We start from the raw sequence: 57,671 nt of genomic DNA on the forward strand, positions 1-57,671 counted from the left end.
CCGCGCCACTTCCCCGAGACGCGCGCCCGCGGCGATGTAGCAGACCAGACCGTACTGGCCGGCGAACGGACGCTTGTGGAATCCCTCGTGGCGATAGAGGAGTTCCAGACTCCAGCCCACGGAGAGCGCCTTCTCGCGAATGCCATCGACGAGCCGGATGGCGCGGTTGATCCGCTCATCATCGCGCGGTGGAGGGACGAGTCGGCGCGTTTCCGATTCCGCCTGCGGTGGGCAATACGTGCGGGGCTCGTGCGTACGGATGGCGACCAGCAATGCCTGCGCACCGAAGTGCTCCAGCGCCCACGCCTCGATCTCCTGGAATCGGGCTCGCAACTCGTCGAATGCAGTTCGGTCGATGCGGCCTTTGTCGGCAGCTTCCTTCGCGAGCGTCAGCTTGCCTCTGAGCCAGGCGAAGTACTCCGGGTCGAGGCGGCGGTAGGCGGTGTCGTTGATCTGGACGTCCCGGCTGAAAGTGGCCGCACAGTCCGTCTTCCACCAGCCGAGGTCGGTGGCCACGTAGAGCGCTTCGTCCGCGCCGGGACTTAATGCGTACTGGGTTCGAGTGGCTAACTCCATTGGTTTCTATTTTTTGCAGCTAGAACGTTTTTTGCGTGCTTTATTCATTTACGCTTCATCAAGACTCTGTCTACTACCATGTAAAAATAAGAAACTATTCAAGGGGTCCTTTACGAATTAAACGAACTTTACTCAAAAAGCTGATAACACAGGCACTTAGCCAAAACAAGAAGTACGAATTAAGCCCCCGCCCCTTCTGGCGACACCTCTTTCCACACCGCGAACCACCGCTCAACGGGCCGACCCGCTGTCTTCTCCCGCGCAAACCGCGCCAAACCAGCATTGGCCAGGACGGACAGTGCTCGGCCAACCTCCGTGCTGCTCTTGTTGCGGTCGAAGATCGCACCGACCTCGGTCCGCGTCATGCCGGCCGTGCAACCGCGGAGTGCCCGGAGGATCTCGTCGGCTGTCGGGTCGCCTAACGCGTCGCCGAAGATGTGCTTGGCGGAGTCCTGGCAGTAGCGCCAGACCTCCAGCGCGGCCACCAGGTGTTCCCATCGGATCTCGGCAGCGCAGTCCAGCAGGGCATAGATCAGGGAGAGCCGAAGCACCTGGGCGGCGCCGCGCGCGACGACCGCGCCGTACAGCCCGAACTGATCCTTGGTGAGCTCGCGATAGGCGCCGACATCGGGCATGATGTTGTGCCCCCACAGGTCGGCGGCGTTGGCATCACGCGACACCGCTTCCAGGTTGTTCGCGTTGTAGCAGACCCGCTGGAAGGAGCGCTGGAGATCGACGAAATCGACTGTCCACATGCGACCGCCCTCCGGCAGGCACTTTGAACGTCGGGAGCATGCCCACAGAAAGCGGTTCGCCAGACCGTTGTCAGCCTCGTTGGAGAGCATTCCGCGCAGGAGTTCTTCCTTCGTGATGTTGCCGATGATACTGATGTGCGGATTGGTGGAACGCCCCGGACTGTTCTTGGTCATGGAGGCGAGGAAGTCGCGATCCCAGGCGTCGCGGAGAACGACCGAGAGCGTGTTGCCTTCGCGCCGCATGACCTGCAACGCGCCGAAGAACTCGGACTGTTTCACCAGCAGCCGTTTGTCAGCGACGCCCTCGTCGACGCAGACTTCCTGGAACTCGGCATCCTGTCCCCGCTTCTTGGTGCGCTCCCGCTTGAAGATCGGATCGCGGACCGCCCAGATTAGCCCTTCGCCACTTGCCAGTCCGGACTGGTTCGACTTGAGCCAGGTCTCGTCGGCACCGCGAAAGAACATCTCCACCGGGCCCTGCGCGCTGCCCTTCCGCCCGGCAGAGGTCGGGCCGACGCCGACCGCGAACAAATTGGTGTGGTGCCTGTCGCCGCCCGCCCAAACGAAGGCATTTCGACCGATGACGTTGCCGGCGTAGACCAGGAACAGGATGAGAAGCCAGTTGGGATCAGCCTCAGTGTGCGGCTCGACCAACCGGACGAATTCGCCGGCCAGGCCGTAGTGGCCTTCGACGCCGATCGGCGCCGGCCACGGAATCGCCACCGGCGCGCCGTAGAATCCGCTGGCCTCCCGCCCGCGCTCTTGCGTGCCCGACTCGGGAACCCATTCGCGGTCGGCTTCGCCGTAATCGGGCTCGAAGAACTTGCGGAAGTCACGCCAGCCGAGATGGCGGCAACTGTTGTGTAGGCACCTGAAACCAAGCCGGCCATCCGCACTCTCAAAGACAGCCGCATCGGGCGCACGGTGTGACGGGTCCCAGGGGCATTCCTCCAGGATGAGCTTTCGCCCGCCCTGATACGACTGGGCCCCGCGGAACCGAACTCCATGCTTGGCGAGGAAGCCTTCCAGGTCGAACCGAGAGGAATCCGGCCGCGGAGGCATCGTGTAGACGCGCGCCTGGCTGGCGGGCTCGATTGCCACCTCTGCCGCGAGTGCATCGAGCAGCTCGCGTGGCACAACGGAGGGATCTTCCGGCGCCTCCACAATCCTGGAGGCGCGGTGCGGCCGCTCCGAAGTGTCATCACCCTTGCGAGACGTCGTGCCATAGGCCTTGAAGATGCGCGAAGCGTTGAACGTGGTCTCATCCACTACCACCTCTTCGGTGCTGTACCGCGCGCTCAGGGCTCGCAGACAGCGCTTCAGCAGGTCGGTCGTTTCCGGAGTGTTCGGCAAGTCAACTCGGTAGAGCAGGTGCGCGCCGTTCCCGCTGTCGGCGTAGACGGCACTCGGCCAACCGGATGTCACCAACTCGGAGCGGATGCGGTCCGCCAACTCGAGCGCGCGCTCGTGTTCCGCATCGCTGCTGGAGATGCCGGATGGCCGTTTCGGATCCAAGTCGACCGGCAGCCATCGCCGGCAGAGGATGTCGGCATCGGAAGTGGTGGTCTCCGCAAAAGCCTTGAGCTTCCCCTGGGACCTGGCTTCCAGCGCCGGAGTCACCGGGTTGATGGTCCAATAGATGCCCGGCCATCTGTTACGGTCGAGCCGCGCCACCGCCTGGGCGAGTTGCTCGAAATCGGAGAAGTAGCCGGAGATGGTGCGCTGGCGCCCAGCCTTTGGCACCCGCACCTCGACGACATCGCCTGCGCGGAAAAGGAGCCCGACCGCACGACGCATCTCTGTCAGTGAAATCTCGGTATCAAGTATCTCGGGCGCCGGGTCTGTTTCGGGCGATTGCATGCGCTCCTCCTTGGCCAGCGGAAGGTACTGCGCGGGCGCGTCCGGCGTCGGAGGGCGAAAGAAGAAAGCGGATTCTGTCGGGTAGCCCTCGCCGGCTTCGCCCACAACAGAGTCCGCTTGGCGGTCGTCTGACTGTCTGGCTGATCAACTGAGGGAAACGGAGATCTCCCCCATTCGTACATATACGCAATTTGGGGCGGAAGTGTGCACAGGGCACCGAACCAGATTGCCGCGCCGTTCGGTAAAACCGCCGAGTCAACTCGCTACGGGCTGCCGGCCCAAGTGAGATCGAGGGCCGATGGTGATTTCAGCCATGCGCTTCGCAGCACGCGCGGAAGCCACAGGTCGATGCAGGGCTCACTGATCAGGGCGTCTGCGGAAGACCCGCGGTCACTACCACGCCAAATTCAGCTCGCACGCCGGCCATGTCCGCCAATGGCAGATCACGGCGCGAGGAATTCCGCCAACGCTCTGCGCCAAGGTCGAAGCCAGCCTCCATCGTTTCGCCGTTCTTCCATTAGCACATCAGCATCATCCAGCGTGCGCCAGTTGCCGTCTGCGTTTCTCAACAAGCCGGCGGGAATAACGGAGCCACCGTCCAGGCGGTTCTCGATATCCGCGAACCAGAATAGGAACTGTCGCCAAGCCAATGCAAGCCACGCCCGTTCGGGTTCGGTCGCAAGCTGTCCAAGGATCTGCTCTGCAAATGGGTTCACTGAAGTTCCCAGGCTTGGCAGATTCATCGGCAGCACACGCAGCAGATCCGACTGCCTCAGAAATGCCATAAGCGACTCGTCGAACCAATAGGGCAGCTGGCCCCCGCCTTGCCCGCGCGGTTCCTCAAAACGGGTGCGGGTGAATCGTCGCAAGTTGAAAAACTTTCCTGTGGCGCAATGCGTTGCTCCAGCGGCTTTCCAGAGGACTACATCGGATGACGAGAATCCGACGGTCACCTCGATCCCGGCCGCACGCAGAGCAGCAATCAGACGCATGGCCCCCTTGATTTCTTCAACTTCAGCCAGCTCCCTGCGTGGCTCGGCGAGGCTCACCAGCACGAGGTAGATGTGACTTGTCTTCGATCGGGACAGAATGGATCCGATCGCTAACGCGCGATCCGGCGTCGCAAGCTCGGGCAATCCGACAACAGCGGTCTGCATCGGACGCATAGCGGTGCCGACCAACCGGGAGACTAACTGATCGCCGACGGTCACCATTCGGGCGAAGTATTCGTCTGGATAGCTGGCCGGCAGGACGGCTGGGGAGCAAACGGCAGTTGGCCCGATCTCGGTGCAGATGTTGACGAGAGCGTCCAAAAGACCGCTCCACCAAGAATCTGAGGCTAGGTCCGCGGTGTCCACGTCGTTCGGGAAGTAAGGCCAGTCACGCAGTCGCCCCCGCTCCGAGTTTGGAACGTACATCTGAGGATCGAATAGCGTCTCGAAGTTAGCCTGCTCTCGCCCCCATGCGATCTGCGCGGCCATCTTCACCTGATCGTAGTTTACTGGGCTCAGGATCGCGCCCCCATATTGTGCCAATCCGTCCGCCCAGAGCAGATTCTCAGAGTCGTGCCCCATCTGATGATATGCAGGCATCAGCGTGCAACCTCCTGACAAGCACGTTCAAGGTCATCCGGCGTTCGAAATCGTTGCACAGGCCATGGCGCCGTCATCCGAATCAGAAACGACATGCCCGCCTGGGCCGCGGCTTCCAAAAAGCGCCGCGTCTGTGGCGTGCGCTCACCGACACACTCGACCGTCTTCTGAGGCGAAGCCCCGTCTTCTTGATAAGGATGGAACCCGAAAAGACCGAGGGCCAGCACGGTACCCAACGAGAACTGGTCAGATCGCCAGTCGATCATGCTCTTTTCATTGCGCAATTGCTCTGGTGGAGCGAAAAAGGGCGTGCCGGGGCCTTGCAATAGCCAGGTCTGCGTGAGAGACGTACTAACCAGATCCCGAACGAGGCCGAAATCGACGAGCACCGGCGTCGTACCGTCGGCACGAAACAGGATGTTGTCAGGCTTAATGTCGCGGTGAACCAAATCGCGAGACGCGATGTGGGCAACGGCGTTAACGAGTTGCCGCCCGATCGTCTGGCACTCCTCAGCACTTAACAGGCCACGGTTCAATCTCGCTGTCAGCGTGCCGCCGGAAAGAAACTCCTCCAACGAAAGCAGGTATTGGATGCCATCGTGATAAAAAGTGGCAATTGCCGACAAACGTCCGATGTTCGGATGCGAGCAGCGTTGCATCGCGCTCAGCTCTCGGCTTGTTCGTTCAGGCGAGAATCCTGGCTGGTACACCTTCAGCGCCTGTGTCTCCTCAGTCGCCAGCACTACGTGAAAGGTCTCTTTGAAAGCCCCTGTCCCGACGTGGCCAACGAAACGATGGCCGTTGGTCGCGCAGAACGCCTCAGCGACCGATGCCAGCGCGCTCACGCATTGGCTCCCATTGCTTCGATATGCAACTGCGCTTTCAATGACAGCCAGGGCTCGATCGGATCTGCCTCGACGGATGGGTGAAGCACAACGATTTCAACCCCTTCGAGGTAACAGATCCCGACTTGCCGGCGGTCGAACTCGCCAGCGTACCGGTGAGCGCGTAGTGCGGCATTCTTTGGCATCAGGACGTAGGAGCGGTGAGCGAAGCATCGGTTGCGAAACGCCTGCTGCAGGGCGCCACGCCAATTCTCAAGCTTGGCTTCCACTGCGATTAAGGTCTTCTCAGCAGTACACGCAACGATGTCTGTCCGACCGCGTTGATAGTAGAACTCAGTAGCGACCTGAACTGCGCCCAAGGGTGACCGGCCCGCACTCAAGCGAGAGACGAAGGACGTCACCAGCGTTTGCTCATTCGGAAAGACCATCTCGCTATCCAGTTGAACGTCTATTGTTTCACAGAGCGACGTTGCATTGCGGACGTCGCGTACCTTTCACAGACCGACCCTCCGCATTTTCTCGGGCCGGAGGGGCGCAGTGGCCAGGGGTAGCGTCACCATTATGTCCTCTGCCCCATCGAGCAGCAGATGCCATTACCGGGCTTCATCACGTATCGCCCTCAACAGGAACGAAAGAAACGTGTTCCGCCGATCCACTTCGCGCTTCTTGGCGCAGTGGTGAATCCCCCAGCGGTCGCCGATGATGATAGCCGTCTCCTGTGCGCGCGTCACGCCTGTGTAGAGCAGGTTCCGGTGGTGCTGGAACTCGTGGGATTTGTGCGTGATGACGATGGCACAGGGATACTCCGATCCCTGGCATTTGTGGATGCTGAGGCAGTAGGCGAGTTGCAGTTCGCGCATCTCGTCGGAGCCGTGTTCAATCCCAACGCGTGCGCCGTCGAAGTCGACCCCGATGCTGCCGTCCGCCAGAACCTCGGCGACGATCCCGATCGTCCCGTTCATGACGCCGGTCTTGTAGTTGTTCCGGGTTTGGATCACCTTGTCGTAGAGCAAGAAGCGTGGCGGCGCAGTGTCGTCGACAGGTGGCGCTTCCACCCCGTACAGCTTCCACTGGATCAGTTGCTGCAGATCAACGTTCAGTGAGCGGGTTCCGATGGGTCCCTTGTGGGTGGGTGAAAGCACCTGCAAGTCCCGCACGATATCAAACCGCAACCGCTCGGCCAGCACTTTCTCGAAGAGGAAGAGCAGGAATCGCCGCACCTCCATGGTGTCGGTGAACTGGTCGGCGACATACCACGGCCGCCGCCCCTGGACCTCGCTGTCGCTGGTCGGACGAACCTCGCCGTCGAGAACCGCCGCGCAATTCTCCTTCAACTCGCCGGCCTGCCGCATGACCTTCGGCAGGATGACCGTCGGAATGGCTCGCGACTGGATCAGATCGCGCAGCATGTTGCCCGGGCCGACCGGTGGCAACTGATTGTGGTCGCCAACCAGCAGAAGCGAAGTACGGCTGAAGTCGATCGCCCGGAACAGGCGCCAGGCGAGGCGGACGTCGACCATCGACACCTCGTCGATGATCACCACATCGGCGTCAATCGGACTCTCCGGGTCCATGGCGTAGGTGTTGCCGTCAAACTGCAGCAGCCGGTGAATGGTCCGGGCGGGCTGCGTCACCATCTCCTCCATGCGCTTGGCAGCCTTACCGGTGGGTGCTGCCAACTCCACCTTCAATCCGCGGTCGAGGCACATTCGCACGACCGTTCGGATGGTGAATGTCTTGCCGGTGCCGGCGCCACCGGACAGCAGGGAGATGCGGTTTCGTAGCGCCGACACCACCGCCTCCTGCTGTTGGGCGTTGAGCCGCGGATCAGCCTTTCGTACAAGCGCATCAATATCGGAAACGCCGGCGAAATGCTGCGTCGGCTCGGCCGCGCGGAGGAGCCATCCCGCCAATTCCCGCTCCATCTCTTCAATCTCCGGTTTGGCGACCACCAGCACTTCGTACGGAGAGGAGACGAGCTCGTGTTCGCGGATCAGGCCTTCGAGATGCCTTTCGATGAGTTCCCGGCTGTCAAGATCGTCCATCACCAACAGCTGGTTGGCCCGATCCAGCAGGTCTTCATACTCCACCCAGCAATCGCCGTCTTCGAGGGCTTCCGCAACGCAGTACTCAATTCCAGCGCGGATGCGTCCCGGACTGTCCTTGGGCGTGTTCATCTTCCGCGCGGCCTTATCCACCCTCTTGAAGCCCATGCCCGGCACCGCGCTGACAAGCAGATATGGATTCTCTTCGAGCATGCGCACGACTCTGTCGCCGAACCGTTCCACGAGGGCAGTGGTTTGCCGGTGAGTCAGACCGTATGCGGCCAGGTGCGTTGCTGCAGCGTTCCGATTCTTGTTTTCCAGCCAGGTCGCCCGGACAGCGTAGACGGCATCGAGCGACAACTTCGCCACCGCTGCTACGGCCTCCGGGTTGTGCGTGATGACATCATCAAACCTATCAGCGAACGCCTCCGCGATGAGTTCTGCCTTCGCCGGCCCGATGCCCTTGAATTCCGGGTGGTTGGCCAGGTATCGGGCGAGGCCCGCCGCGTCGATCTCCAGGTCCAACGATGCACCTGTAACCTGCAGCTGCCGTCCGTACTTCTTGTGGTGCTCCCACCGGCCACGAAGCACGACCGGATCGTTCTCCCGCACGTACATGGGCCCGGCGAACTTCACGAGAGAGTTGTCGGCGACGCGCAGCACTCCCGCCGCGAACCCATCCTTTGCGAAATACAGCGTTTCGACGAGGCCGCGGACAGTCACCGCGGAATCCTCAGCTATCTTCTTCCTCATGCGCTGCCCCTCATGTGAATCCGCCTCAGGTAGGCCTCGACGAACCGGGCGGCCGCCTGGCGGTTAGAGCAGAAGAACACCGGCACGCCAAAGTCGACCGTGATCGCAGCGATGGATCCCAGTAGGGAATTCGGGTGGGCGCCGCCGCGATAGTGCCCGCTCAGAACATCCATGAGGTTTCCCTCCACGACCACGGCGGCCGCGCGGTACGCACCCAGCCGGCTCAACTCCCGATAGAAGCGCGTCCGGCTGTGGATGACGGTAGAGACAAAATCCGGCAGTGACTTCCGCTCCACCGCCACAATGGACTCCATTCCCGCCAGCGAATAGTCACCTGCCGGGAGTGCGTGGCGGATCACCCGCACCCGCCCCGCATCGAAGCCGTACGGCTCCTGCTCCCGCGTATCCACCACAATCGGCACCAGCCCGTCGTCAGAACGGGACACCGTCATCTCCGGCGAGTCCCTTCACCGGCTTCATCGCTGTCTGGGTGGTGATGCGCCGGTTGAAGAAGATGTTCTCGTTGTCACCCTTCGTCTTCTTGGTGACCTCGAGTTTGACGTCCAGCAGCTTGCCGAGATTCTTCTGCAGCTCGGAGAGACGGTCGAGGTCCAGGCCGCAGATGTGAAGATCGGTCTTCACGTACTTCAGCGTGTTGTGGGTGATGACGCTGTTGCGCCATAGAATGCGATTGCCGTGGCGTGGGGCAATGATGCGGAGCATCCACCGCAGCATCGGGTTGCCGGTGCTCTGCGCCTCAACCAACTCCACCTTCTCCACGTTCACCTGGTACTTGCCGTCTGGCACGCTCTCAAAGTCGTCGCGCTCGTCGGCCTGTTCGTTCCGAAACTCCTCGTCGAACTGCGAGAGATCGATAGATCCACGTCTCGTCATGGTTGTTGTCTCCTTTTCACTTCGTGGCAGCCGCTGCGGGCTTTGTCGGCGCGGGCTTCGGGTTGTTCACCGCAGGCGCCGCACCATAGGCCTCGTAGAATTTGGCGAAGTCCAGATCGATGGTCTCGGGCAAACGGCCCGTGCGGTCACCGGCTTCGTGGTACAGGCTCGGCTTCGTCCGGATCACGCGGCGGAGGATCTGGCTGCCGTCTTCACCGGTAGTCGGCTCGAGGTCGCAGAACAGAACCATGTCGGCCATGCCGAGCACGATCTTGCGTGCCTTGTCAGGTAGGGTCGGCACGACGCGGACGTACTTACCGGTCCGCGAGTCCATCTCGACTTCCTTCGCGTGCGAGATGAGGAACAAGCCGTAGGGCAGGAAAGCGAGTTTGGTCAGCACCCGCTGGAACTCGTTGTTGACGATGGCGTATCCCTTGCCGTAACCGAGATCCGACTCGTGCTCGATCTTGAACTTCTTGAGAATGTAGTCCGTGCAGAACTTGTACGCGTTGTCGATCGTGTCGATGATCACGGTCTTGAACGGGTGCTTGCCTTCGACGATCTCGGCGCAGGCGATCAGCAGATCGTCCCAGGACAGGATGGGCGCCTGGAAAACATCCAGGGCATTCAGTCCGGGTTCGGTGGCGAGGAACAACGCCCCTTCCGCCTGAGAGCAGAGCGTCGTCTTGCCGATTTTGGTTTGCCCGTAGACCAGCACGGTCAGATCCGAGAGGCCGGTTTTGGGCGGTGTCTTTGCAGTGGGAAGCATGGGCATCGTTTGTCCTTTCAAAAAGCTGGTTCGGCTTCGCGCAGTTCTTCGTGCGGGGCCGCGATCTCGAAGAAGTTGTCGATGACGTTCGGGTTGCCATTCGACCGGCAGATGGCGAAGTACGCGCACGGCCGGTTGTGGTGGAAACAGAAGGAGGTGTTCTGGTAGAAGACCTTGTGGTTGCGGGCGCGCAGGAACTCCTGCGTCAGTTGCCACAGTTCCTCGCGGAGGATGTCGAAGCGTTCCCGCGAGAGGTACAGCGTTTCGCGGTGGAACATCTCCGGATCGGCGTACTTCTCCGCCAGCCGCGCCTGGAATTCCTCGTCGGACTCCGGCATCTTCCGCTTTGCCGTGGATGTGCCGCTCTTGGATTTCGCGATCAGTTCCGAACGGCGCGTCTGATATTCATCCTCGGTCTCACCTCTGCTCTGCTGGAGCCGCGCCTTGGCGAGGACGTTGTAGATCACGCCGGTGATCGGGATGCCCAGCGTCTGCTCGACGTAGTAGGCGTAGATGGTGATCTGGAAGTCCGTCCAAAGCCGCTCCAGGTAATCAGCGTCGATCTGCGCGGCGGTCTTGTGCTCCAGGATGTAATTGCTGTCGCCGATCCGCACGATGCCGTCTACCTTGCCGGCCAGCAGGAAGCTGCGCGAGGCCGCCCCGGTTTTCGGGTTGACGATCGGACCCTCGAACGTCTTCTCCAGCGCGATGATGTAGAAATCCTCGCGGGAGTAGCGGGTGGCGTAAGCGGTCATCATGGCGCGAGCCAGGTGCCAATCGCGGCGCACACCGTCGTCCGAGACGCGCGCCGCGCAGCTGCGCTCGAGGTGGTCGAGCACTTGGGCGAGATCGCGCGTCCCGTGCCAAATCAGCAGACATTCGTGGATCAACGAGCCGAAGCTGAGATTGGGATCCTTCTGGAGAGACACCAGGCCGGTCACGTAGCGGTATTCGCAAGCCTTTCGGCAGTTCCGGAACAGTGACCACATGCTGTAGGTGGAAGTCATCAGAGGCGTGCTCATTGCGCACCTCCCGCACTGGCGAAGTAGTTGGGGCCAACGCCGGCGGCCAGCAGGGCCTCGCGGAGCCGCCGGATCCGGCGATAAACTACCGTTCGCCCCTGCCCAGGCAAGCGGCTCAGTTCGCTGGGCGTGTGCCAACACAGCGCCAGCGCCGTCTCGCGCAGTACTTCTGGAAGCGGGGCCAGTGCCCGCTCGAAGTCCAGCCAGAAGTGCTGGCGTTCGGAGAAGGGTGGCGCCGACCCGGAGCTGAGGCATTCCGTGTCAATCTCGGTAACATCACCGGACAGCGACCCATCGCCCAGATGCCGCCGCCGACCGGCCAGGCGATACCGCAAGATTGAGTTGAGTTCCTTATCCATCACCCGCGATGCGAAAGTGCGCACGGACGCGCGGTCCACGTCGAAGCGATCAAAGCGTGTGTAGAAGGTCACCAGCAGTTGGCCGGCGACGTCATCGCAATCGTCGTGAGTGAGCCCACAACGACCAACCGCGCCGAGCGCCTTCTGCCGCGCAACGTCACGCACGGTGGGAAACGCCTCTTCGAATGCGAGGTTATGCATGTTCGCCTCCCACCTGGCGCGCAGCCCGCCCGGGGAGTTCGATTTCCATGGTGAAGGGCAGACCGTGCCGCACCACCAGCACGCGGATCTCGCCATCCTCAACGTCGCGCGTGTACTCGAACAGCTCGGCGACCTCGCGCTTCAATTCGAAGTCTGAGCCGGATGTGCCTCGCGGTTCCTGGCGATCGACGCCGAACTTCAGGTCCCGCACGACCGTGGGCCACGGATTGAGCACAGGTTCGCCGGCGCGAATTCGCAGAAACTCGATCTGCCCGAAGCCGAGCGTGCGAATTGCGTCGAGAAGCGCGCGCTCCGACGCCAGCAGGTCTTTGGTGGAGGTGGGTTTACCGCGCATCATCGCGCCACCTCCAGGGCGTCACCGCCGCCCTGACGGCTCACCAGCCAATCCTTCACGTCGGAAGGGGCATACCGGATCATCTGCCCAATCCGATGGAACCGAGGCCCTTTGCCTTCAGTCCGCCAGGTTCGGAGCGTGCCGAGAGAGACCTGGAGTCTTTCGGCCAGTTCCTTCTCTTCGAGTAGTGTTTCTAGGGGTTTGTCGCTCATTTCGCCTGTCCCTCACGCTTTGTGCGTGTTTGGTACAAGACGATCTTGAATCCTCACCCCGTGGGCGATTCAACAAGGGCGACGTGGGCGAACTGTGGGCGATCAGCGCGTCGGTTTGACGATCCCTCGGCGGAGCAGAGCCTCGATGCGGGCAGACTTTTTCGATTTCCTTGGCAGCTCGTCGCGGACCCATTTGTAAAGGTCAGTAGGATCCACTTCTGCCTCGTCCGCGACCTTCGTTTTCGGGATGTCATACTTCTGGCAGAAAGCGTTCAGCACGCGTTCCCGGTCGGTCGGCGGCGTAACGGTCTGTTCATCTTCGGAAGACACTGGATCGACCGCAACAAACCGCCCGGCATCGTCCACCACGATCTGGGCTTCAAGCGAAATGAAGCCGATTCCGCGGGCCTGGATCATCTCCTGAACGGCCACATCCCGAAATCGTTCGGTAGGCGCCACCAATAGGAAGGGCCCATCGATCTCGACCAGCAGCCGGCGAACGCCCTCCAGAAAAGCCGTTCGCCGCGCCTGAACCTGCAGGAAGGCGGGCTGGCTCCGCGTGTTGGCGCGGGATGACACTCCAATCGCCCAGACGCCAGGAAAGCGAAGGGCAGGCTGCTGCCAGCGCAGCCCTAGCGCTTGCGCGACGGGTTTGAAGAAGGAGGCAAGGTCGAGTTCGTGGATCAGCGCGTCACTGGTGGTGAGCACCTTGTCCTCGCAAAGCCTGTGTGGGTGTCTGCAGATCGCCGCAAAGGAGCCATTACCGTAATCGACGATGCCGCGAGGGCAATCGGCGTCGCGCGGATTCGGACAGGGATAGCGGTGCCCCAATACGTCGGTGGAGCGAAGATGCGGACGAAGCAGCGAGAACTCGTCGCCACAGTGCACTTCCCACACCGCCGGGATGTCGGTCAGCCCCGGAACCTTTTCAATCGCCCGCCAAAGCTGCGTCAGCTTGCGCATCGGCCGCGCCCTCCTCGGTAATGACGAATCCACGGGCACGCAACCAGTCCTCGATCACCATGGCCTCCTCGCCACGGTTGTACCCGGACTTGTTGCCAGCCTTGATCGTCACGGTTCGAGGCTTCTTCTCGTCATCCAGCTTGATCTTGAACACGGCTTTCCGGATCTGCGCTTCCGCTTCAATGGTTCTCTGGATCAGCGCCAGCGCATGAAACAAACTCTCCGCGCGATGAACCTCAAAATGCTCGAAGGCGCCGCCCCACGAGTATTCGATCTCCCGGAGTTTCACTGTGTCCAACCCAGCGATGTCGCGGCAGTTCAGTGCTGCGCGGCCATCCTCCTTCAGTGGATCGAGCGTGTACTTTTCCGCGAAGACGAATTTGTCCTCGCCGCCGAACACGTGCCGGCCAAACTGAACACGGTATTCGCGGACATCGGCAAAGGTGGATGCATTGATGCGAAGTTCGTTATGGATGGCGTCGTAGATCACCACGTCGGTCTTCTCCGGCCGGAAGAACGTCGACGTCGATCGGGGGCCCTTCCGGCTTGGCTCGCGCTTGCAAGGCTGGCCATGCTCCACGAGGAACCGGACCTCCCCGACAGAATCCTTCCGCATGATCCGGCATCCGACGCCGCGCTTCTTCGCTTGGAAGTAGGCATCAAGCGATGCTTCCAGTTGGGACAGATCCGCCGGCAAATCGTCTACCGCCATGACATCGTCCGGGGCGGCCGCCCGGAAGCTCTCGAAGGACTTTCGCTTCTGGAAGAACTCCTCGTGCTCCTTCCTCTCCAGCGCTTCGGGATTCTTCAGCCAGATCTGCGTGGCCAGATCCAATGCGGTCACTTCGCCGTCTGTTTCGATCTGGTTGGACCCCGCCAGATCCAGCAGTTCATCGAAACGCTCATCCGACCCGATGCTGCCAATCAGGTGGAGCGCTTCCACCAAGTCGCCTGGCATGTCCTCGTCGGGCTGGGCTAGGATACCGCCCAAGGTCGTGGCATCGATTTCCTGGTTGGCGCCGGAGGGAAGGTCAAAGCCCTTCATCTCCAGGAACATCCGGAAAGGTTCGAGCAAGGGGATCAAGTTTGCAGGTTGGATCTTTTTCAGGAGGTCCGGCTGCGCAAAGCTTCTCAGGTTGAATCGAGCCATCTTCAGACACCTCAATAAGTTATGCGGTCCGTCGCGGCAGGTCTGTCACCGTCGATACGCATCTGGCGGGCGGCCTGGAGTACAACCGTTTCAATTCTAGAATGGCGAATACGAGGCGAATACATTCTCACAGCCCAAGCTCTTGGAGTCCGGCCAGATGGCATTCTTGCCAGAGTTCGACCTGTGGAAAACGAATTGCAAGTTTCCCATTGACAGCGATTATAGCATTCGCTATATATAGATCAAGAGTTTTTTGATGGACTCCGAACAGATCAAAACCGTACGAACCCAATTGCGAATGTCGCAGCAAGCTTTTGCGGCGGCCCTCGGCGTCTCCTTCGCTACCGTCAACCGTTGGGAGAACGGGAAAGCCAAGCCTCAGAAGGACCGGATCGACCGGATCAAGGCCCTTCTTCATGGAGAGTCTGCTGAAGTAGAGGCGCAGCTTTTCCTACCAGCAATGCCGGTGCGTCTGGATTTCGAAGGAGACGCGGAGGCCGTCAAGCTCGTTGTGGACGCCCACCGATTGCAGAACGGTCATCTCTTCAATAAGGCTTTCGGGCTGGAACTCTCCCGCGTCGTGCCCTTGCCGCATCAGCGCATCGCCGTCTACGAACAGTTGCTGCCGCAGAATCCGCTCCGGTTTCTGCTGGCCGATGACGCCGGCGCCGGCAAGACGATCATGACCGGCCTCTACATCCGGGAGATGATCAACCGCGGACGACTAAAGCGGGCAATCATCTGCGCGCCCGCCGGGTTGACCTGGAACTGGCGCCGCGAACTCCGGCACTTCTTTGACCTGGAATTCACCATCCTTCGCGGCGCGGACTTTGCCAAAGGCGATCCCCTAACGGAACCCGGCGCGGGCCTGTTCATCATCAGCGTCGACACGGCCGCCACCGATGCGGTGAGGGAGCGGCTGACGGCGGCTACTCTCCCGCGGTTCGACCTAGCGGTTTTCGACGAAGCGCACAAACTGTCATGGGGCGATCCGAACCGCCCGGACAGCAAAACCCGGAGATACCGGCTCGCCGAGGCTCTCAGCCACCGCGCCACCCATCTCCTGCTGCTGACCGCGACACCTCACATGGGTAAGCGGTTTCCGTACTACGCCCTTTGGCGCCTCCTGGACCCGCAAGTTCTTTCCACTCAGGACGCCTTCGATGCCTTGGTTCCCGAGAAGCGCACCAAGTACTTCATCCGGCGGCTCAAAGAGGAAATGGTCGACTACCACGGGCAGCCGATCTACAAACCCCGTCTCTGTCAGACCATCACCTTCCGCCTGTCCTCTGCTGAGAATCGGTTCTACGATGCGGCCACCGACTACCTGAAGTGGAGCTACGAGAACAACCGGACCAGCAACAAGAACGCGGCCGCAATGGTTGTGGCGGTCCTCCAGCGCCGGTTGGCCAGCTCCACCTACGCCATGCTGGAATCCCTCAAGCGGAGACGGCAGCGGATCACAGAGAATGTTCCCGCGTCCGGTCCAGTGCAGGTTTCCCTTGACCGCATCACCTCCTATTTCGACACCAGCACGGCGGACGAGTACGAACAAGATGGCGACGGCTACGAAACGGAAGAAGCGGTCGAGAGCCAGGCACTTTCCCTGGCGCGCCCGGCAAATGCCGCACAGCTTCGAAAAGAACTCGAATATATCGACCATGTAATGGCACTCGGCGACCAGGTCCGCGAATTGCAGCAGGAGACCAAATTCCTGAAGCTGCGCGAACTGATCGAGTCCTCTGAGTTCCGAAATCAGCAATTGCTGATCTTCACGGAGCATCGGGACACTCTCGAGTACCTGCGTCAACGCTTCGAAGCGCTCGGATACACGGGGCAGCTCTCGTACATCCACGGCGGCTTGGACGTCGAAGAGCGCGAGAAGCAGCGCATCTTCTTTATGCCCGCCGAAGTCCGGCGCGAGCAAGGCATCAAAAACCCGGATGCACCATCCGCACGATTCATGCTGGCGACCGACGCCGCCGGCGAGGGCATCAACCTTCAGTTCGCCTGGATCATGGTGAACTTTGACATTCCGTGGAACCCGGCCCGGCTCGAACAGCGCATGGGCCGCCTCCACCGCTTTGGCCAGCGTCACGCCGAAGTCCGGATCTTCAATATGGTGGCCGAGGGCACGCGCGAGGGCGACGTGCTGGCGACGCTGCTCAGTAAACTCGACGAAGCGCGGAAAGACCTGTGCAGTGACAAGGTCTTCGATGTGATCGGGCAGCAGCTGGAAGAAGTCTCGCTCCGCGACCTCATGAGGGACGCGCTGTTCGAAACCGCGCCCTACTCGGCGCAAAAGAAGTTCGACTCGCTTTTCGCCACGCAGCGGCTTCGAGTGGCAGTCGAAGAACAACGCAAGACCGCCTCCACGTATGGCGATGTCGCCAGGCGGCTCGGCCAATTGAACAGCGAAATCGAAATCGAGCGCTTCAACCGCTTGCTGCCGGCCTATATCCAGAACTTCATCGACAAGGCGGGGCCCCGTCTCGGAATACAGATCGAAGGCGACGTGACCGAATCCGCGCGCTTCGCTCCTTCCGGACCGGATGGCACTTGGCTGCGCAACCTCAGTCCACGCTTCCCCAACGGTCTGCCGGAGTTTCTCACCGTGCGGCGAGACTCTGTGATCCCAGGTATCGACGCCAGCCGGGTCTGCTTCCTACGCCCTGGCGACATCATCTTCGACGCTCTGTGCGACCAGGCCATCGTGAAATTCCAAGGCGATGTTCAACGCGGCGTGGTCTTCTGCGATCCCGCTGCGGACCGCCCATACTTCTTCGGCGTCTACGTTTGCCAGCTCGGCGAGTCGACGATGGGCGATGGGCGGACCGCAAAGACAAGCGGCTTTGACCGCCGCCTGATCGGAATTCGATGGGACGAGGCCGGGGAGTTTTCATCTGGCGCGCCGAATCACCTTCTCGCCCTGCAGCCCGCGCCGAAGTCCCTGCTGTGGAAAGCGGGCAACCTCCTGCTGAATCCGGAAGAAAGCGCGGCGCGGGCCGACTCCTATGCCCGGATGCTGGCCGAGACCACGTATCTCCAGCAACTTCGCGCGGCGCTTCGCGCGCAATCGGAAGGCCTCATGGACGATCTCCTGCGTGGGTTCGACTACCAGGGCGGCGCACTGGCCGAGAAACGCAGCGATCTCGCGCGGCGCATCCGGCTGGGTGAAGAAGACCTGGCTGGAGACCTGGAGGAAGTGAAAAAGCAGCAGGCGCTCCTAGACGCAGAGAAGGCGGAAGCTCTTCTGTATGAACAAAGGCGCCCGGACCTGGTGGACGTGGTCAAACTGGAGCGCATCGCACTCGCCATCGTGGTTCCCGATCCGACGCCGGAAGCCCGCGAGGCCTACGACAAAGACATTGAAGCCATTGCGATGCGGATTGCCAGGAATTTCGAGATCGACCACTATCAGGCTCGCGTGTTCGATGTCTCCTCCCCGCACCTCGCCCGCGGCTACGATCTCGAAAGCCATCGCGCGAACGGCGACAAGGTAGTGATCGAAGTGAAGGGCCGGGCTGGCCGGGGACAGGTTCAGCTCACCGACAACGAGTGGCCGACCGCCGCGAATGTCCGCGACAAGTACTGGCTGTACGTCGTGGTGGACTGCGCCACCGATCCCAAGCTCTTCCGGGTTCGTGACCCGATCCGGCTGGCGTTCAAGACGAAACAGTCCTTCAGTATCAATATCGGCGAGGTGATTCGGGAGGCGGAACCGGAATGAGGCACCGCCAGGCTGTGGAAATGATTGAAGCAGCCATCCTGCGCTTCGGCGAGGAGGTTTAACGTTCGATGCCGAATCTGTACTCCATCCAGTTCGAAGTCATTCCCGCCAGTGGGCAAAACGTAGGGGCGTTGCTATCAGAGCTCCTGAACCGCGTCTCCAACTGGGTGGAAGAGAAGTACAAACGGTCGTGGAACACCCTGTGTGCGTTTCCGCCGGCAAACAAGAGCGCGGAACCGCTGCCGGGCCATTCCATTCACCACTACTGCCATGCCGTTGGCGAAGGCGCATTGGTTCGTGTTCGCTGGATTCACCCGGACGACAAGGACGCGTCCATGCGGTGGACCACGGATATTGCCATCGCCTGGCTCGATGATCGGATACAGTTTGCCTTGCAGCTTGGCGCGGCCTCCACGGCGTTCGTTGTCCGACCCGCCTGGCTGAGCATCGGGAGACCCCGAATCGTTACGGACATCCTTACGGATTATTCTTGCTGGGCCGGCCCCCGCCCGATCCTTTCCCATAAGCAACTGGTGGAGGCGTCAGACGTACCGACCTTCGTTGACGAAATCCTGCTGGACGACAAACGCACTCTGCCGGTCGTGGTCGTGTCCCATGACAGGTTCAAAGACGAGCCCAACGTGGACGCAGACCGTCTGCACCGCAGTCTACTGGGTTTTGCACACGTGGCGGTTTTCGATAAATGGGCTGCTTTCCGGCTTACGGACAGTCTGGGCAAGTCGCTTTCGTGTTTCAACGGGTGCATCCGCATCTATTGGCCTGGCCTAACCCGAACCTCCGATCCGATGCAACACGAACTTTACTTCCCGATTCAGATCGAGAAGTTCGAATTCTCAGGGAAGCCCCTCGATCGGCGGCTATTCAACTTCCTGTCGAAGGTTTCGGCCTTCCGCTTCGCAGACGGAGAAGTGATCCGGGAAACTCAGGCGAGAATCGATGCCGAGCGGGTGGCTGAATCCGAGCGCGTCCGGAGGCAAATTCAACAAGGAGCCAGCGACGCCAGCACCCTGCAGGACTTGCTGCCTCTCCATGAGATGGCGATGGAAGAAAACGCCTCGCTGCTGGAACGGCTGAAGCAGTTGGAGAAGGAGAAATCCGACCTGACGTTCGAGTTGAGCACAGTCAAGTCGAACTGGAACTTGTTCCAGCAGCATCAGGCGCTCAGTGGTGAGGACGAGGCGGCGGCGCCCCAGGAGCCGGAAGAAGTGGAACCCGAGTCTCCGCTCGCTGCGTTGGAGCAGGCCGAGCGTGAGTTCGGCCAGGATCTCCTGGTGTTGGACACCGCCAAGAACGCGGCCGGATCTTCGGAGTTCGCCCGGCCCGAGGAGGTTTACCAGGCGCTCATGGCCATCAGGGACGTCGGGAACCTGTATTTCGACTCAGTCCGAACCGGCACGTCCATGGGTGGATGGGCCGAGCAACTTGGCAAGCGGGGATTCACCCAGTATTCGCAGACAGAGAGCGACACGGTGAAGAACGATTACCGCAAGTATGGGCGGTATCGGGAATTCACGTTGAACGGTGGCAAGAGAAAGGTCTACCAGCATCTCGACCTTGGTGGTGGAGACCGAAAGAACTGCCTTCAGATCTATTTCGAAGCCGATCGGAAGCTGAACAGGATCATCATCGCGCACTGCGGGGACCATCTCCCCTTCCCGCGACAGAGAACGTGATCGGCGGCAAACAAGAGATTCGGAGATTTGGGACCAGAAGGAGTGAAACGATGAACGACAAGCCGCGGCTAATTGAAGTAGCTTTTCCGTTGAAGCAGGCATCGATCGCTAGCGTTCACGAGAAGAACGTGAGGCATGGCCATATCTCGACGCTGCACATTTGGCCTGCCCGGCGACCGCTTGCGGCTTGCCGGGCAGCGCTGCTGGCCACTCTTCTACCAGATCCGGGGGACTCAGAGAAGAGGCGAGAACTGATGGCTAAAATCGGTGGCGCCGTCGTTACAAAATCCGTTGAGGAGGTTGATGACGAAGGTAATACCGTCGTTGAGGACAAGCAGGTCGTAGAGGGCGGAGTCCTCGCGTGGGGCCAAGAGGACGAAGGGTCGATGGAAGAGCTTCGCAAGGAGATCGCCAGCTTTTATGGGGACGAGATGCCGAGCGTGCTTGACCCATTCGCTGGCGGTGGGGCCATTCCATTGGAGGCCATGCGCCTCGGTTGTGCAGCAACGGCTTCTGACCTGAATCCTGTCGCATGGTTCATCTTGAAATGCACTCTAGACTATCCACAGCAGTTTGCAGGCAAGACATGGCCGCTTCCGAGTTTCGTGCGTGACTGGCCAGATTTCCTTGAGGACTTTCTCGCGGGAAAAGTGAAGAGACGCAGAGGTGATAAGAAGTCCCACTTCTCAGATCCAAAGCAACTGGCTCTTATGGAACTGCCCGACGCTGACCTGGCTTGGCACGTGCGTGCCTGGGGAAGGTGGGTACTTGAGCGCTCCCGTGCGAACCTTGCATCCCGCTATCCCATCATCAGCGGAGAGCACACCGTAGCGTATTTGTGGGCACGAACAGCAAGAGACAAGGTTTCAACTGGTCGCATTCCACTCCTAAAATCGTTCTGGCTATGCAGGAAGAAAGGCCGGCGCGTGGCACTTTTGCCGGTCCCGAGCGCAGATCGGTTGCGTGTCGACTTCGTGCTCTTGCGGGACTCAGATCTTGATCAGCCCGAACGGATCATCGCAGATAACCCGCACCTGTCTGCATGGGAAGTCACGGTTGACACGTTTTCGGACTTTCTTAAGTTGGGCACGATGAACCGCGCCGGTGTCTGGAGTCCGCTGAGCGGACGGCCTGGAATGATCGCCCTGACCACCGAAGATCTTCGTCGCCAAGGCCAACAAGGCCTCCTTGACACGCAGATGATCTCGGTTGTCGTCGAGGTTGTAAAACCCGGAGCCAAGAAAGCCGTCAAGTTTTATCGACTGCCGTCCGACAGCGAGATTGTCGCTGCCTCGCCTGAGATCGAAGACCTCGCTGCCATTTTTAGAGACTTGCCGTTCGGCATGCCTGACGAGGCGACGCCCGCCGGCGGCGGCAGTGGGGCATCGCGGGCATTCTCGCTCCATAACTACGGACTTAAGAAGTGGCGAGATATCTTTACTTCGCGTCAACTCTTGGCCCTTGGTGTTTTCGCCGTACAGACACGCGAGGCAATTCAGGTCATCCGACACAACGAGGAACCGGCATCGGAAGCGCTAGCTGCCTACTTAACCATCTTATTCGGACGCCTCGCGAACTACATGAGCACTTTGTGTATCTGGGACCCAACTGCCGGAGAGGTGAAACAAACGTTTAGCAGGTATGCTCTTCCGGTCAATTGGGATTTCGCCGAAGCAAACCCTCTGTCGCAGTCAGATCGCTATTACGCCGGAGGTATGGAGGTTGCGGCGAAGGCCATCGCATCCCTTTTGGTTGCCACCAAAGGCAACCATCGTTCGCCGGATATTCGTCGCTCTAGTAGCGTGACAACCAAGTTCGCGGAGCAGCAGATCATCTTCACCGATCCTCCCTACTATGACGCCATACCGTATTCGGACCTGATGGATTTTTTCTTCATTTGGCAAAAGCGCATCGTCGGCGATCTCAATGAGACATATCGGCAAGTATTCAGTGCGCAGTTGGGGCCGAAATGGGACAACGCCGCGAACGATGGTGAACTGATTCAGGATGAATCGCGTCATTCGGGCGACAAGGTGAAGGCGAAACAGGCCTATGAAGATGGCATGGCGACATCGTTTCAAAGGTGCTACGAGGGATTGAGTGATGGTGGTCGTTTCGTGGTCGTGTTCGCTAACAAGGACGTCGATGCGTGGGAAACGCTTGTTAGTGCAATGATCCGTGCCGGCTTCCTCGTGGTTGCTAGCTGGCCGATTCAGACAGAGATGACCGGAGGATTCAGAAACTTCAACAGAGCGTCGCTCTCGTCGTCGATCTGGATCGTGTGTCGGAAGCGACCGAAGAGCGCCGCCGCGGGATGGCAGGAGAGGGTGTTGGAGGAGATGAAGAAGACGCTCTTCGATCCTCGCGACACCTTGGGCGGCCGCAACATCCTTCAGTACTACTTCGACTTAGGGATCAGTGGACCCGACTTCATTTGGGCCGCGCTAGGCCCGGCGCTCGAGGCATACAGCGCTCATCCTTTTGTCAAGAAGACTGAAGGAGGCATCCTCACAGTGAGCGAGTTTCTCCGCGAAGTGCGCAAACTGGTACTTCAATTCTGCCTGGGGGAACTGCCTGGCTTCCGTGATTTCCAACTGGAAACCCAAGGGCGCGGTGAGAGCCTTGAAATGGATCCTGTCACCCAGTATTACTTGCTTCACCGCGCTTACTTCGGACTTGAGCCGACTCCGGCTGGCGCTTGCATCCTTTACGCGAATGCTTGCGGGAAGAAGGAGACCGAACTTAAAGTCGTGTGGAACATCCTGGAACAGGGAGGGAAGCTGAAGAAAGGGCGGCCGCGAAAAGAGGACGAAGAGTCCGATGATCAGCCAAGCGAGACTACCGAGGGCAAAGGAAACGAGTACCGATTGATGGGGTGGCAGGAGCGATCCTCGAAAGAAGGACTCGGAGAGAGCAAGGCCGGGCAACCAGCTCCGCTGATAGACAAGCTTCACCGTTTGATGTTTCTCTTTCAACAGAACCGAACTTCAGAGGTCCAGGAGACATTCGATGCCTGGGGGTTGTCCAACGACCGGGCATTCAAGCCGCTGTTGCAGGCCGTTCGTGAGTTGGCAGTACGCGACAAGCAGGAGTCCGAGAGGCGGCTTGTCGAGGCGCTCGCGACACAACTTCGGATGAGCCGAAAGATGATCGTCGTTGCAAACGAAATGAAGGAAGTGTCGCTTTTTGATGCGGTGGCAGACGCCGACCAAGTGCAGATCAACTAGAGACAGCAAAGAGGAATCGTCGATATGAGCAAACAATCAGTGATCCAGCCGTGGAAGGCCACTTGCGATCTGCGCCCGGAGATCCGCGATCGAAAGCTGACCGCCAGCGACTTCGCCGTCGATCTCTACAAGGTGATCAACGGCTGGCCGGGCGACATGCCGTTCTACTGCGATCCCGCGCAGTTCTTCAGCACGACTTATGCGACCCAGAATCTCCGGCAGTTCTGCAAGGTGGTTCTTCGGCGGCTCGCGAAGGTTCCCGGTGGTGAGGCCGTGATCAACGTCGCCCAGACCTTCGGTGGCGGTAAATCGCATACGCTCACCACGCTCTACTACCTGACCACCCTCGGCGCCAAGTTGCCGAAGGGCGAGACGTCAGTAGGGACAATTCTGAATGACGCCCAGCTTGCTGATCCGCCGATCGCCAGAGTTGCCGCCGTGTCGTTCGACAAGGTGGACTGGGTAAAGGGCTGCGAAGTTGCGTCTCCGACGGGGGAGAAGCGCAGTTTCCGCATGCCCTGGAACCTGATCGCCTGGCAGTTGCTCGGCCAGAAGGGCCTGGATATTCTGGCGCGTGACGAGGCGAAGGCGGACTATGACACACCGCCGTCGGACACGCTCTGGGCGCAAATCCTCAGTGAGGTTGAGGCTTCGGGCTGCGGCGCGCTGATCCTGATTGACGAGTTCCTGATGTGGGCGCACGACGCCGCGTCGCCCGACTCATCGGGCCAAAAGCAGGACCGTGGCCCCGTTTGGTATGACCGCTTCAAGAATTTCTTCCAGCGTCTCTCTCAGGCCACCGAGTCCTCGTCGCGTTCCTGCCTGGTCGTCTCCCTGCTGGCCACCGACCCGCAGAAGAACGACGAAGTCGGGAAAGCGGTTCTGAATGCCTGCAACAACGGCCTGAACCGTCAGGCGTCGCTCCAGTCGCCCGTTGAGAAGGACGACCTCGCGGAGTTGCTTCGGCGCCGGCTGTTCGTCAGTTTCCCCGAGAACCCCGCGGATCGTGAGAAACACATTGTTGCTTTCTGGCCGCGCATGAAGGCCGTCGATGGTGTCCGCGCCAAGCAGCCGGATTCGGTAGACCGCCTGAAGACGGCGTACCCGTTCCATCCGGACCTCCTTGATCGCTTCTTCGGCAAATGGACCGACCTGGACCAGTTCCAGCGCACGCGCGGCGTCTTGCAGACCTTCGCCATGGCTCTGCGCGACGCGGAGAAATGGGACGAATCACCCATCATCGGGCCGCAGGTCTTCTTGAACGCGCCGGGCAAGGATGGCCTGAGCGAAGCGCTGCTCAAGTTGGCAGAGGCCGCGAAAGACTCCGACCGCGTGAAGAATCCCCAGTGGCCGACCAACCTGAAGACGGAGTTGCCACGAGCGATGGACGCGCAGAAAGCGGATGCCGCCACTCTCACCGGGCGCGAGATCGAGGCGGCGTGCGTGGCCGCGTTCGTTTTCTCCCAACCCATCGGAGAACAGGCGGAACTATCGGATCTTCGCTGGCTACTGGCTGGCACTTGTGAGATGCCGGCCGTTTTGAACAACGGACTGATCGCCTGGGCCAAGGCGTCCTGGTACCTGGAAGAGTGCGATTCGACGGAGGCTGGCACCGGCGTTCCGAAATATTGGAGGCTCGGGCCGAAGCCGAATCTCAACCAGCTTCACGATTCTTACAAGAAACAGGTGCTGAAACACGCGAAGAGCAAGTTCAATGAACTTGCAGAGAAGAAGTGCGATCCCCTGTATGAAGGCGCGGTCGAAGAAGGCATCAAGCCGCACAAGCTCCCGGATGCGCCTGCTGACGTCGATGACGATGGACAGTTCCGGTTGGTGGTGCTGGGCGCTGACTACGCTGGCGTGGTCGGCGACCCGCCCCTCGCAAAGGCGCAGGAGTTCCTGCGCACGCACTCTTCGCCGAGCGATATCCGGACGTATCAGAACATTGTCCTCGTTGCGACACCCAGCGTGACAGGACTGCATCAGGCGGAACAACAGATCGCGGAGTGGCTGGCCTGGGAGGAGATCGAAACTTCGAGCCAATTCAAAGATCTGGACAACTTCCAGCAGAAGACCGTGCGCGACAAGAAGCGCGAAGCTTTGAAGGCGGCGCAGACCTCGGTCAAGAACGCCTACGAGTTGGTTCTCTACTTGGAGAAGGACGGTTCGATCCAGGCCAAAAAGATCACACTTGGCGCGGAATCGCTCTTTGCTACGCTCCTGAAGGAAACGGCACTTCGGCTATTCCGCCAGAAGATCGACGCGGAAGCGATCATGCCGAACGGCCTATACCCGGTTTGGCCGGCGACAGATTCGCACATTCGCGTGGCGGACCTGTACCAGCAGTTTGGTCGCGATCCGCGGCTGCCGAAGCTCCTGAGCGGGCGGACTGTTCTCAACACGATCGAAGACGCGGTGCGGCGCGGGGTGCTGGCTGTTCGCTGTGTTCGCACCGACCAGTCCGAGGCGTGGTTCTGGCGTTCCGGGATCGACGTCACCGACTGGGGCAAGAGCGCCGAAGCCTGGCTGCCGGCGCAGGCAACGCTGAACGCACTGAGTTCGGCGGCAGTCCTGCCAGCCGCACTGTCTGGCCTGTGGCCGAAGACAGACGACGGCGTCAAGCTCTCGGATCTGTTTTCGTGGTTCGATGGGACCCACGTCTTCGAGGAGGAGACGCAGCCCGGTTACCCGCCAGAGATGCGACCGATCCCCAAAGTGGACTACACCTTCGTGAAGAAAGCCGTTTCGAAAGCCATTCAGGATGGCGGGCTCTGGCTGGTCTACGGCAACGACAGCGTCTTCTCGGAGGCCCCCACGGCGATCCAGATGGATGCCGACGCGCTCCTGTTCCGGCCACCGGCGGCTCTGGCCGCGATGGACCTCCTTCCAACGGCGCTGTCCGACGCCTGGACCACGGAGGCCGAGCCGAAGACCACCGTGTCCGCGTTGTACGCCGACCTGAAGGCCAAGCGCGGGCGGCCGTGGCCGACGAAGCTCTTCATGGATAGCGTCAATGCCGCTCTGGGTCAGGGTTTCATTCACCGCGTCAGCGGAACTGGTCCGATCAGTTCCCTGCAAAATGACGGCAGCACTGACCTGATGATTCGTAGCGCGGCACCGAAGCCCCAGGAGCCACCTCCAACCCAAACGCCAGCGGGGCGTCGAGCCTCGAGTCTTGCGGTCCTCAGCATCTCGGAAATCCAGGACCTCGCGGACCAAATCCACATGCTGTCAAAGCCCCTCGCCGGCATGGACCCGCAGATTGAAGTCCGGATCACGGTCAAGACGAAAGGGGATGGCGATCTGTCGCTGGCGAATAGCATCCTCGACAAGATCAAGGCTGGATGGAAGCTGTGATCGACGAGTCTGCGTGCGGAGAACCCGATCAGGATCGGCAGCCGAACCGCAGGCTGACCGCAGACGAGCATGAGTCTGCCCGGCGCATCCTCGACACCACGCGCGCTGAGATCAAAAACGTTGCAGCGGGCGATCGGGAACTGCTCTTCGCGCTACGCCGCTATATCCTCAATCGCTTAATTCACGACGAGCGAGGTACCCCCATGCAGCGGCGGAAGCTCAAGCAGAAGAAAGTCGCTGAGCAGAACGGCCAGTGCGCCATCTGCCAGAATCCGTTGCCCAAACGTAATTCTGTCCTGGACCGGATCGTCGCCGTTGACGGATACACAGAGGCCAACACGCGTGTCCTCTGCCCCGAGTGCGACGGGTCCGTTCAGGCGGAAAGGAAATTCAGCTAGGCGAGTGGAGCTCGAAGCGCGCCATGAATGAACTGAACCTGTTTTCGCTGCACGGCAGGTATTTCGAGGACGACGAGAACCGGTTCACCGCGAACGTACTCTTCATGCTCTCGGAATTCCGATCCAGCTTTCTTCCCGCGTTCCTCGAGCGATGCGGCGCGGTTCTGCCGACGACTTCCTGTGCCAAGATTCGGATTCGCTTCCAGGTACCCCATAGGTCCGCGTCCGGCAACGTCAGAATCCCCGATGGCGAAATCCGCCTGGACGATGACCTTCACGCTCTGATTGAGGCCAAGATCGGTAGCAACCCGCTTACGGTTGAGCAGATTACCGACTACGCCACGCACTTGGCCACATCGCCCGCCATGAACATGAAGCTGGTGTGCATCACCCAGATGGACTGCTTCTGCATCGGCAACAGAAACGTTTCATTTGATGAACTGAAAGCACAGGTTGAACCCGCCATCGTGCCAGATGGAACATGCGTCTGGCTGCGCTGGTTCGAAGTGCTCGACATACTGAAGCGCTCTCTGCGATTGACGCCAGATCAGATCAGGAAGGACCGGCGGCGGGTCGTGAATGGAAAGGATGTCGAGTACGGGCGGCGCATCGGCGCGCTGTTCCTGGAGGAGGTGGAGACTACGATGTACGACAAGAAGGAAATCGACCTACTGCCGCACGGTGAGATCGAGGATGTCGTTCTGGCCGTCCAAAACGGTTGGTTCATGGATGTAGCCCTTCGGCATCGTGTCTGGTTTCCCAACAATCTCGGCGGAAGGGCCGCACGTTACGTGGCCCATTACGAAACGGCAGACCGCGTGAATCAGAACCCGAGCCAGATTGCGTACATTGCGCGGAACCGCACCATGTGGAACCGGATCACGATCCAGGAAGCAAGGACGGTGCCCGAGTTGCAAAATGCCTTTGCCGATCCTGCGGTTCTGGCCGAGGTCAACACATGGGCAGCGGAAGGGAAGCATTGCATCATTCTCACCGATCCACCTGTCCAGCTTCGTAATCCGCTACAATTAGGCGACAAGCGGTTTTTGGCCCGCATCATGCCAGGCAGATTCGTATCACTTCCGGCGCTTCGCAATGCAAGCACCATTGATGACCTCTACTGACTGCCGTCGCCGGCTTTAAGATCCCGCCCTTTCCGTTTATCAGCGATTTTCAGAGTCGTTGCTCCGGCATGCCCCACCATGGCTGGTGGGGAACTTATGAACGCCGAAGCAACCATGTATTCCTTCAAACTCCGGCCCGCTACCCTCGCCAAGCTTGACGTCCTTGCGCGCGCCCTTGGTCTGCACTCGCGCGGCAGTGTGCTGGACCGCGCGGTCACTTCGCTGTGGCGAAAGAAGATCGAAATCACGCAGTATGCCGGCCTGTGGTCGCCTGTAACCGACGGCAGCCGCGAGGATGAAATCCTCCGCCGGCTTCACGATATGGCTCGGATTGAGTTCCGAAGTATGGCAGATGTCGCTGAGGAGGCTATCGATGGCCTCTTGGAACAGTCGCTGAAAGCCGCGTAACGGGCTGAAGGAAAGGCCCGCGACAGGATTACCGCAGCAGCAGCGAACGCCACGCCGTTCGCTGCTCCTCCCATTTAACCAAGCCAATAATCGGGCGTAGATCACGCTCCGTTCCTCCGCCGTCCTGAGAGGCGTCCGCAAACAGCAGCAACTCCTGGATTTCCGGAGTGAGGTTTAGCAGATTCATGATCTGGGTAACCCGGGCGCGCGTAACGTAGCCCAGCCTCGCGATGTCGGCATAATCTCGAACTTCACCGCGATCTACTGAGTCCTGAAACTTGATGGCCAGGGCCATCAACCGCGTGATTCGGGGTAGCTGGGGCGGCGCCGGTCCGACGCGAGGCCGAGGGTCAGCCACCTGACGTCGCCCGCGGGCTGGACGCGGGAGGACGGTCTCGACCTGGAATCCGGTCTCCGCATCGGCAGGCGTCATTGGTTGTTCGTATTTGCGTGGCATAGTTCCTTTCCTTGTGCATGACGGAACCCGATAGTCACCTTGCCGGTGCGGCCGTCGTAGCCCACCTTGGTCACCAGGGTCCGTATGAGTTTGTCCCTCTCGCGCGTGGTCAGCGAATCCCAAATCAGCTCGAACCGCTCGAGGGTTCGTTGGATTTCGTACGGATCGGCAGCGGACTCTTCCGTGGCCTTCATCTTCAAGGCGACTTCGGTCAGTTTGCGCTCGACAGCCTCGATCTCCTGCTGGAGACCTGCAATCCGGTCGAACCGCGCAGCGGAACCGCTCTTCTTGTCGGCCGCATTGCGCGCGAGGTCGCCGTTCAGCTTGTGCAGCTTCTTGAGCAACTCAGTCTGCTCGGCCTCGATCTGAGCGCGACGGCTGCGATCGTCCGCCTCGACGCCCGCCACGACCTGCGCCCGGAGCTTACCGTCGCGGCCCAACGCACGAATGCTATCGAGGACAGCCGTCTCGATTCCCGGCGCCGAGACCGACTTCGTTTCGCAGGCCTTCCAGCCTTTCTGCTGGGCGTTGTAGCAGACGTAGTAGCGGTAGAGCTTCGGCTCGCGCGCGGTGTAGGTGTGGACCATGGGCGCGCCGCAGGGAACGCAGAACAATAGACCGCGCAGCAGCGCGCCATACTTGTTCTTATTGCCGCCGCCGTTCGTGTGGCCGTTGTGGTGCAGGTTGGACTGAACCAGGTTCCAGGTTGCCTCGTCGACCAGCGCCTCATGCTCGCCCGGGTAGAGCTTCCCCTTGTGATTGACGAAGCCCGTGTACAGCGGATTGGTGAGGAGCATGTACACAGCCTTCTTGATGAACGGCTTGCCGCCCCGCTCGCGCCCGGCCTCCGTCTTCCACTGCTTGGTGTGCCACCCGAGCCGTTCGAGCTGGTGCACAACCGGCATGAGCGAGTTGTGCCGCAGGTACAGATCGAAGATCTCCTTCACCTGCAGGCCTTCAGCTGTGTTCACCAAAAGCCGGCCGCCGTTCGGATCGATGTCGTACCCGAGCACCGGATGTCCGCCGACCCATTTGCCCTTCTTCCGTGCCGCCGACATTTTGTCGCGGGTGCGCTCTGAGATGAGCTCGCGTTCGAATTGCGCGAAGGAGAGCAGAATGTTCAGTGTCAGCCGACCGAGCGAAGACGTCGTATTGAACTGCTGGGTGACGGAAACGAAGCTGACGCCGCACCGGTCGAAGCTCTCCATTAGCCTGGCGAAGTCGAGCAGCGATCGGCTCAAGCGGTCAACCTTGTAGACCACTACGCAGTCGACCTTGCGAGCCTCCACCGCAGTCAGCAACTTGGCGAGCGCGGGCCGATCCATGTTGGCGCCGGTGTAGCCGCCGTCGTCAAAACGCTCCGGGATTAGACTCCAGCCTTCGTGCCGTTGGCTTGCGATGTAAGCCTCGGCCGCTTCGCGCTGGGCGTCCAAGGAGTTGAAATCCTGCTCAAGCCCCTCCTCCGTCGATTTCCGGGTGTAGACGGCGCACCGGACGTGATTCGCGGCTGCTTTGGGAAGAGGGATCTCAATGGTCTGTCTGGGTCTCCTATTTCGCATCACGCTCCTCGGCTGGCTGGAGATTGAAGAAGAGGAAGCCATTCCACTTGGTCCCAGTCAGTTCACGGGCGATCGCGCTGAGCGATCGGTAGATCTGCTGCTCGAACTCGAACCCGTCCGTCAGCACTCGCACAATGATCTCGCGACCCTTGTAGTGTCGCCGGAGGATTGTTCCAGGCGCGGGCAACCGGCGATCGAGGCTCCGCGACGCCTTTGTGCGGACGGCCAGTTGCGGCGGAATCGAGGTGTTCTGTCCGAAGAATGTCTTCGGCGCCCGGATCCGAAGGTCCGCATCGTTGGCGATTTCGAGCGCGCGACGCCGGGCGCGCTCCGACAAGCCGCCCTCGGCGAGTGCCTGGATGCGCCACGCGATTCGGCGGAACAGAAACTGCTTGTGGTTCGACCTCGATTCCTCGCCAAAGACCTCGATGTATCTCTCGCGCAATTGGCTGACCGTCATCTGGGCCAGTTCCTCGATCTGTTGTGAAACGTCGGTACCCAACTCATTCTCCTTTCTCAGTGCCGTTAACCTCTTGTCCATGAGGGCTCGAAGCTTCGGCACTATCAAGGGAAAGTTCGCGGCGCCGGCGTTCGCGATACCGGAGGTAGCCAGCGGTCAGGATCTCGGCGATGGCCTTCAGATCGTCGTCAAATGATCGCGTCGGCTCGTCCAAGCGTCCGTGCTCCCCAGCGTCACCGAACCGCTGGGAAGCAGGCCGTGGATGCCGGAACGCCGCGGGAGCCGTGAGCTCCGGCGCCGGCCTGTCATGGCCGACTTCCGGCACCCACAGCGCTGTCCGCCTTGCGGTCGTTCCGCTGTCTGGTGGATTGGGAGGCGATCAGCGCTCTCCCACTGTAAACATACGCAGGAATTGGGAAGACTGTGCACACCGCCCGGCGAGATTCTGAGGCTGTTAAATAACCGAAGGGCCTCTCCCGGCGAGTGGAGAGGTTCGGCCAGACGGGGGCGCCAACCACTCACCGGCGGACTCACCGACGCTCGCCACTTCGGTGGCGGCGGAGAACATGAGCGTGCAAGTTGTTGGCAGGACGTGCGCAACTCCGGAGGCTTCCTTCGGGCACACGAATGGCTCTGGTGTTAACGGGTGGGGAGGAAAACTGCGGATGGAAATAGTTTGGCTCCTCAGGTAGGACTCGAACCTACAACCCTTCGGTTAACAGCCGAATGCTCTACCATTGAGCTACTGAGGAGCAGTTGGTTATTCCTTTGTAGCAAGCCCACCCCCACAATGTCAAACTTCGCCCCTCTTCTTCGTCGTACACTGACCTGTAACGCCTCTAAATGGCATTGTTCCTGGATCCTGACCCATGCTTAAACTTCTGATTCGCGGTCTCTTGCGCCTGCTGTATCGCATTGAGGTCCACGGCGCGCTGCCGCAGCCCGCCAAGACCCTGATCGTCGGCAATCACCAGTCGTTTCTCGACGCTCCCATCATGTGGAGTATCCTGCCCGATGACACCCTGTGGGTCGTGCACTCCCAGGTCATGAAACAGCTGATTTTCCGGCTGCTTGTTCGGGTCACCGATCACATCGTCATCGATACGACCAACCCCTTTGCCCTGAAGTCCACCGTCGACGTCATCGAGGCCGGACGCAAAGTCATCATCTTCCCCGAGGGCCGCGTCACCGTCACCGGCTCCCTCATGAAGATCTATGATGGACCCGCGTTCATCGCCGCCAAGACCGGCGCCACCGTCGCGCCCTTCATTCTTGACGGGGCCGTCCGCGCCAAGGGCTTCAGCCGCATGGAGGGCGACTACCCGCTCGCGTGGTTCCCCAAGATCAAAGTCACCTTCTTTCCGGGGGAAGTCATCCCGATGCCCGAGGCGCCTTCCGGCAAACTCCGGCGCCGCAAGGCCGGTGAGGCGATGCAACGATTGCTGCAGCGCTGCCTGGCGCTCTCCAAGCCGAAGCGTACACTGCACGAAGCGTTCCTGGAAGCCATCGAACTCCACGGCCGCGGCCGGCGTATGGTGGAAGACGCCGGCGGAGCCGACTTAACCTACAGCGGCGTTCTCAAAGGGTCGCTGGCCCTCGGCCGGCTGGTCTCCAAAATCACCGCCGAGAATGAAGTCGTCGGCGTGCTGATGCCCAATGCGGCCGCCACCCTCTGCCTGGCGCTGGGCCTCTTCGGCGTCCGGCGTATTCCCGCCATGCTGAACTTCACGGCGGGCGTCGACGGCATGCAGAGCGCCCTGCGCGCGGCCAAGGTCAAGACAATCCTCACCTCGCGCCAGTTCCTGGAAAAGGGCAAACTCACTGCTGTCGTCGAGAAACTCCAGGGGATCAACGTGGTCTTCCTGGAAGACCTGCGCGCGAAGCTCACGCTCGGCGACAAACTCTGGCTGATCTTCTACGCCCTGCCGTTCCCGCGTGCCGCAACGAAGACCAGCCAGCCGGATGAGCCCGCTGTCGTCCTCTTCACCTCCGGATCCGAAGGCAAGCCCAAAGGGGTGGTCCTCAGCCACTGGGCGATCCTCTCCGACATCGAACAGGTCTTCAGCATCATCGATGTCTCGCGCGCCGACAAGATTCTCTCGGCCATGCCGGTGTTCCATAGCTTCGGCCTGACCGCCGGCTTCATGCTGCCGATCGTGAGCGGGTTGCGGCTGTTCCTGTATCCCTCCCCGCTGCACTACAGCATCGTGCCCGAACTCTTCTACGACCGTGACGCCACGGTCATGTTCGCGACACCCACCTTCCTGAAACACTACGCCAAGCGAGCCCATCCTTACGACTTCCGCAAAGTGAAGATGCTGCTGGGCGGGGCGGAGAAGCTCACCGACGAGATCCGCAACACCTACATGGACAAGTTCGGCGTGCGCGTCCTGGAAGGCTACGGAGCTACGGAGTGCGCGCCCGTCATCGCCGTGAACACCGCCATGCGCTACAAGGCCGGAACCGTCGGCGAGATCCTTCCCCTGATGGAGTGGAAGCTCGAGAAGGTGCCTGGCATCGAAGAGGGCGGGCTACTGCACGTAAAAGGTCCGAACGTCATGCTGGGTTACTGGCGGGAGTCGAACCCGTGCGTGCTGGAGCCGCCGGAGTCTGTGTTCGGCCCGGGCTGGTATCCCACGGGCGATCTGGCCGTGGTCGATAGCGACGGGTTCCTCCAACTGAGGGGCCGCGTCAAGCGCTTTGCCAAAGTCGCCGGCGAGATGATCTCGCTGGAAGTGGTCGAGAAGATCGCCGAGGCTGCGTCGCCGAAACATATTCATGGCGCAGTCACCCGGCCCGATGCCGGCCGCGGCGAAATGATCGTGCTCTGTACGCAGGACAAAGACCTCAAGCGCGACCAGTTGCAGGCGGCCGCCCGCGAAATGGGCGCACCGGAACTGGCCATTCCGCGCCGCATCGTTTACATCGATAAGATTCCCTTGCTCGGCACGGGCAAGAAGGACTATCCGAAACTGTCGCAACTCGTGGAGGCACAGCTTGAACAGTCCCGAGCCTAAGCTCGAGTACAGCCGCGGCGAACAGCGTGCCTGGTACATGTACGACTTCGCGAACTCCGCGTTCGCCAGCACGGTCGTTACCCTGTTCCTGGGCCCTTATCTCACGGAACTAGCCAAAGCCGCGGCTGATGCCGGCGGCAACGTTCACCCGCTGGGCCTCACGGTGGATGCGCGCAGCTATTGGAGTTACCTGATCTCCCTTTCGGTGTTGACGCAGGTGGTCTTCCTGCCGATGCTGGGGGCAGTTGCGGACTACAGCCCGAACAAGAAACGGCTGCTCGGCGTCTTCGCCTACCTGGGCGCGGCCAGCACGATTGCGATGTTTGCCCTGACCGGCGGCATGTACCTCCTCGGCGGTGTGCTCTTCCTGATCGCCAATCTCGCCTTCGGCTGCTCGGTTGTCATCTACAACAGCTTCCTCAACGATGTAGCTCCAGAGGAGGAACGCGACGGAGTCTCTTCAAAGGGCTGGGGCATCGGGTATCTCGGCGGCGGCATCCTGCTGGCCCTGAACCTTCTGCTCTTCCAGAAGGCCGAATCGTTCGGCATCGACAAGGGCATGGCGGTCCGCATCAGCCTTGGCTCGGCTGGCGCGTGGTGGGCTGTTTTCGGCATGATCCCGATGATCGGGATTCGCAATCGAAAGCCGCAGCGCACGGCCCAGGCGGGTGAGAACGTGCTTGCCAAGGGCTTCCTGCAACTCTTCCAGACGCTCAAGGACATGCGCCACTACCCGCAGACGTTGACGTTCCTGATTGCGTATCTGGTCTACAACGACGCCATCCAGGCCGTCATCACCCTGGCCGGGCAGTACGGTTCCGACTACCTCAAGATTCCGTTGGAGTCGCTAACGATGGCGATCCTGATGGTTCAGTTCGTGGCCTTTGGCGGAGCCATGCTGTTCAACCTGCTGGCGAAGCTGATGACCGCCTATCGCGCCGTCGTCCTTAGCCTCGTCACCTGGACCCTCCTCATGTGCGGCGTCTTCATCGTGAAAACGACCAGCGACTACTTTGTCGCCGCCGCGCTGGTGGCCATCGTGATGGGCGGCAGCCAGGCTTTGAGCCGTTCGCTGTATTCGCTGATGATTCCGCAGGGCAAAGAGGCCGAATACTTCTCGCTGTACGAGATCAGCGACAAGGGTACGAGCTGGCTGGCTCCACTGCTGTTCGGGCTGATGCTGCAGTTTACCGGCAGCTACCAGTGGGCGATCCTTTCGCTCGTCATCTTCTTCCTGATAGGGTTAGTGATTCTGATGAAGGTGGATGTGAAGCGCGCCGCCCTTGAGGCCGGCAACGAAGCATGAAGTTATGCCGTATGTGTTCAGAGTCGCGGAGACAGCGGAGGAGTACGATCAGATCCGCTGTCTGAACCACCGCGTCTTTGCGGAAGAGGTCCGGCAGCACCCGCCGGCCGCGGACGGCCGCCTCATCGACAGCCGCGAAGCCATCAGCCGCTTCTTCGTCGCCCTGGTGGATAACCGCGTGGCGGGCATGGTCTGCACCTGCCCGCGGCGCCCCTTCTCGATGGAGAAGCGCCTGGCCGATCCCTCGATTCTCGACACTCTCCCCGGACCGCTGCTGGAGGCCCGCCTGCTGGCGATCGAGCCCGCCTACCGCAAGCGGATGCTCTTTCTGGGCATGCTTGAGCTGATGGTGGCTACGGCGATCTCTGAGGGCTATGCGACGCTGTTGATCTCCGGGATTACCGAACGCCTGCGGATGTACCAGCGCATGGGCTTCCGTCCGCTCGGGCCGGCCGTCCCCTACGGAGCAGCCTCGTTCACGCCCATGGCCATGGCCCTGCTGCGTTAACGCCGGACTTCCTGGTCCTTGTACTGCAACTGATACAACTTCCAGTAGATGCCGCGCGTGGCCAGCAGTTCCTGATGGCTGCCGGTTTCCCGCAGGTGCCCCTTGTGCATGACCAGGATGCGGTCAGCGCGCTGGATGGTCGACAACCGGTGGGCGATGATGATCGACGTACGGCCCGCCACCATGCGCTCCAGCGCGGCCCGCACCTTCAACTCGGTCTCGGTATCGACGCTCGACGTGGCCTCGTCCAGAATCAGGTAACGCGGGTTGTGCGCCAGCGCCCGGGCGAAGCCGATCAACTGCTTCTGGCCCGTGGAGAGGCCGCTGCCGCGCTCCCGCACCGGGTGGTCGAACTTCTCGGGCAGTTCCTCGATGAAGGGCAACAGGTTCACCTGGTCGGCGGCGAGCGCCAGCGCTTCGTCCGTGACGTGAGTGGAGCCCAGGCGGATGTTCCCCCCAATCGTGCCGGTGAACAGGTGCGGATCCTGCAGGACAACTCCGAAGTGCCGCCGCAGTTCGCGCGGATCGAAAGCACGCAAATCGATGCCGCCCAGCTTGATGGAGCCGCGCTGCACATCGTAGAAGCGCAGCAGCAGGTTCGAGAGCGTGGTCTTGCCGGCGCCGGTGTGGCCCACCACCGCCAGGATCTCGCCGGGCTCGATGCGGAAGCTGACATCCTCCAGAACCCAGTCCTCGCCTTTGTAGGCGAACCAGACATGGTCGAACTCGATAGGTGCGTTCTCGGGGACGGTAACCGGTTTGCCCGGTGCCTCCACCTTGGGCTCTTCGTCCAGCAGGCTGAAAATGCGCTCGCCCGCGGCCAGCGACGCTTGCAGGATGTTGTACTTCTCACTCAGGTCCTGGATGGGCCGGAAGACCCGCATGCCGTACTGGAAGAAGGCGACCAGCACGCCCAGCGACATGACGCCGGCATCCACGTGGAAGCCGCCATAGGCCAGCAGGGAGGCCAGCGCCACCATGGAGAGGAACTCGACCGCCGGATAGAACCAGCCGTAGGCGTTGATGGCTCCTCGGTAGGCCAGCATGTGGTCGCGGTTCACCACGTCGAAATCGGCGGTGGCGCGCGCTTCGCGGTTGAAGAGCTGCAGCACGCTCATGCCGTTGACGTGCTCCTGCAGGAAGGAGTTGATGCGCGCCACGGCCAGGCGAATCTGCCGGTTGCTGGACTGGACAGCGCGCCGGAAAACGATGGTCACCCCGAAGACGAAGGGCATCACCACCAGCATGGTGAGCGTGAGTCCGACGCTCAGGTTGAACATGGCGGCCACGATGAACAGCAGCACCAGGATGTCGCCCAGCAGGGTAACAATGCCTGAGGCGAACAACTCGTTCAGGGCGTCTACGTCGGTGGTGACGCGCGTCACCATGCGGCCCACCGGATTCCGGTCGTAGTAGGCAACGTCCAGCACCTGCAGCCGCGACATCAGCTTTTTGCGGACATCGAACATGGCGCGCTGGCCGGTCCACTGCATGATCAGCTGCTGGCCGAAGTCGAGAATCAGGTTGACGACAATCACCCCAAGGAAAATCAGCGAAAGCTGCAGCAGGCCGGTGCGCGCGTCAGCGGAAAGCCACTTCTCCAGCCAGGGCAGGCTGAGTTGCCCGTTGGGGGCGAGGTAGTGATCCACCGCGATTTTGGTCAGCAGCGGGCTCAAAACCTGTAGAACTGAGCTGATGAGGAGAAATACCAGTGCAATACTGACACTGCGCCAGTATGGGATCATCAGCCGCAGCAGGCGCCGCAGCAGTCCTAAGTCGTACGATCGGCTGGAGACTTCCTCTTCCACTCCTTCCAGTTTAGCGTGGCGGCGGCGGGCGGCAGGCCGATACAATAAAAAGTTGATCTCGCCGAAAATCAGATTCCCTGTCGAATGTTCGGGCGGCTTGTATTTCGGGCGCCGATGGATGAACCGGAGTTGCGCCTGGTGAGCCTCGATTTGACGATTGTCCTGCCCGCCTATAACGAGGAGCTTTCCATTACCCAGGTGGTGGGGCAATGGTGCGCCGTAGCCGCAAAGGCGGGCAATGGACGCGTAATTGTCGTCGACGACGGGTCCAGCGACCGCACGCGGCATATTCTCGACACACTGCTGCAAATCCACCCGGAACTGGTCGTCATTCACCAACAGAATGCCGGCCACGGTGCTGCCATCCAATTGGGGTACCGCCGCGCCCTGGACATGGGCTCGGACTGGATCTTCCAGACCGACAGCGACGGCCAGACCTCGCCCGCCGATTTCGAGACCTTCTGGCGCCATCGCGAGGAGTGCCCCTTCCAGACCGGGGAACGGAACAACCGGCACGACCCCGCTGTGAGGGTCCTGCTCAGCCGCTGGCACGAACGAATTGTCGATTTGCTGTTTGATGTCCCGGTCAGGGATCCGAATGTGCCCTTCCGCCTGATTCGGGCCGATCTGCTCAAGCGCTATCTTGAGCTGATTCCCTCCGGGACTTTCGCCCCCAACGTGCTGATGTCCGTCCTGGCTTCCCGCCAAGGGGTGTTCACCTCACGGACCGTCTCCCATTCCGCCAGAACCGCGGGCCAGACCTCAGTGAAAGGCTGGCGCATGATCCGGATGGGCGTCCGCAGCCTGCGCGAGTATCTTGCCTTCCGGCGCGTTGTCAGGCGCGCCATCCTCTAGAATTGAGTTGCAGATGAATGGTGTGATTGTTGTAGATAAGCCGTGCGGCTGGACTTCGCACGATGTCGTGAACAAAGTGCGGCGCATCGCCGGCACGACCAAGGTGGGCCACCTGGGGACGCTGGATCCCCTCGCCACGGGCGTGTTGCCCCTGTTGCTCAACAGGGCCACGCGGCTGGCACAGTATTTCACGTTGAACGAGAAGACCTACGAAGGGACGATCCGCTTCGGTTTCTCCACCGACAGCTACGATGCCGACGGCGAACCCACGTCGCCCCAGGTTGAGCCTGTCCTGACGCCAGAATCGGTGGAGCGGTCGCTGGCCCCGTTTCGCGGCACGTTCCAACAGACACCGCCGGTTGTTTCGGCGAAGAAGATCAACGGCCGCCCGGCGCACGAACTGGCACGCAAGAAGATTGCCGTGGAGATGAAACCCGTCGAAGTGACGGTGCTGGCGCTGGATGTTCTGGCCATTGAGGGCGCCACCGTGAAAGTGCGGGTGCACTGCACGGCCGGCACTTACATCCGCTCCATCGCGCACGATGCCGGCGTCCTGCTGGGCTGTGGAGCCCACCTGCAGAGCCTGCGGCGCACGCAATCGGGCCTGTTCGACGCCAGCCAGGCGCGCACCCTGGAGCAACTGTCCGCGCTGGCCTCCGAAAATCGCCTGGGCGAGGCACTGATCCCTTCGGGCGAACTGCTGCCCGAGTTTCCGTCCGAGCCCATCGATCAGTTGACCGAGACGCAGATCCGCCAGGGCCGCGATTTCCGCGTCTCGCCCTTCCGCGACCGCGGCGACTGCCGCTATGTGAAGGCTCTGAACCGCGAAGGCGAGCTGGTCGCGATCGGCGAGATCGTGATGCCGAACCTCTACCACCCCGCGCTGGTGCTTTAGCTCTTCTTCTCGCGGCGCGCCTTCGCCCAACCTTCTTTGTTTTCCTGGCGGCCGCGGCCGATGCCGAGCGCATCCTGCGGCACTTGCTTGGTAATTACGCTGCCGGCCGCAACATAGCTGCCCGCTCCGATCTCAACCGGCGCCACGAGGGTAGAATTGCTGCCCACGAACGCGCCATCGCCGATCAGCGTCGGGCTCTTCTTCTGCCCGTCGTAGTTGCAGGTGATGGTGCCGGCGCCAATATTCACCTTGCTGCCGATGGTGGAGTCGCCGAGATAGGCCAGGTGCATCGCTTTCGAACCCGCCCCCAGCCGCGTCTTCTTCAGTTCCACGAAGTTGCCGACATGCGCACCGTCCTCGACCACGGCGCCCATGCGCATCCGGGCGTAAGGCCCCACCTGCACGCCCATGCCCAGGGTCGAATCCTGAATGGACGAGTAGGGGAAAACCGCCGCGCCTTCGCCGATCTGCGCGTTTTCCAGAATCGACATGGCGCCGATCTGGCACTGCGAGGCGATCTTTGTACTGCCCAGCAACTGCGCGAACGAGCCGATGATGGTGTCCTGGCCGATCTCCACGGAATGGTCGATCGTGACGGTTTCCGGACGCTCAATCGTCACGCCGGAGAGCATCAGTTCACGCACCTTGCGGTTGCGGAACAGGCGGTCGACCTCCGCCAGTTCGACCCGCGTGTTGATGCCCAGAATTTCGCTGGGATCCTCGATCACCAGCGGGACCGTCGCCTTGCCGGAGGCGCGCAGCAGTTCCACCAGGTCCGTCAGGTAGATTTCGCCCGAGGCGGGATTCGGCTCCACGCGCGCGAGGTGCGGCCACAGATCAGCCGCTTCAAAGCAGTAGATGCCTGAGTTGATCTCAGTCACCCGCTTCTCGTCCGCTGTGGCGGCCTTCTCCTCGACGATGGCGCGCACGTTGCCGTCCGCGTCGCGCAGGATCCGGCCGTAACCCGTCGGGTTCTCAAGATTCGTCGTGATCACCGTGGCCGACTGGCCGCCGGCGTCATGCGCCGCAATCAGGCGCTGCAGCGTGGCCGGCGAGAGCAGCGGACAATCGCCATACAGCACCACGAGCCGGCCCTGGTCCAGGCCCGGCAGTCCGGCGCAGACACGCAGCGCGTGGCCGGTGCCTTTCTGCTCAGTCTGTACCTGGAACTGCACCCCGAAGTGGGCCACTTCCTGCCGCACGGCGTCGGCCTGGTGGCCGATGACGGCGGTGATGCGGTCCGCCTCGGCGATGGTCCGCGCAGAGCGGATGACATGCTCCAGCAGGCAGGCCCCCCCGGCGCGGTGCAGCACCTTGGCCAGATTCGATTTCATACGCGTGCCAAGGCCCGCGGCGAGGATGACGACGGAGACAGACATAGTCGGTTCTACTAATTGTAAATGCCCGGCGGCTGCCGGTTCAGCGCGGCTTCTCTCTCTCCAGGATCCGGCGGCGGCCCTTCTTGGCGAGTTCCACCGCTGCGTGCGCAATGCGATCCGGATCGTGACGCGCTTTCTCGCCTGCCTTCAGCAGGGGGAGCCCGACCACGTCGACCCCCAGCGCCTTCAGCCGGTCGAAATCGTTGGCCACCTGCATGGCGCGCTGGCGGGCGTAGCGAACCAGCAGGGTGTCGCTGATGGGATCTGTGTTGACCACCGCGCAATCCACCAGGCGGCGCCCGGCGTGGCGATGGATCGCTGCTACGTGGTCCGCCGCACTCATGCCCGTCGTTTCACCCGGCTGCCACATCAAATTGACGAAACAGGCCTTCAAGGCCGGCGAATTCCGGATGGCGGCGGGAATCCGCTCCACCAGCAGGTTCGGCACCACGCTTGTAAACAGGCTGCCGGGGCCCATCGTGATCAAATCCGCGCGGCGGATCGCCTGCAGTGTCTCCGACATTGGCTTCGCATCGGCCGGCCTCAGTTCAATCGTCTGGATGGGTGATTCACTGCGGCTGATGCGCGTTTCTCCGTCCAGCACCTTTCCGTTTTCCAGATGCGCCCGGATGGTCACGTTGCCGGCCGTGGAAGGGTAGATCTGCCCGGCAATCGCCAGGACCTCTGAACTCAGGCGGACCGCCTTCGAGAAGTCACCCGTAATCTGCGTGAGGACGGCCAGGAACAGATTGCCGAAGCTGTGCCCTTTTAAACCGCGGCCGCTGTCGAAGCGGTAGCTGAACAGTTTGGTGAGCAGCGCTTCGTCTTCCGACAACGCCACCATGCAGTTGCGGATGTCGCCTGGCGGCAGGATGTCGAACTCGCGCCGCAAACGGCCGGAACTGCCGCCATCGTCCGTCACCGTGACGACTGCCGTGATCTCCACCGGCGGGCTCAACTGTTGCCCCACGTGCGGCGTGTAGCGCTTCAGGCCCTTCAGCAGTGTCGAGAGGCCCGTGCCCCCGCCGATGGCCACGATGCGCAACGGATCGCTGCGGCGGCTGGGATAGTCTTCGGCAGGCTGTTTGCGCGCGGAACTCGTTGAGCGTTTGGAGGGCACGGCACTACTCGGCCGGCTGCGGATCTGCGGCCAATACCTCTCGAATCTGCGGATGCTGCAAAAGCGGCTGGAAGTCCGCATCGGTCCGCGCGATGCTGCGCAGCCCGCGGTCTGCCTGGATGGCCTTGCGCAAATGCCGCGCCGCCGAGTCGATCGCCCCGGTCATGCCCTCGACAATCACCAGGGCGTAGAGATGGAGCGACTCCGAACCCGCGTCCACCGCCGTTTCCAGGTGTTTGCGGGCGTCGACATACTTGCCGGCGTTCATCAGGCCTACGGCGAAGTTGTAATGATCTTCGGCTGTCCTCAATTGCGGCGCTTCCCGTTCGATGCGCTGCTGGCACATCCGCTTGTACATCTGCGCCGATTCATTCACCGCAATGGAGGGGCCCTGGGACGCTTGCTCGAAAACATCGGCGGCTGCGCGGTAGTCGCCCGATGTGAAGCTCTTCATCGCCTGGGCGAAGAGTTCGGTCTGGGATTTGGCCGTCATCCCGTCGCTCTCTGCGCCTTCTCCGCTGGTCGTGTTTGCTTCATTTGGTTTCGCTGACTTCTTCATGACGCCTGGGACGTGGGGCTCTTGTCCAGCCGACTGGGCCGGAGCGCTCATCCTCTCTACCTAACAAATCCGGGCAGGCCCGCGCAAGTTCATACACCTATACAACTAAGCCGACTGATTGGCCTCTTCGTTCTCATCCTGACTGCGGAGAAGCTCCAGGTCCTCGGCTTCGAAGACCCTGCCGCAATCACTGCAACGAACATAATCGACCCCATCCTGGCGGGCAATCAATTCAGTACGATCGTGGTTACAGAACATCCCCATAGCGAGAAATATCACTATATTCTAGACGCGTTTGTCGACTTGTCAACACCCGGTCCATTCCACAGCTACAATCGGGAAAGTGACCGACACGCGCCACTCTCCGCTCCGCCGGCTCCTTTCCCCCTCCACTCTGCCCGCTGAGGTGTCCTGATTGGGCGCTACGATCCTCGACCCGCCCTTTGACCTGGACGCCGTGCCCGACCGGCCGGCTGTCTTCCTCATCCATCCGCGGGAAGGAAATCCTTACCTTGCCCGCACGGCACTATTGCGGCGCCGGCTCAAGCGTTTGCTGCTGCCCAAGGCCGGTCTGTCGCGCCTCTTGAACCTCAGCGAAGTGGCAACCCGTGTCGAGTACCACCTGACCGCTTCGCGGCTTGGTTCCAGCCTGACCTATTACGAACTGGCCCGCCAGCACTTTCCGGACAACTATCCGCAGATGATCAAGCTGCGGCTGGCTCCGTTCGTCAAGGTCCTTCTGGGGAACGCCTATCCGCGCACCACCATCACCACGCGCCTGAGTGTTTCACAGGCCTTCCAGTATGGTCCGTTCCGCAGCCGGGTGACGGCCGAACGGTTTGAGCAGGAGTTGCTCGACCTGTTCCAGGTGCGGCGCTGCCAGGACGATCTCAAGGTGTCGACCGATCATCCCGGCTGCATCTATGGCGAAATGATGCGCTGCCTGCGCCCGTGCCAGGATGTCGTGGGGCCGGAAGAGTACCGCTCGGAAGTGGATCGTCTTGTGCACTTCCTGCAGACCAGCGGCCAGAGCCTGCTGGAGCCTGTCGCCCGGGCGCGCGACCGCTTCAGCGAGGAACTGGACTTTGAACAGGCGCAGCGTCAGCATCAGCGCTATCACCGCATCGAACAGGTGCTGAAACTGCGCGACGATTTAGTCGACGATGTCGATCGCGTGTGCGGCGCTGCCGTGGCGCCCAGCGTGGAGCCGGGCTGCGTGGAACTGCTCTTCCTGCTAAAGGGGGTATGGCAGACGCCGGTCGAGTTCAAGGTCGCCGCCACGGGGCGGGATGCGATTCCGTTGGACCGGCGGCTGCGAGAACTGGTCGCCGGCCTGGAAGCGCCGCGCGTGACCATTCGCGAGCGGGCCGAGCATCTATCCCTGCTGTCGCGTTGGTACTACAGCTCGTGGCGCGATGCCGATTGGATCGAGTTCTCCAAGCTGGAGGATCTGCCTTACCGTCGTCTCGTACGGGCTATTTCAAAGACTGCTGCCGCGGTGCAGACCACGTTGTTCGAGTCTTAGCGGCTGCGGCAAGCAACAGGCCCGCGCCCATCAGCAGTATGGTGGCCGGCTCCGGTACGGTGGAGACGCCGCTCGCGGTGTCCTGCAGTCCGATGCGCGCATCCGACACCTGCGCCGAACTGGAGCCACTGCCTGCCACGCCAAATACCGCCGCTCCGCCTGGGTTCTGGGCCAGAAAGAGGTAGGTGCCCGAGAATGGGCCGATGCCGAAGGCGCCCAGCAGGAAGTCAGCTTGACCCCAGTTGAGGGTTCCGCCGCCGGAGATGTCATACACCGCAGTCAACGAAGTCAGCTCCGCCAGGGAAAGGACATTGTCCGAGTTTCCATCCGCGCCGCTACCGTCTATCGTGAGTGGCCCGCCCAGCGTCCAGTTCGCTTCGACAATATGGATCGTGGCGGCACTGGCGTGCGACGCCAGCAGCACAACCATCAACAGAAGTCGCTTCACGAATCCCTCCTCCCGCCTTCCCTGTAGCTTGTCACAAGTTGCTCGCCGGGCGCGCGCAAGGTTGCATTCCCGGCGCGCATCCTCGATTCTGTACATACCCCGACACTATGCGCACCCTGCTGCTTCTCGCCTCCTGTTCCCTCCTCGCCCTGGCCGCGGATCGTCCACAATTCAACGACAAAGGGGAACTGCTGTTTCCCGCCGACTACCGCGAGTGGACCTACCTCTCCTCCGGGCTTGGCATGACCTACGGTCCGGCGGCAGCCCAGGCGCTGGATAGCCCCATGTTCGACAACGTCTTCGTGAATACCCCTTCCTATGCGGCGTTCAAGCAGACGGGCAAATGGCCGGATTCGACCATCTTCGTCCTCGAGATCCGCTACTCGGTCTCGCAGGGCTCCATCAATAAGGGCGGCTTCTATCAGAGCGACGTCGTCGCGATTGAGGCGGCGGTGAAAGACACGGCGCGGTTCGACAAGGGCTGGGGGTACTTCAATTTTGCTGGCGGCCTCCGGCCGTTCCTGACGTCCACCAAGGTGCTGGACCGGAAGGCAAGCTGCTATGGCTGCCACGAGCCGAATGGCGCTGTGGAAAACTCGTTCTCGCAATTCTACCCGACGGCGCTTTCGGTAGCCGAAAAGATGGGCACGGTCCGGGCTTCGTACCAAGCCCCCGCGCCGTCGCCCGTCCGGCTGTTCCATACGATGAACGCGCAGGGCGCGAATGCGGCCGCGATTCTGGACAAAACAAAGGCCGAGAATCCGAATGCGCAGTCGCTGCGCGAGGCCTCGCTGAACGCGATGGGGTACGCGTTCCTACAGCAGGGCGATAAGACGCAGGCCGTAGCCGTAGCGCAGTGGATGGCCGCGGCGTTTCCGAAGTCGGCCAATGCGCAGGATTCACTGTCGGAGATCTACGAAGCGGCCGGGCAGCCGGAACTCGCCTTGAACAGCGCCAAGGGCGCCCTGGCGCTGGTGGACGGCGACACCGCAATCGGGGACGATCTTCGCACGCGAGTGAAGCAGGCTCTCGAAGAGCGCATCGCCCGTCTATCAAAGAAGTAACAAGCTATCATGTTGGGGCTGGACCGCTCGGTTGCCTTGTTACCCTTGAAGCATGAGTTTTTCTGACTCGTTCTTCGCCCGGCGGTTCAATCTGACCCCGCGCGACCTGGAGCGGTGGCTTGGGGAAGCCCTCTCCCGCGGCGGCGACTTCGCCGATCTCTACTTCGAGTACATCGAAAGCACGTCCCTGAGCCTGGACGAGTCGATCATCAAATCGGCCACGCAGGGCGTCACGCTGGGCGTCGGTGTCCGTGTACTCTCAGGAGAAAGAACGGGTTACGCGTATTCGGGCGACCTCACGCCGGAACGGATCCTCAAAGCGGCCCGGACGGCGGCCTGCATTGCGGCGGGTCCGGCATCGATTGTGCGCTCGGGTCTCGACGAGGGCGAGAAGCTCGATCTCTACTCCGTGCCTGTCCCCGCGGCAGAAACCTCGCTGGCTGATCGGGTTGCGCTCATTCTCCGGGCCGACGAGGCCGCACGCTCGGCCGATGCCAAGGTCTTCCAGGTCCAGGCGAGCTTCGCCGACAACATCAAGCACATCCTCATTGCCAGCAGCGACGGATCGCTGGTTTGGGACCGCCAGCCGATGGCGCGGCTGAACGTCTCCGTCCTGGCCAAGGGCGAGGACGGACGCGTCGAGAACGGCTACCAGGGCGGCGGCGGCCGCGTGGGCCTCGACCACTTCACCAGCCAGAACCTGCCCGAGAAGTTTGCCAAGGAAGCTGTACGCCAGGCGCTGGTTTCGCTGGAAGCCGCAGAGGCGCCAGCGGGTGAGACGACAGTCGTCCTAGGGCCAGGTTGGCCGGGCATCCTCCTGCACGAGGCGGTCGGCCATGGACTCGAAGCCGATTTCAACCGCAAGAAGGTCTCCGCCTTCAGCGACAGGATCGGGCAGCAGGTGGCGAGCCCCCTGTGCACCGTGGTGGACGACGGCGCGATGGCGAGCCGGCGCGGATCGCTCAATGTCGACGACGAAGGCACGCCGACACGGCGTAACGTATTGATTGAGAATGGGGTTCTGCGCGGCTACCTGCACGACCGGCTGTCCAGCAAACTGCTGGGCTCGGCCGCGACGGGCAATGGACGGCGCGAGAGCTACCAGCACATCCCGATGCCGCGTATGACGAACACCTACATGCTGGCAGGCGAGAGTGATCCGGACGAAATCATCAAGTCGGTCCCCAAGGGGATCTACTGCGCGACCTTCGGCGGCGGGCAGGTGGACATCACCAGCGGCAACTTCGTATTCTCCGCCACCGAGAGCTATCTTATTGAAAATGGACGCTTGACCCGGCCGGTGCGCGGAGCAACGCTAATCGGGAACGGCCCCGAGGCCCTCAAATGGGTGAGCATGGTGGGCAACGATCTCAAACTCGACGAGGGCGTGGGCATCTGCGGCAAGGAAGGCCAGAGCGTGCCGGTGGGCGTGGGCATTCCCACGGTGAAGATCGACAAAATGACCGTCGGGGGGAACGCATGAGCCCGTCAAACGCCCACGAGGAGATTGCCGCCAGGCTGATCGCCCTGGCTCTGGCACGCGGAGTGACGGCGGCCGAAGCCACGGTCTCGGAAGGTGACGAATTCGAGGCGCAGGTCCGTCTGGGCGAGGTCGAGACCCTCAAAGAGGCGGGCTCCCGGGCCGCCGGCTTGCGTGTGCTCTGCGGGCAGAAGGTGGGTTCGGCCTACTCCTCGGATCTGACTGACGAAGGGCTGCAACGCATCGTGGAATCAGCCACTTCGCTGGCGGCCATCTCCATGGCGGATCCGCATGCCGGCTTGCCTGACCCGGCGGATCTCGGCAAATTGGATGGGGATCTCGGCCTCTACTCCGACTCCATCGCGCAGTTGGAAACGGCCTTCAAGATCGAGCAGGCGCGCGCCGGCGAGCAGGCGGCCATGGCCGTCGATCCGCGCATCGATAACAGTGAAGGTGGCAGCTTCGGTTCCCACACTGGTTGGCGCGCCTTCGCCAACTCGTTGGGTTTCCTCGGGAGTTACCGGACTTCTTCGTGCTCTTTGTCCGTGGTACCCGTGGCCAGCGTGGACGGGCGGCGCGAGCGCGACTACTGGTCGTCGAGCGCGCGGACCTTCGAGAAGCTGGAAAAAGCTGACTACATTGGACGCAAAGCGGCCGAGCGAGTGCTCCGCCGGTTGGGCGCGAAAAAGGCCCCCACGCAGAAGGTGCCGGTGATCTTCGAGCCGCGCGTGGCCCGCTCCTTGGTGGGGCACATCTTCTCGGCGGTGTCCGGCGATGCGGTGTACCGCAAGTCCTCCTTCCTGGCGGGCAAACTGGGCGAGTTGGTAGCGAATCCGCTGGTGACCGTCATCGACGACGGCACACTGCCCGGCCTGTTTGGCACGAGTCCCTTCGACGACGAAGGCGTGGCCTCGCGCCGGACGACGATTGTGGATGCGGGCGTCCTCACCAGCTATCTGCTCAATACCTACACGGCCAGGAAGCTTGGTTTGCGAACCACGGGCAACGCGGCGAGGGGCATTACGGGCAACGCTTCGGTCGGACATGGGAATTTGTTTCTCCAACCGGGCACCCAGAAGCCGGACGCGATAATTCGTGGCGTGAAAAATGGCTTGTATGTGACCGAACTTCTCGGTTCCGGTGTCAATATAGTCAACGGCGATTATTCCCGGGGTGCGGCCGGAGTTTGGATCGAGAATGGTGAGTTGACTTGGCCCGTCCACGAGGTTACGATTTCGGGTAATCTTCGCCGGATGTTCGAGCAGATTGAAGCAGTGGGCGACGATCTGGAGTTCCGCGGTTCAGTCGCCTGCCCCACGCTGCTGGTAGGGGAGATGACGGTCAGTGGTCACTAGTACTCGTAACAGTCAAAAGCTGTCGTTCAACTCGACCCCGCTGGTCATTTTGACCGTCGTGGTCCTGATCGCCGCCATAGGTTTCTACGTTCTCTTCCTGCGGGGTTCGAATCAGTCGTTGCAGCCGACCGCCCTTACCGCCGAAGCGAAGAGCTATGTCCGGAATCTCGCTCTCTCGGATGTCGAGATGAAGGCGAGCGAGAACTACATGAAGACGATGCTTGTCGAGATCGTCGGCAAGATCACCAACAACGGGTCGAGAACGCTCGGGTTGGTGGACATCAACTGTGTCTTCTATGACCCGTACGGTCAATTGGTCCTGCGGGAACGCGTGGCTATCGTCAAGATGTCGGGCAAGGGCCTGAAACCCGGCGAGACCCGCTCGTTCCGGCTTCCGTTTGACAGCATCCCCAGTTCCTGGAATCAGGCGTTGCCGCAGTTAGTCATCGCCCGCATTGAGTTCGCTGAGTAGCCCCCATATATCCTTTCGAATGCCAAGAATCCTTGTTGTGGAAGACGACGCGGATCAGCGTGAGATCCGTTGCCTGATACTGGAGCGGAGCGGCCACACGGCGCAGGCGGCGGCTTGCTCCGCTGATGCCCTGGCTCACGTCGATGCGCACGATTCAGACTGTGTTTTGATGGACTTGCGGTTACCCCGGCCCAGCGACGGGCTGCAGTTGATCCAGGATATCCGGGCGCGCGACGCGCGGCTCCCCCTGGTGGTCCTTTCCGGCTGGCCGGAGGATCTGGAGAAGAGCCCATTGGCCGGGGCGGTCAGCGCCACGTTGAAGAAGCCGGTGGCGACCGATCGCCTGCTGCGGACCATCAACCGCCTGCTGCCGGTCCTGCTGCTGCTGTTGATTTGTGCCGGGATGTCGAGGGCTCAAAGCCGGGCGTTCCCCTTCCAGGTGGCCCAGGCCGGGGAAGTGCTGGCGGAGCTCACGATGTCGTCGCCCGGGTCCGACTGGGCAGTGGCGGGTAAAGAAGGCTCTTTGGCGGCGATCAGCGTGGACGCGCAGCCGGCCCAGCACCTGATGGTGACCGGGCCCGAGCGCACTTACCACATCTTTCTCGGTCAACTTGCAGCGGGGCCTCATACCTTAAAGGTGGAACGGCAGGCCGCGGACTCGGCCGCCGGTGCCGGCCTGGCGGTTTTCGGCGCGCGGTTCGAGAAGTCCGGCAGCGACTTCATCGCGAACGCGCCCATCCTGCTGGCGCGCCTCAACACCTTGGGCAAGTTCACTGACGTGCCCCTGATGGCGTACTGCACACGGGGCCACGACGAAGACGGCTCCTTCCTGGAATACACGGTGATCTTCACCAATGAGGACGGCGGCACCTCGACGCGCGACCTCATGGCCCGCTGGGGCCGTACCACCGATATCGAGTACATCTATCGGGTTTGGCTGGATGCGGCCGGGAAGCCGAAAAAGACGCTCATCCAGACCAAGGGACACGAGGACGTACCGTACAACGGGATCCGGATTGGCTCGCACCCTGTACTCATGCCGGTGACCGATAACAATATGGTGGAGCCGGCCGCCGAGAACGCCTCGCGGCTGCGCTATCAATTGACTCCGGTGCTGGCCGACCTGAGCGACGGCGCCCGCGAGAAAGTCATGGATGCGGCTCCTTTCACCTATGAGATCGCGTCGAAGGAGCTGCAGCGGGAAGGGAAGCTGCGCCCTTTCGGAACCTTCCAGGGCGAGAATATCAGCGACGCGAGGAACTATCTGGTGGTGGAGCTGAAGGTGAGCTCGACACTGGCCGGTGTCCAGGTGCTCATCCAGCGCAAGGGCGAGAAGAAGTGGCGCGGCTCGGCCTTGGGCTTGGGGAAAGACTTCATCGAGCGCAGCGGTTGGGTTCGGACGCGTGTGGAACTGCCGCCCGGCACCACGGCTTCCGACCTGACGGGCTTTGGCGCGGAGTGCCTCTCGCAGCGCGATCTCGTACGCCAACCCATTGCAAAGAATGGACGTTGCGCTGTGGAAGCGATCGGCCGGATCTTCTTCCTGGACCGGGACTACAAACCGGGACCGCGCATCCCCATCGCGGGCTTCCCCGACGGTGGGTGGCAGATGGAGGCGGGCGAGTTGTTCACGCTGGCCCTGCAGTAATCCCCGTGGACCTGGACGCGCTGCGGAACTCGTTGAAAACAGACGGCCGTCTGGCTCTACAGATCCGGGTGATTCCAAAGAGTCCGAAGACTCAGTGGGCGGGCGAGCTCGGCGACGGATCCTTAAAGGTGAAGCTGGCCGCCGTGCCCGAGAAGGGCAAGGCCAACGAGGAACTGATCCGCTTCCTCGCCGGGGAGTTCGGCGTGCGCCGGCAGCAAGTGGAGATCGTGGCGGGCGCCACCAATCCACATAAACAAGTCCGGATCATCGCCTGACTATCAAAGCCCGCGCACGGGCACGGTGAAGACGGCGGTATTCACCACTCCCAGCCGCTGGAATTGCACCCACAGCCGGTGCATGCCGGGCCGTGGAAACACGACGTTGAACTGCAGATTCGGTCCGCCGCTGGCCAGGAACGGGTGGGTGTGGATCAGGTCGATCAGATCCGCGCTGGCGACCAGCATGTGCCCCCAGGCTCCGAGATACGGCTCAAGTCCATTGCCCGGCTCGAGCTCGAAGAACAACATCGTCTTGAGACCCGCAATCGGAGCGGCGGGCTCGGTGCGCAGCGCGACCTTCAGATTAGTTGCCGATTGCGGAGACGTCTGCGCGGCGAGACGCGGCGTGGCGAACGAGATCTGCCCGCTGCCCGCGCTGAGGATACTCAGGACGGCTAATTGCGGGGTTCCGCCCTCCGGATAGAAGTCGCCCAGGATCCGGTAGAAGCCAGCCTTCGGCAGCACGGTCTCGAACAGCAGCGTCCCGTCCGGTTGCGGCTCGGGGTGCTCGTGCGCGAAGAACGTTAGATCGCCGCTCACAATAAACAAGTGAAAGAGCTTCTCGTGGATCACCTGCAGCTTCGTGACGCGTTGATTGGTGTGCGGATCCCGGATCTCGAAGCGCATCCGGACCGGCTGGCCCGGTTTCCAGGCGGAAGGTGTGATGTCGAGCAGCAGGCGGTATTCGACCGGCTCCGGAATGCCTGGCACGAGCTTCATGCCGCAGCGCGGGCAGACCCCCGGTTTGGCCGACCGGACGTCCTTGTCCATCGGGCACAGCCACTCCACCTGGTCCTGCGGCGGTTGACCCAGCAGCACCGGCAGACCGGCGGCAGTGGCAAGGAAGTGTCGCCTGTACATCAGGAGGCGGGCTGGAACGGCCACACCGAACACGTGGAGAACCCGCCATCGACCGCGATCACCTGGCCGGTCACGTAATTGGCGCCAGGGCTGGAGAGATAGACCGCCAGCGGAGCAATGTCTTCGGCCGAGCCCATCCGCTGGTTCGGCTGCACCGAAGCGAGCCAGTTCTGCATCTCGGGCTTCTGCCACATCTCGCGGTTGAGGTCGGTCAGGATGAAGCCGGGCGCGATGCAATTCACCTGGATGTCGTACTGGCCCCACTCGGCGGCGAGGGCCCGCGAGAAGCCCGCGAGGGCCGATTTCGTAATGGTGTAGACCGTCAGGTAAGGCAGTCCCAGGATCGAGGTCAGGCTGCCGATATTGACGACTTTGCCGCCCTGGCCGCGCGCAATCATGCGTTTGCCGACGCCCTGGGTAAACTCGAAGATGCCGTGCAGGTTGGTGTTCAGGATGCGGTCGTACTCTTCGGGCGTATAGTCGGTGAACCGTTTGCGCAGGTTGATGCCGGCCACGTTGATCAGGATGTCGACGTCAGGGATGGCTTCGAGCGCCTTTTCCCGGGAGTCGCGGGAGGCGATGTCGAGCTCCACGGCGTCGGCCTGCAGACCCTCCGCCCGCAGCGACCGCGCAATGTCGGCGAGAGCCGGCAACGAACGTGCGGCCAGGATCGTGTGGGCGCCCGCGCGGGCGACTCCTTCCGCGATTGCCTGTCCAATGCCCCGGCTGGCTCCAGCGATCAGGGCGGTTTTGCCGGTGAGTGAAAACGGGTTCACATGGGCCATGTCCCACAGGCTAGCATGGACGTTATGAAGAAGCTGTCGATTGCCCTGTTGCCGGGAGACGGCATTGGAATGGAAGTCGTTCCGGCGGCCCGCAAGGTGTTGGAAAAGAGCGGCGCCGCGGCCGGCGTACACCTGTCGTTCGAGCAGTTCGACTGGGGCTCGGATCACTATTTCCGCATGGGCCAGATGATGCCCGTCGATGCCTTGGAGCGGTTGCGGGCGCACGACTCGATTCTTCTCGGTGCCGTGGGGCATCCCGACATTCCTGACCACATCACTCTGAATGGCATGCTGCTGCCCATCCGGCGCGGCTTCGATCTCTATGTGAACGAGCGGCCGGCCTATCTCTACGCGGGTGTCGAGAGTCCGCTGAGAGGCTACGAACCCGGAGCGATCGATATGGTGGTGGTGCGCGAGAACACTGAAGGCGAGTACACCAACGTCGGTGGGTTCGTCTATCACCATCTGCCGGAAGAGGTAGCCATCCAGACCTCCGTCTTCACCCGGCATGGCTGTGAGCGCATCATTCGCTATGCGTTCGACCTGGCGCGGCGCCGCAACCAGAAACGCAAGGTGGCTTCCATCACGAAGTCGAATGCGCAGGGTTACGGCATGGTGTTGTGGGACCGCATTTTCCGCGAGGTGTCGGCCGAGTATCCCGACATTGAGACGGAATCGCTGCTGGTGGACGCGGCGGCCATGAACTTCGTGCGGCGCCCGGCCAGCTTCGATGTCGTGGTGGCTTCGAACCTGTTTGGCGACATCCTCAGCGACCTGTCGGCGATTGTGACGGGCAGCATCGGGCTGGCGCCCAGCGCGAATCTGGACCCGCGCCGCAACGCTCCATCGCTGTTTGAGCCGGTGCACGGCTCGGCGCCCGATATCGCGGGCAAAGGCGTATCGAACCCCCTGGCGACGATTCTGGCGGCGGCGATGATGATGGACCACCTGGGCGAACCGGAGATGTCGGCCTCGATTGAAGGCGCCGTGCGCGCGGTGCTCGCCGACGGCAAAGTGCTGACCGCCGATCTGGGCGGCCGGAGCACGACCGCGGACGTGACAGCCGCCGTGTTGGCCCATTTGGCCTGAGTCACAACTTTTCGCACATTCTCCTCACACAGCCGGCACAGGCGCCGATGAGCCTTCCAGAGCTAGGGAGGCTTACGTTCTATGTCCTTGGACGTGATGATCGTCGACGACTCGGCGGCCATACGCAAGATCCTGCACAGGGTACTAATCCAGGCCGATGTGCCTCTAGGAAAGGTGATCGAGGCCGGTGATGGCCAGGAGGCCCTGGATAAGTTGAAGTCCGCGATGGTCGGGTTGATCCTCTCCGACATCAACATGCCGAACATGGACGGGCTGCAATTGCTGGGCGCGCTGAAGACCCAGGAGGCAACGAAGGCGATCCCCATCATTATGGTGACGACTGAAGGCAGCAGCGCCAAGGTGATGGAGGCGGTGTCGTTGGGCGCCTCGGGCTATGTCCGGAAGCCTTTCACGGCGGAGCAGATCAAAGAGAAGCTGGCGGGGCTCATCTAGGCCGGTTGCCCAACAAGGAGAGATCCATGACACACGAGAGACTGGTGACGATGATCCGTCAGGCGACGAAAGACGTATTCGCCACGATGCTGGGCATCGAACTGGAAGACCACCCCGAATACCTGGGTGTCACAGCGCCCGGCCCGAGTGAAGGCGTATTGGCGATTGTGGGACTGGCCGGCGCCTGGGCGGGGTCGGGTTCCTTCTCCTGTTCCGCGTTGATGGCACAGAAGATTTCGGGCCAACTCCTAATGCAGGAGTATTCGGCGATCGACGACGACGTGTTGGACGCCATCGGGGAGGTGACCAACATGGTCCTGGGGAATGTGAAGACGGTGCTGGAGGAAGAACTGGGCCCGATGGGGTTGAGCATCCCGACGGTCATCTATGGCCGGAACTTCACGACGCGGAATGTGGGCAAGAGCCAATGGACGGTGGTCCCGTTCCAGTGCATCGGGGAAGTTGTGGAGGTGCATCTTTGCCTGGAGCCGGGAAAAGAACTCTCGGCGAAGATCTCCGTGGCGCAGCAGCAGGTTCCGGCGATCTTGACGATGCTCGGATAGGAGGGCCGCCATGGCGGTCGGCGAGCGATTCCTCGTGGTTCGGTTGGCCGGACAGGAGTACGCGATTCCTTCCGGCCGGGTCTGCGGCATGCTGCAGACGCGTGGTGTGGAATTGCAGCGTGTGGATGGCCGCGGTGCACTGCGCTATCTGACCAGCGTGCACGGCCGGACTGTGCCCATCTATGTTCCGAATCGCACCCTGGGCCTCGCGGAGCGGGCGATCTCCGCCCGCAGTTGCCTGCTATTGATCCGCCAGGCGGAAGCCGATACGGAGGCCCTCCAGGAAGCCGAATTCGCTCTTGCGGTCGACTCGGTCTCGAGGCTGGAGGTGCTGCCTCCGGCCGCGGTGCGGGCGAACGCCGGCCTGGTGCGCTTGGGCGACAAGTGGCGGACAGTGCTGGACTTGGAGGCTCTCCGGGCGGCTTGACGGTCCGATCTCAGCCCGGGCGACATCTTCTGGATTGCAGGGATCACCCAAATCAGGATTTCAACGAAGATGTTACACACCGCGACGACCCTCATTCGTATATAGGTCCATGCGAGGCATCGGACCGGATTTCAAGTACGCTCTGCGCACCCTGGCGCGCAGCCCATTGTTCACCCTGGCGGCCGTGTTTTCACTGGCCCTGGGCATCGGCGCAAATACAGCGATCTTCACCCTGATGGATCAACTGCTGCTGCGGCTGCTGCCCGTCAAGGACCCGGCCCAGTTGGTCATGATCTGGTCGAACGGCCCGCACATGGGCAATAACAACGGGGACCGCGCGCAGTCCTATCCGATGTACCAGGCGTATCAGAAGCAGGCATCCTTCTTCTCCCATGTCTTCTGCCGCTATCTCGACAGTGCTTCCCTGAGCGTCGACGGGCAGACGGAACGGGTGATCTCGGAAATGGTCTCCGGCAACTACTTCGATGCGCTGGGCGTGAAGCCCGCCGTCGGCCGGGTCTTCTCCCCCGAACTGGACGACCGGACCTATAAAGGCCATCCGACCGTAGTTCTCAGCTACGACTACTGGCTGAACCGCTTTGGCGGCAAGGCCTCGATTGTGGGCCAGAAAGTTCTGGTGAATAACTACCCGATGACCATCGTCGGGGTCTCCGCGCCCGGGTTCCTGGGCCTGGATCCGGCGCGGTCGCCGCAGATCCGGGTCCCCATCCAGATGGCGCCCATTATGACGCCCGGCCGCGACAGCATGGGCGAGTACCGCAGCCAGTGGATCCAGATGTTCGCGCGCTTGAAGCCCGGTGAGACGGTGGACACCGCGCGCGGTAAGCTGCAGGCGATCTTCACGCGGCAGTTGGAATACGAATCGACGTTGCCCGGCCTGAGGACGGCCTCGAAGTACCAGATGGACCGCTTCTTCAAACGGAAGGTCCGGTTGGAGCAGGCCTCGAACGGCTATTCCGACATCCGCAATGACTTCGGCAAGGCGCTGATTGTGCTCATGTCGATGGTGGGCCTGGTGCTGCTGATCGCGTGTGCCAATGTGGCCGGGCTGCTGGTGGCGCGGGCCGTGGCACGGCAGAAGGAACTGGCGGTCCGGCTGGCGATTGGAGCCTCCCGCAAGCAGTTGATCCGCCAACTGCTCGTCGAGAGCCTGCTGCTCTCCATCGGGGGCGCGCTGCTCGGGATCGTGCTCTCGGTCTGGACCATCAAGGGCCTCATCGGCTTCCTGCCCGAGCACGGGACTCCGCTCATGCTGACGGCGTCACCCGATTTGCGGATCCTCCTGTTCAACCTGCTGCTGGCGGTGTTGACTGGTTTGCTGTTCGGCGTGGCTCCGGCTTTCTTTGCGACGCGCATCGACCAGTGGAACGTGTTGAAGGATGCGGGCGGCGCGGTGTCGGGCACGGGCGGCGGAGTCCGCCTGCGCAAAATCCTCGTAACGGCGCAGGTCGCGCTGTCCTTCCTCCTGCTGGCCGGCGCCGCCCTGTTCTCCAGAAGCCTGGGGAACCTCAAGGGCACTTCCACCGGCATCCAGGGCATGTCGAATCTCGTGACGTTCCAGGTGAACCCGTCACTGAACGGCTATACAGTGGAGCGCGAAAAGGCCTTCTACCAGGAGTTGCTGGCGAATGTGCGGGGCCTGCCCGGAGTGCAGACCGCCGCCGTCGCCTCCGTGCCGATCCTCCACGGCTGGGAATGGGACTCCAGCATGTCGGTGGAAGGCCATCAGAACAAGGACGGCGAGGACATTCAGGCCTTCATGAACGCCTTGTCGCCCGGCTACTTCCAGACGATGGGCATCCCCGTGCTGGAAGGCCGCGACCTGCGGGACAGCGATATCGGGGATGACGTCAAAGTAGCCGTCGTGAACCGCGCGTTCTCTGAGTATTACTTCGGCAAGGGTAGTCCAATTGGACGGCACATCGGCTTTGGCGGTGGTCCGGACACCAAGCTCAGCATCGAAATCGTGGGCATGGTGGAGAACACCTTGTACGAAGGGCCGCGGGAGGGCGTGCACCGGCAGGTGTTCGTGCCGAGGTTCCAGTCGAAGTTTCCGGGCTCGGTGGCATATTACGTCCGCGGAAGCATGGATACGAAGTCGATGATGGCCGGGTTGCGTGAGGCCGTGCGGCGGCTGGATCCGCGCCTGCCTCTGTATGAAGTCACGACGCTCGAGAACCAGCTCGACCAGACCCTGTCGACGGAGCGGATCATTGCCGCCCTGTCCATTGCGTTCGGCTGCCTGGCGACGCTGCTGGCGGCCATCGGGCTGTACGGCGTCATGGCGTTCGTCGCGGCCCGCCGCACGCGCGAGGTCGGGTTGAGGATGGCGCTGGGGGCTCAGCCCTTCGATGTCCTGCGGTTGATGATGCGGGAAGTCATCATCCTGCTGGTGGCCGGCTTGGCCGTGGGGGTTCCCTCCGCCTATGCCTTGAGCAAGTACATCTCGTCGCAGATGTTCAATGTGAAGGTGAACGATCCGTGGCTGGGCCTGGCGGTGATCGGGCTACTGGCGGGCGTGGCCCTGCTGGCGGGCTTCCTGCCGGCGCGCCGGGCCAGTACGGTGGATCCGCTGGAGGCGCTGCGCTACGAGTGAGGCGCGGCGCGCGCCGCCCATTGGAAAAGTGTCGCCTGAATGACAAAAGCCGGCGCTTTTCGTCCGGGACTCTGTTATTCTCGTCCGATGTCCTGGGCTAAACTTCTCACTCTGGGTTTGCTGGTCTCCGCACCCTTCGCGACCGCCAGTCCGGTCACTGCGTCCTCGTCCCTGCAGGGCGACGTGTCCGATCAGGGTTTTGCCAATCCGGTCGTCTACTTCACATTCATGGGCAAGTCCACGAATGTTAACGGTACGGTCTGGCGCGCATTTTGGGTTTTCGACCTGCCCTCCGGCCTCGCACCCGTCACGGAAGCGACGTTTGTGGTGCAACCCAGCGGCTACTTCGGCGATGGCGCGCAACACACGGTCGTGTTCACTGACTTTTTGCTGT

The 57,671-nt window shown here is 61.6% G+C and carries 50 protein-coding genes and 1 tRNA gene (2 of these 51 cut by a window edge); 25 read left to right on the forward strand and 26 right to left on the reverse strand.

Annotated features, from left to right (window positions below):
- From IRI77_RS36660 to IRI77_RS36730, 15 genes are all read right to left on the reverse strand, one after another.
- Positions 1-576, reverse strand: the 5' portion of a protein-coding gene (locus tag IRI77_RS36660) for a hypothetical protein (protein WP_194449873.1). It extends 108 nt beyond the left edge of the window; 576 of the gene's 684 nt are visible here — the first part of the coding sequence; it begins with the start codon at positions 574-576; its stop codon lies off the left edge, out of view.
- A gap of 179 nt (positions 577-755) precedes the next feature.
- Positions 756-3,191, reverse strand: a complete 2,436-nt coding sequence (locus IRI77_RS36665) for a hypothetical protein (RefSeq protein ID WP_194449874.1) — start codon at positions 3,189-3,191, stop codon at positions 756-758.
- A 443-nt stretch (positions 3,192-3,634) separates the two neighbouring features.
- Positions 3,635-4,783, reverse strand: a complete 1,149-nt coding sequence (locus IRI77_RS36670; RefSeq protein WP_194449875.1) for a hypothetical protein — start codon at positions 4,781-4,783, stop codon at positions 3,635-3,637.
- The gene (locus IRI77_RS36675; protein WP_194449876.1) at positions 4,783-5,628 is read right to left on the reverse strand and encodes a serine/threonine-protein kinase; all 846 of its coding nucleotides are present in this window, start codon (positions 5,626-5,628) and stop codon (positions 4,783-4,785) included. The genes IRI77_RS36670 and IRI77_RS36675 overlap by 1 nt, the downstream gene beginning before the upstream one ends.
- Positions 5,625-6,056, reverse strand: a complete 432-nt coding sequence (locus tag IRI77_RS36680; protein WP_194449877.1) for a hypothetical protein — start codon at positions 6,054-6,056, stop codon at positions 5,625-5,627. Before IRI77_RS36680 ends, IRI77_RS36675 begins: the two co-directional genes overlap by 4 nt.
- A 165-nt stretch (positions 6,057-6,221) precedes the next feature.
- Complete coding sequence (recD2, locus tag IRI77_RS36685; RefSeq protein ID WP_194449878.1) at positions 6,222-8,426, reverse strand: SF1B family DNA helicase RecD2; 2,205 nt, start codon at positions 8,424-8,426, stop codon at positions 6,222-6,224.
- Positions 8,423-8,872, reverse strand: coding sequence for an ERCC4 domain-containing protein (locus IRI77_RS36690; RefSeq protein WP_228486508.1), 450 nt, complete (start codon positions 8,870-8,872; stop codon positions 8,423-8,425). Before IRI77_RS36690 ends, recD2 begins: the two co-directional genes overlap by 4 nt.
- Complete coding sequence (locus IRI77_RS36695; protein WP_194449880.1) at positions 8,859-9,320, reverse strand: DUF669 domain-containing protein; 462 nt, start codon at positions 9,318-9,320, stop codon at positions 8,859-8,861. The genes IRI77_RS36690 and IRI77_RS36695 overlap by 14 nt, the downstream gene beginning before the upstream one ends.
- Positions 9,321-9,336: 16 nt before the next feature.
- Entirely contained in the window at positions 9,337-10,089 is a 753-nt protein-coding gene (locus IRI77_RS36700; RefSeq protein ID WP_194449881.1) for an ATP-binding protein, read from the reverse strand.
- 17 nt (positions 10,090-10,106) lie between these two features.
- Positions 10,107-11,111 carry a PD-(D/E)XK nuclease family protein gene (locus tag IRI77_RS36705; RefSeq protein ID WP_194449882.1) on the reverse strand — a complete coding sequence of 335 codons (1,005 nt, stop codon included), beginning with the start codon at positions 11,109-11,111 and terminating at the stop codon, positions 10,107-10,109.
- The gene (locus IRI77_RS36710) at positions 11,108-11,671 is read right to left on the reverse strand and encodes an RNA polymerase sigma factor (protein ID WP_194449883.1); all 564 of its coding nucleotides are present in this window, start codon (positions 11,669-11,671) and stop codon (positions 11,108-11,110) included. Before IRI77_RS36710 ends, IRI77_RS36705 begins: the two co-directional genes overlap by 4 nt.
- The gene (locus IRI77_RS36715) at positions 11,664-12,029 is read right to left on the reverse strand and encodes a hypothetical protein (RefSeq protein WP_194449884.1); all 366 of its coding nucleotides are present in this window, start codon (positions 12,027-12,029) and stop codon (positions 11,664-11,666) included. The genes IRI77_RS36710 and IRI77_RS36715 overlap by 8 nt, the downstream gene beginning before the upstream one ends.
- Positions 12,026-12,238 carry a helix-turn-helix domain-containing protein gene (locus IRI77_RS36720; protein WP_194449885.1) on the reverse strand — a complete coding sequence of 71 codons (213 nt, stop codon included), beginning with the start codon at positions 12,236-12,238 and terminating at the stop codon, positions 12,026-12,028. The genes IRI77_RS36715 and IRI77_RS36720 overlap by 4 nt, the downstream gene beginning before the upstream one ends.
- Before the next feature lie 102 nt (positions 12,239-12,340).
- Positions 12,341-13,201, reverse strand: a complete 861-nt coding sequence (locus IRI77_RS36725; protein ID WP_194449886.1) for a hypothetical protein — start codon at positions 13,199-13,201, stop codon at positions 12,341-12,343.
- A complete protein-coding gene (locus tag IRI77_RS36730; protein WP_194449887.1) occupies positions 13,167-14,276 on the reverse strand; it encodes a hypothetical protein in 1,110 nt (369 codons plus the stop codon). Before IRI77_RS36730 ends, IRI77_RS36725 begins: the two co-directional genes overlap by 35 nt.
- 331 nt (positions 14,277-14,607) lie before the next feature.
- Between IRI77_RS36730 and IRI77_RS36735 the strand changes: the two genes are divergently transcribed.
- The 7 genes from IRI77_RS36735 to IRI77_RS36765 all read left to right on the forward strand — a co-directional run bounded on the left by IRI77_RS36735 (position 14,608) and on the right by IRI77_RS36765 (position 28,289).
- Complete coding sequence (locus tag IRI77_RS36735; protein ID WP_228486509.1) at positions 14,608-18,081, forward strand: helicase-related protein; 3,474 nt, start codon at positions 14,608-14,610, stop codon at positions 18,079-18,081.
- A gap of 68 nt (positions 18,082-18,149) precedes the next feature.
- Positions 18,150-19,775, forward strand: a complete 1,626-nt coding sequence (locus tag IRI77_RS36740) for a hypothetical protein (protein WP_194449889.1) — start codon at positions 18,150-18,152, stop codon at positions 19,773-19,775.
- A gap of 50 nt (positions 19,776-19,825) precedes the next feature.
- Complete coding sequence (locus IRI77_RS36745; protein ID WP_194449890.1) at positions 19,826-23,002, forward strand: DUF1156 domain-containing protein; 3,177 nt, start codon at positions 19,826-19,828, stop codon at positions 23,000-23,002.
- 24 nt (positions 23,003-23,026) lie between these two features.
- On the forward strand, positions 23,027-26,359 hold the full coding sequence (locus IRI77_RS36750; RefSeq protein ID WP_194449891.1) for a DUF499 domain-containing protein: 3,333 nt from the start codon (positions 23,027-23,029) through the stop codon (positions 26,357-26,359).
- Complete coding sequence (locus IRI77_RS36755) at positions 26,347-26,757, forward strand: hypothetical protein (protein ID WP_194449892.1); 411 nt, start codon at positions 26,347-26,349, stop codon at positions 26,755-26,757. Before IRI77_RS36750 ends, IRI77_RS36755 begins: the two co-directional genes overlap by 13 nt.
- Before the next feature lie 23 nt (positions 26,758-26,780).
- Complete coding sequence (locus IRI77_RS36760; RefSeq protein ID WP_194449893.1) at positions 26,781-27,881, forward strand: hypothetical protein; 1,101 nt, start codon at positions 26,781-26,783, stop codon at positions 27,879-27,881.
- Between the two features lie 96 nt (positions 27,882-27,977).
- The gene (locus IRI77_RS36765; protein ID WP_194449894.1) at positions 27,978-28,289 is read left to right on the forward strand and encodes a hypothetical protein; all 312 of its coding nucleotides are present in this window, start codon (positions 27,978-27,980) and stop codon (positions 28,287-28,289) included.
- Positions 28,290-28,317: 28 nt separating this feature from the next.
- On the opposite strand, the gene IRI77_RS36770 is transcribed toward IRI77_RS36765, so the two are convergent.
- From IRI77_RS36770 to IRI77_RS36785, 4 genes are all read right to left on the reverse strand, one after another.
- Positions 28,318-28,584 (reverse strand): hypothetical protein, encoded by a 267-nt coding sequence (locus IRI77_RS36770; protein WP_194449895.1) that lies wholly within the window; start codon positions 28,582-28,584, stop codon positions 28,318-28,320.
- A 134-nt stretch (positions 28,585-28,718) separates the two neighbouring features.
- Positions 28,719-30,305 carry a recombinase family protein gene (locus IRI77_RS36775; RefSeq protein WP_194449896.1) on the reverse strand — a complete coding sequence of 529 codons (1,587 nt, stop codon included), beginning with the start codon at positions 30,303-30,305 and terminating at the stop codon, positions 28,719-28,721.
- Positions 30,295-30,807 (reverse strand): DUF2924 domain-containing protein, encoded by a 513-nt coding sequence (locus IRI77_RS36780; RefSeq protein ID WP_228486510.1) that lies wholly within the window; start codon positions 30,805-30,807, stop codon positions 30,295-30,297. Before IRI77_RS36780 ends, IRI77_RS36775 begins: the two co-directional genes overlap by 11 nt.
- A 635-nt stretch (positions 30,808-31,442) precedes the next feature.
- Positions 31,443-31,517, reverse strand: a tRNA-Asn gene (locus tag IRI77_RS36785).
- A gap of 117 nt (positions 31,518-31,634) precedes the next feature.
- On the opposite strand from IRI77_RS36785, the gene IRI77_RS36790 reads away from it, so the two are divergent.
- From IRI77_RS36790 to IRI77_RS36800, 3 genes are read left to right on the forward strand one after another with little or no spacing between them, the layout of a single operon-like run.
- Entirely contained in the window at positions 31,635-33,782 is a 2,148-nt protein-coding gene (locus tag IRI77_RS36790; RefSeq protein ID WP_194449898.1) for an AMP-binding protein, read from the forward strand.
- Positions 33,763-35,088: an MFS transporter gene (locus IRI77_RS36795; protein WP_228486511.1), complete on the forward strand. Its 1,326-nt coding sequence runs from the start codon at positions 33,763-33,765 to the stop codon at positions 35,086-35,088. The genes IRI77_RS36790 and IRI77_RS36795 overlap by 20 nt, the downstream gene beginning before the upstream one ends.
- 13 nt (positions 35,089-35,101) lie before the next feature.
- On the forward strand, positions 35,102-35,596 hold the full coding sequence (locus IRI77_RS36800; RefSeq protein WP_194449899.1) for a GNAT family N-acetyltransferase: 495 nt from the start codon (positions 35,102-35,104) through the stop codon (positions 35,594-35,596).
- On the opposite strand, the gene IRI77_RS36805 is transcribed toward IRI77_RS36800, so the two are convergent.
- Positions 35,593-37,449 (reverse strand): ABC transporter ATP-binding protein, encoded by a 1,857-nt coding sequence (locus IRI77_RS36805; RefSeq protein WP_228486512.1) that lies wholly within the window; start codon positions 37,447-37,449, stop codon positions 35,593-35,595. The two genes, IRI77_RS36800 and IRI77_RS36805, sit on opposite strands and share 4 nt — an antisense overlap.
- A gap of 69 nt (positions 37,450-37,518) precedes the next feature.
- Here IRI77_RS36805 and IRI77_RS36810 point away from each other — a divergent pair, with 69 nt between their 5' ends.
- Positions 37,519-38,259, forward strand: coding sequence for a glycosyltransferase family 2 protein (locus IRI77_RS36810; RefSeq protein WP_194449900.1), 741 nt, complete (start codon positions 37,519-37,521; stop codon positions 38,257-38,259).
- 13 nt (positions 38,260-38,272) lie between these two features.
- A complete protein-coding gene (gene truB / locus IRI77_RS36815) occupies positions 38,273-39,154 on the forward strand; it encodes a tRNA pseudouridine(55) synthase TruB (RefSeq protein WP_194449901.1) in 882 nt (293 codons plus the stop codon).
- On the opposite strand, the gene glmU is transcribed toward truB, so the two are convergent.
- Genes glmU through IRI77_RS36830 form a run of 3 tightly spaced genes read right to left on the reverse strand, consistent with a single transcriptional unit; the run spans position 39,151 to position 42,212 of the window.
- Positions 39,151-40,533, reverse strand: a complete 1,383-nt coding sequence (gene glmU, locus IRI77_RS36820) for a bifunctional UDP-N-acetylglucosamine diphosphorylase/glucosamine-1-phosphate N-acetyltransferase GlmU (protein ID WP_194449902.1) — start codon at positions 40,531-40,533, stop codon at positions 39,151-39,153. The genes truB and glmU overlap by 4 nt on opposite strands.
- A 40-nt stretch (positions 40,534-40,573) precedes the next feature.
- Positions 40,574-41,653 (reverse strand): gluconeogenesis factor YvcK family protein, encoded by a 1,080-nt coding sequence (locus IRI77_RS36825; RefSeq protein ID WP_228486513.1) that lies wholly within the window; start codon positions 41,651-41,653, stop codon positions 40,574-40,576.
- A gap of 4 nt (positions 41,654-41,657) precedes the next feature.
- On the reverse strand, positions 41,658-42,212 hold the full coding sequence (locus IRI77_RS36830; protein WP_194449904.1) for a hypothetical protein: 555 nt from the start codon (positions 42,210-42,212) through the stop codon (positions 41,658-41,660).
- 415 nt (positions 42,213-42,627) lie between these two features.
- Between IRI77_RS36830 and IRI77_RS36835 the strand changes: the two genes are divergently transcribed.
- Positions 42,628-43,737 carry an excinuclease ABC subunit UvrC gene (locus IRI77_RS36835; RefSeq protein WP_194449905.1) on the forward strand — a complete coding sequence of 370 codons (1,110 nt, stop codon included), beginning with the start codon at positions 42,628-42,630 and terminating at the stop codon, positions 43,735-43,737.
- Here IRI77_RS36835 and IRI77_RS36840 read toward each other — a convergent pair.
- Positions 43,688-44,185, reverse strand: coding sequence for a PEP-CTERM sorting domain-containing protein (locus IRI77_RS36840; protein ID WP_194449906.1), 498 nt, complete (start codon positions 44,183-44,185; stop codon positions 43,688-43,690). The two genes, IRI77_RS36835 and IRI77_RS36840, sit on opposite strands and share 50 nt — an antisense overlap.
- Positions 44,186-44,292: 107 nt before the next feature.
- On the opposite strand from IRI77_RS36840, the gene IRI77_RS36845 reads away from it, so the two are divergent.
- The 6 genes from IRI77_RS36845 to IRI77_RS36870 are packed head-to-tail and all read left to right on the forward strand — an operon-like array spanning position 44,293 to position 50,479.
- The gene (locus tag IRI77_RS36845) at positions 44,293-45,249 is read left to right on the forward strand and encodes a cytochrome P460 family protein (protein WP_194449907.1); all 957 of its coding nucleotides are present in this window, start codon (positions 44,293-44,295) and stop codon (positions 45,247-45,249) included.
- Positions 45,250-45,301: 52 nt separating this feature from the next.
- The gene (gene tldD / locus IRI77_RS36850; protein WP_194449908.1) at positions 45,302-46,732 is read left to right on the forward strand and encodes a metalloprotease TldD; all 1,431 of its coding nucleotides are present in this window, start codon (positions 45,302-45,304) and stop codon (positions 46,730-46,732) included.
- Positions 46,729-48,084: a TldD/PmbA family protein gene (locus IRI77_RS36855; protein ID WP_194449909.1), complete on the forward strand. Its 1,356-nt coding sequence runs from the start codon at positions 46,729-46,731 to the stop codon at positions 48,082-48,084. The genes tldD and IRI77_RS36855 overlap by 4 nt, the downstream gene beginning before the upstream one ends.
- Entirely contained in the window at positions 48,074-48,556 is a 483-nt protein-coding gene (locus IRI77_RS36860) for an FxLYD domain-containing protein (protein ID WP_194449910.1), read from the forward strand. Before IRI77_RS36855 ends, IRI77_RS36860 begins: the two co-directional genes overlap by 11 nt.
- Before the next feature lie 19 nt (positions 48,557-48,575).
- Positions 48,576-50,204, forward strand: a complete 1,629-nt coding sequence (locus tag IRI77_RS36865; RefSeq protein ID WP_194449911.1) for a response regulator — start codon at positions 48,576-48,578, stop codon at positions 50,202-50,204.
- Positions 50,205-50,209: 5 nt separating this feature from the next.
- Positions 50,210-50,479, forward strand: a complete 270-nt coding sequence (locus IRI77_RS36870) for a DUF167 domain-containing protein (RefSeq protein WP_194449912.1) — start codon at positions 50,210-50,212, stop codon at positions 50,477-50,479.
- 3 nt (positions 50,480-50,482) lie between these two features.
- Here IRI77_RS36870 and IRI77_RS36875 read toward each other — a convergent pair whose 3' ends face one another.
- On the reverse strand, positions 50,483-51,343 hold the full coding sequence (locus IRI77_RS36875; protein ID WP_228486514.1) for a heavy metal-binding domain-containing protein: 861 nt from the start codon (positions 51,341-51,343) through the stop codon (positions 50,483-50,485).
- The gene (locus tag IRI77_RS36880) at positions 51,343-52,119 is read right to left on the reverse strand and encodes an SDR family NAD(P)-dependent oxidoreductase (protein WP_194449913.1); all 777 of its coding nucleotides are present in this window, start codon (positions 52,117-52,119) and stop codon (positions 51,343-51,345) included. The genes IRI77_RS36875 and IRI77_RS36880 overlap by 1 nt, the downstream gene beginning before the upstream one ends.
- Positions 52,120-52,152: 33 nt before the next feature.
- On the opposite strand from IRI77_RS36880, the gene IRI77_RS36885 reads away from it, so the two are divergent.
- The 6 genes from IRI77_RS36885 to IRI77_RS36910 all read left to right on the forward strand — a co-directional run.
- The gene (locus IRI77_RS36885; protein ID WP_194449914.1) at positions 52,153-53,217 is read left to right on the forward strand and encodes a tartrate dehydrogenase; all 1,065 of its coding nucleotides are present in this window, start codon (positions 52,153-52,155) and stop codon (positions 53,215-53,217) included.
- 81 nt (positions 53,218-53,298) lie between these two features.
- Positions 53,299-53,670 (forward strand): response regulator, encoded by a 372-nt coding sequence (locus IRI77_RS36890; RefSeq protein ID WP_194449915.1) that lies wholly within the window; start codon positions 53,299-53,301, stop codon positions 53,668-53,670.
- 26 nt (positions 53,671-53,696) lie between these two features.
- Positions 53,697-54,233 (forward strand): chemotaxis protein CheX, encoded by a 537-nt coding sequence (locus tag IRI77_RS36895; protein WP_194449916.1) that lies wholly within the window; start codon positions 53,697-53,699, stop codon positions 54,231-54,233.
- 10 nt (positions 54,234-54,243) lie between these two features.
- On the forward strand, positions 54,244-54,660 hold the full coding sequence (locus IRI77_RS36900; RefSeq protein ID WP_194449917.1) for a chemotaxis protein CheW: 417 nt from the start codon (positions 54,244-54,246) through the stop codon (positions 54,658-54,660).
- A gap of 109 nt (positions 54,661-54,769) precedes the next feature.
- Positions 54,770-57,277, forward strand: coding sequence for an ABC transporter permease (locus IRI77_RS36905; protein ID WP_194449918.1), 2,508 nt, complete (start codon positions 54,770-54,772; stop codon positions 57,275-57,277).
- Between the two features lie 87 nt (positions 57,278-57,364).
- Positions 57,365-57,671, forward strand: partial view of a PEP-CTERM sorting domain-containing protein gene (locus IRI77_RS36910; RefSeq protein ID WP_194449919.1) — the beginning only. The gene runs 521 nt beyond the window's last position; 307 of the gene's 828 nt are visible here — the first part of the coding sequence; the start codon lies at positions 57,365-57,367; its stop codon lies off the right edge, out of view.

It is taken from the genome of Paludibaculum fermentans (assembly GCF_015277775.1).
GTDB lineage: Bacteria > Acidobacteriota > Terriglobia > Bryobacterales > Bryobacteraceae > Paludibaculum > Paludibaculum fermentans.

Coding starts and splice junctions, on each gene's coding strand:
- IRI77_RS36775 (WP_194449896.1), bottom strand. CDS start 30,305: ATGCGAAATAGGAGACCCAGACAGACCATTGAGATCCCTCTTCCCAAA.
- tldD (WP_194449908.1), top strand. CDS start 45,302: ATGAGTTTTTCTGACTCGTTCTTCGCCCGGCGGTTCAATCTGACCCCG.
- IRI77_RS36745 (WP_194449890.1), top strand. CDS start 19,826: ATGAACGACAAGCCGCGGCTAATTGAAGTAGCTTTTCCGTTGAAGCAG.
- IRI77_RS36705 (WP_194449882.1), bottom strand. CDS start 11,111: ATGAGCACGCCTCTGATGACTTCCACCTACAGCATGTGGTCACTGTTC.
- IRI77_RS36665 (WP_194449874.1), bottom strand. CDS start 3,191: ATGCAATCGCCCGAAACAGACCCGGCGCCCGAGATACTTGATACCGAG.
- IRI77_RS36885 (WP_194449914.1), top strand. CDS start 52,153: ATGAAGAAGCTGTCGATTGCCCTGTTGCCGGGAGACGGCATTGGAATG.
- IRI77_RS36680 (WP_194449877.1), bottom strand. CDS start 6,056: ATGGTCTTTCCGAATGAGCAAACGCTGGTGACGTCCTTCGTCTCTCGC.
- IRI77_RS36670 (WP_194449875.1), bottom strand. CDS start 4,783: ATGCCTGCATATCATCAGATGGGGCACGACTCTGAGAATCTGCTCTGG.
- IRI77_RS36770 (WP_194449895.1), bottom strand. CDS start 28,584: ATGGCCCTGGCCATCAAGTTTCAGGACTCAGTAGATCGCGGTGAAGTT.
- truB (WP_194449901.1), top strand. CDS start 38,273: ATGAATGGTGTGATTGTTGTAGATAAGCCGTGCGGCTGGACTTCGCAC.
- IRI77_RS36890 (WP_194449915.1), top strand. CDS start 53,299: ATGTCCTTGGACGTGATGATCGTCGACGACTCGGCGGCCATACGCAAG.
- IRI77_RS36725 (WP_194449886.1), bottom strand. CDS start 13,201: ATGCGCAAGCTGACGCAGCTTTGGCGGGCGATTGAAAAGGTTCCGGGG.
- IRI77_RS36700 (WP_194449881.1), bottom strand. CDS start 10,089: ATGCTTCCCACTGCAAAGACACCGCCCAAAACCGGCCTCTCGGATCTG.
- IRI77_RS36695 (WP_194449880.1), bottom strand. CDS start 9,320: ATGACGAGACGTGGATCTATCGATCTCTCGCAGTTCGACGAGGAGTTT.
- IRI77_RS36740 (WP_194449889.1), top strand. CDS start 18,150: ATGCCGAATCTGTACTCCATCCAGTTCGAAGTCATTCCCGCCAGTGGG.
- IRI77_RS36760 (WP_194449893.1), top strand. CDS start 26,781: ATGAATGAACTGAACCTGTTTTCGCTGCACGGCAGGTATTTCGAGGAC.
- IRI77_RS36845 (WP_194449907.1), top strand. CDS start 44,293: ATGCGCACCCTGCTGCTTCTCGCCTCCTGTTCCCTCCTCGCCCTGGCC.
- IRI77_RS36830 (WP_194449904.1), bottom strand. CDS start 42,212: ATGAAGAAGTCAGCGAAACCAAATGAAGCAAACACGACCAGCGGAGAA.
- IRI77_RS36755 (WP_194449892.1), top strand. CDS start 26,347: ATGGAAGCTGTGATCGACGAGTCTGCGTGCGGAGAACCCGATCAGGAT.
- IRI77_RS36900 (WP_194449917.1), top strand. CDS start 54,244: ATGGCGGTCGGCGAGCGATTCCTCGTGGTTCGGTTGGCCGGACAGGAG.
- glmU (WP_194449902.1), bottom strand. CDS start 40,533: ATGTCTGTCTCCGTCGTCATCCTCGCCGCGGGCCTTGGCACGCGTATG.
- IRI77_RS36810 (WP_194449900.1), top strand. CDS start 37,519: ATGGATGAACCGGAGTTGCGCCTGGTGAGCCTCGATTTGACGATTGTC.
- IRI77_RS36715 (WP_194449884.1), bottom strand. CDS start 12,029: ATGATGCGCGGTAAACCCACCTCCACCAAAGACCTGCTGGCGTCGGAG.
- IRI77_RS36710 (WP_194449883.1), bottom strand. CDS start 11,671: ATGCATAACCTCGCATTCGAAGAGGCGTTTCCCACCGTGCGTGACGTT.
- IRI77_RS36765 (WP_194449894.1), top strand. CDS start 27,978: ATGAACGCCGAAGCAACCATGTATTCCTTCAAACTCCGGCCCGCTACC.
- recD2 (WP_194449878.1), bottom strand. CDS start 8,426: ATGAGGAAGAAGATAGCTGAGGATTCCGCGGTGACTGTCCGCGGCCTC.
- IRI77_RS36735 (WP_228486509.1), top strand. CDS start 14,608: ATGGACTCCGAACAGATCAAAACCGTACGAACCCAATTGCGAATGTCG.
- IRI77_RS36905 (WP_194449918.1), top strand. CDS start 54,770: ATGCGAGGCATCGGACCGGATTTCAAGTACGCTCTGCGCACCCTGGCG.
- IRI77_RS36790 (WP_194449898.1), top strand. CDS start 31,635: ATGCTTAAACTTCTGATTCGCGGTCTCTTGCGCCTGCTGTATCGCATT.
- IRI77_RS36855 (WP_194449909.1), top strand. CDS start 46,729: ATGAGCCCGTCAAACGCCCACGAGGAGATTGCCGCCAGGCTGATCGCC.
- IRI77_RS36750 (WP_194449891.1), top strand. CDS start 23,027: ATGAGCAAACAATCAGTGATCCAGCCGTGGAAGGCCACTTGCGATCTG.
- IRI77_RS36720 (WP_194449885.1), bottom strand. CDS start 12,238: ATGAGCGACAAACCCCTAGAAACACTACTCGAAGAGAAGGAACTGGCC.
- IRI77_RS36865 (WP_194449911.1), top strand. CDS start 48,576: ATGCCAAGAATCCTTGTTGTGGAAGACGACGCGGATCAGCGTGAGATC.
- IRI77_RS36875 (WP_228486514.1), bottom strand. CDS start 51,343: ATGTACAGGCGACACTTCCTTGCCACTGCCGCCGGTCTGCCGGTGCTG.
- IRI77_RS36895 (WP_194449916.1), top strand. CDS start 53,697: ATGACACACGAGAGACTGGTGACGATGATCCGTCAGGCGACGAAAGAC.